Annotated in this window: 52 protein-coding genes and 1 pseudogene (1 of these 53 running past the window's edge); 36 read left to right on the top strand and 17 right to left on the bottom strand. The window is 37.3% G+C overall.

Annotation, left to right across the window (positions count from 1 at the left end):
- Positions 1-209: 209 nt before the first annotated feature.
- Together L0668_RS10155 and fliK are read right to left on the bottom strand one after the other, a co-directional pair.
- Positions 210-539: an EscU/YscU/HrcU family type III secretion system export apparatus switch protein gene (locus tag L0668_RS10155; protein WP_235312268.1), complete on the bottom strand. Its 330-nt coding sequence runs from the start codon at positions 537-539 to the stop codon at positions 210-212.
- 1 nt (position 540) lies between these two features.
- Positions 541-3,042: a flagellar hook-length control protein FliK gene (gene fliK, locus L0668_RS10150; protein WP_235312267.1), complete on the bottom strand. Its 2,502-nt coding sequence runs from the start codon at positions 3,040-3,042 to the stop codon at positions 541-543.
- Positions 3,043-3,235: 193 nt separating this feature from the next.
- Here fliK and ccmA point away from each other — a divergent pair, with 193 nt between their 5' ends.
- The 10 genes from ccmA to L0668_RS10100 are packed head-to-tail and all read left to right on the top strand — an operon-like array spanning position 3,236 to position 11,136.
- The gene (ccmA, locus tag L0668_RS10145) at positions 3,236-3,865 is read left to right on the top strand and encodes a cytochrome c biogenesis heme-transporting ATPase CcmA (RefSeq protein ID WP_235312265.1); all 630 of its coding nucleotides are present in this window, start codon (positions 3,236-3,238) and stop codon (positions 3,863-3,865) included.
- A 43-nt stretch (positions 3,866-3,908) separates the two neighbouring features.
- On the top strand, positions 3,909-4,574 hold the full coding sequence (gene ccmB / locus L0668_RS10140; protein ID WP_235312263.1) for a heme exporter protein CcmB: 666 nt from the start codon (positions 3,909-3,911) through the stop codon (positions 4,572-4,574).
- A complete protein-coding gene (locus L0668_RS10135; RefSeq protein ID WP_235312261.1) occupies positions 4,574-5,338 on the top strand; it encodes a heme ABC transporter permease in 765 nt (254 codons plus the stop codon). Before ccmB ends, L0668_RS10135 begins: the two co-directional genes overlap by 1 nt.
- Positions 5,339-5,346: 8 nt before the next feature.
- Positions 5,347-5,559, top strand: a complete 213-nt coding sequence (ccmD, locus tag L0668_RS10130) for a heme exporter protein CcmD (RefSeq protein WP_235312260.1) — start codon at positions 5,347-5,349, stop codon at positions 5,557-5,559.
- 14 nt (positions 5,560-5,573) lie between these two features.
- Positions 5,574-6,068, top strand: a complete 495-nt coding sequence (gene ccmE, locus L0668_RS10125) for a cytochrome c maturation protein CcmE (protein WP_235312259.1) — start codon at positions 5,574-5,576, stop codon at positions 6,066-6,068.
- Positions 6,069-6,070: 2 nt separating this feature from the next.
- Positions 6,071-8,086, top strand: a complete 2,016-nt coding sequence (locus L0668_RS10120) for a heme lyase CcmF/NrfE family subunit (RefSeq protein WP_235312258.1) — start codon at positions 6,071-6,073, stop codon at positions 8,084-8,086.
- On the top strand, positions 8,083-8,655 hold the full coding sequence (locus L0668_RS10115; RefSeq protein WP_235312257.1) for a redoxin family protein: 573 nt from the start codon (positions 8,083-8,085) through the stop codon (positions 8,653-8,655). Before L0668_RS10120 ends, L0668_RS10115 begins: the two co-directional genes overlap by 4 nt.
- A complete protein-coding gene (locus L0668_RS10110) occupies positions 8,655-9,101 on the top strand; it encodes a cytochrome c-type biogenesis protein (RefSeq protein ID WP_235312256.1) in 447 nt (148 codons plus the stop codon). Before L0668_RS10115 ends, L0668_RS10110 begins: the two co-directional genes overlap by 1 nt.
- Positions 9,098-10,372, top strand: coding sequence for a c-type cytochrome biogenesis protein CcmI (gene ccmI, locus L0668_RS10105; RefSeq protein ID WP_235312255.1), 1,275 nt, complete (start codon positions 9,098-9,100; stop codon positions 10,370-10,372). The genes L0668_RS10110 and ccmI overlap by 4 nt, the downstream gene beginning before the upstream one ends.
- A gap of 38 nt (positions 10,373-10,410) precedes the next feature.
- Positions 10,411-11,136 (top strand): MlaA family lipoprotein, encoded by a 726-nt coding sequence (locus L0668_RS10100; protein ID WP_370659896.1) that lies wholly within the window; start codon positions 10,411-10,413, stop codon positions 11,134-11,136.
- A 95-nt stretch (positions 11,137-11,231) separates the two neighbouring features.
- Here L0668_RS10100 and L0668_RS10095 read toward each other — a convergent pair.
- A pseudogene (locus L0668_RS10095) lies at positions 11,232-11,387 on the bottom strand (UDP-glucose 4-epimerase GalE); the annotation flags it as partial.
- Positions 11,388-11,520: 133 nt separating this feature from the next.
- Between L0668_RS10095 and L0668_RS10090 the strand changes: the two are divergent.
- The 7 genes from L0668_RS10090 to L0668_RS10060 are packed head-to-tail and all read left to right on the top strand — an operon-like array spanning position 11,521 to position 21,412.
- Complete coding sequence (locus L0668_RS10090; RefSeq protein ID WP_235312252.1) at positions 11,521-16,617, top strand: choice-of-anchor V domain-containing protein; 5,097 nt, start codon at positions 11,521-11,523, stop codon at positions 16,615-16,617.
- Positions 16,618-16,629: 12 nt separating this feature from the next.
- Positions 16,630-17,967 carry a DUF1501 domain-containing protein gene (locus L0668_RS10085; protein WP_235312250.1) on the top strand — a complete coding sequence of 446 codons (1,338 nt, stop codon included), beginning with the start codon at positions 16,630-16,632 and terminating at the stop codon, positions 17,965-17,967.
- A 2-nt stretch (positions 17,968-17,969) separates the two neighbouring features.
- Positions 17,970-18,605: a thermonuclease family protein gene (locus L0668_RS10080; RefSeq protein ID WP_235312248.1), complete on the top strand. Its 636-nt coding sequence runs from the start codon at positions 17,970-17,972 to the stop codon at positions 18,603-18,605.
- The gene (locus tag L0668_RS10075) at positions 18,602-19,096 is read left to right on the top strand and encodes a TlpA family protein disulfide reductase (RefSeq protein ID WP_235312247.1); all 495 of its coding nucleotides are present in this window, start codon (positions 18,602-18,604) and stop codon (positions 19,094-19,096) included. Before L0668_RS10080 ends, L0668_RS10075 begins: the two co-directional genes overlap by 4 nt.
- Positions 19,093-19,302 carry a DUF4266 domain-containing protein gene (locus tag L0668_RS10070; protein WP_235312245.1) on the top strand — a complete coding sequence of 70 codons (210 nt, stop codon included), beginning with the start codon at positions 19,093-19,095 and terminating at the stop codon, positions 19,300-19,302. The genes L0668_RS10075 and L0668_RS10070 overlap by 4 nt, the downstream gene beginning before the upstream one ends.
- Before the next feature lie 42 nt (positions 19,303-19,344).
- Entirely contained in the window at positions 19,345-20,520 is a 1,176-nt protein-coding gene (locus L0668_RS10065) for a DUF3570 domain-containing protein (protein WP_235312243.1), read from the top strand.
- Positions 20,521-20,551: 31 nt separating this feature from the next.
- Positions 20,552-21,412: an FAD:protein FMN transferase gene (locus tag L0668_RS10060; RefSeq protein ID WP_235312241.1), complete on the top strand. Its 861-nt coding sequence runs from the start codon at positions 20,552-20,554 to the stop codon at positions 21,410-21,412.
- 64 nt (positions 21,413-21,476) lie between these two features.
- Here the strand turns inward: L0668_RS10060 and galE are convergent, their stop codons facing one another.
- The 3 genes from galE to L0668_RS10045 form a co-directional block, all read right to left on the bottom strand.
- Positions 21,477-22,490 carry a UDP-glucose 4-epimerase GalE gene (gene galE, locus L0668_RS10055; RefSeq protein WP_235312239.1) on the bottom strand — a complete coding sequence of 338 codons (1,014 nt, stop codon included), beginning with the start codon at positions 22,488-22,490 and terminating at the stop codon, positions 21,477-21,479.
- Positions 22,491-22,493: 3 nt separating this feature from the next.
- On the bottom strand, positions 22,494-22,793 hold the full coding sequence (locus L0668_RS10050) for a DUF6170 family protein (RefSeq protein WP_235312237.1): 300 nt from the start codon (positions 22,791-22,793) through the stop codon (positions 22,494-22,496).
- Positions 22,794-22,945: 152 nt separating this feature from the next.
- Positions 22,946-24,442, bottom strand: coding sequence for a peptide MFS transporter (locus L0668_RS10045; RefSeq protein ID WP_235312236.1), 1,497 nt, complete (start codon positions 24,440-24,442; stop codon positions 22,946-22,948).
- Between the two features lie 327 nt (positions 24,443-24,769).
- Between L0668_RS10045 and L0668_RS10040 the strand changes: the two genes are divergently transcribed.
- The 17 genes from L0668_RS10040 to L0668_RS09960 all read left to right on the top strand — a co-directional run bounded on the left by L0668_RS10040 (position 24,770) and on the right by L0668_RS09960 (position 44,027).
- Positions 24,770-27,505, top strand: coding sequence for an SLBB domain-containing protein (locus L0668_RS10040; protein ID WP_235312235.1), 2,736 nt, complete (start codon positions 24,770-24,772; stop codon positions 27,503-27,505).
- Positions 27,506-27,897: 392 nt separating this feature from the next.
- Complete coding sequence (locus L0668_RS10035; RefSeq protein WP_235312234.1) at positions 27,898-29,658, top strand: hypothetical protein; 1,761 nt, start codon at positions 27,898-27,900, stop codon at positions 29,656-29,658.
- Between the two features lie 73 nt (positions 29,659-29,731).
- Entirely contained in the window at positions 29,732-30,493 is a 762-nt protein-coding gene (locus L0668_RS10030) for a DsbA family protein (RefSeq protein ID WP_235312233.1), read from the top strand.
- Positions 30,494-30,535: 42 nt separating this feature from the next.
- Complete coding sequence (gspG, locus tag L0668_RS10025; RefSeq protein WP_235312232.1) at positions 30,536-30,937, top strand: type II secretion system major pseudopilin GspG; 402 nt, start codon at positions 30,536-30,538, stop codon at positions 30,935-30,937.
- Positions 30,924-32,585, top strand: coding sequence for a GspE/PulE family protein (locus tag L0668_RS10020; protein ID WP_235312231.1), 1,662 nt, complete (start codon positions 30,924-30,926; stop codon positions 32,583-32,585). The genes gspG and L0668_RS10020 overlap by 14 nt, the downstream gene beginning before the upstream one ends.
- The gene (locus L0668_RS10015; protein ID WP_235312229.1) at positions 32,582-33,781 is read left to right on the top strand and encodes a type II secretion system F family protein; all 1,200 of its coding nucleotides are present in this window, start codon (positions 32,582-32,584) and stop codon (positions 33,779-33,781) included. Before L0668_RS10020 ends, L0668_RS10015 begins: the two co-directional genes overlap by 4 nt.
- Entirely contained in the window at positions 33,765-34,181 is a 417-nt protein-coding gene (locus L0668_RS10010; protein WP_349815637.1) for a type II secretion system protein, read from the top strand. The genes L0668_RS10015 and L0668_RS10010 overlap by 17 nt, the downstream gene beginning before the upstream one ends.
- On the top strand, positions 34,178-34,588 hold the full coding sequence (locus L0668_RS10005; protein WP_235312226.1) for a prepilin-type N-terminal cleavage/methylation domain-containing protein: 411 nt from the start codon (positions 34,178-34,180) through the stop codon (positions 34,586-34,588). The genes L0668_RS10010 and L0668_RS10005 overlap by 4 nt, the downstream gene beginning before the upstream one ends.
- A gap of 2 nt (positions 34,589-34,590) precedes the next feature.
- On the top strand, positions 34,591-35,325 hold the full coding sequence (locus tag L0668_RS10000) for a PulJ/GspJ family protein (RefSeq protein ID WP_235312225.1): 735 nt from the start codon (positions 34,591-34,593) through the stop codon (positions 35,323-35,325).
- A complete protein-coding gene (locus L0668_RS09995) occupies positions 35,318-36,175 on the top strand; it encodes a type II secretion system protein GspK (protein ID WP_235312224.1) in 858 nt (285 codons plus the stop codon). The genes L0668_RS10000 and L0668_RS09995 overlap by 8 nt, the downstream gene beginning before the upstream one ends.
- Entirely contained in the window at positions 36,159-37,118 is a 960-nt protein-coding gene (locus L0668_RS09990) for a hypothetical protein (RefSeq protein WP_235312223.1), read from the top strand. Before L0668_RS09995 ends, L0668_RS09990 begins: the two co-directional genes overlap by 17 nt.
- On the top strand, positions 37,118-37,660 hold the full coding sequence (locus L0668_RS09985; protein ID WP_235312222.1) for a hypothetical protein: 543 nt from the start codon (positions 37,118-37,120) through the stop codon (positions 37,658-37,660). Before L0668_RS09990 ends, L0668_RS09985 begins: the two co-directional genes overlap by 1 nt.
- On the top strand, positions 37,657-38,127 hold the full coding sequence (locus L0668_RS09980; RefSeq protein WP_235312221.1) for a hypothetical protein: 471 nt from the start codon (positions 37,657-37,659) through the stop codon (positions 38,125-38,127). The genes L0668_RS09985 and L0668_RS09980 overlap by 4 nt, the downstream gene beginning before the upstream one ends.
- Before the next feature lie 124 nt (positions 38,128-38,251).
- Positions 38,252-40,189: a secretin GspD/PilQ domain-containing protein gene (locus L0668_RS09975; protein WP_235312219.1), complete on the top strand. Its 1,938-nt coding sequence runs from the start codon at positions 38,252-38,254 to the stop codon at positions 40,187-40,189.
- Positions 40,190-40,257: 68 nt separating this feature from the next.
- Positions 40,258-41,493 (top strand): colanic acid biosynthesis pyruvyl transferase WcaK, encoded by a 1,236-nt coding sequence (gene wcaK / locus L0668_RS09970; RefSeq protein ID WP_235312217.1) that lies wholly within the window; start codon positions 40,258-40,260, stop codon positions 41,491-41,493.
- Between the two features lie 7 nt (positions 41,494-41,500).
- Positions 41,501-42,736 (top strand): glycosyltransferase, encoded by a 1,236-nt coding sequence (locus L0668_RS09965; RefSeq protein ID WP_235312215.1) that lies wholly within the window; start codon positions 41,501-41,503, stop codon positions 42,734-42,736.
- Positions 42,726-44,027: an oligosaccharide flippase family protein gene (locus L0668_RS09960; protein ID WP_235312213.1), complete on the top strand. Its 1,302-nt coding sequence runs from the start codon at positions 42,726-42,728 to the stop codon at positions 44,025-44,027. Before L0668_RS09965 ends, L0668_RS09960 begins: the two co-directional genes overlap by 11 nt.
- Here L0668_RS09960 and L0668_RS09955 read toward each other — a convergent pair.
- The 9 genes from L0668_RS09955 to L0668_RS09915 all read right to left on the bottom strand — a co-directional run bounded on the left by L0668_RS09955 (position 43,998) and on the right by L0668_RS09915 (position 53,722).
- Positions 43,998-44,762 (bottom strand): glycosyltransferase family 2 protein, encoded by a 765-nt coding sequence (locus tag L0668_RS09955; protein ID WP_235312211.1) that lies wholly within the window; start codon positions 44,760-44,762, stop codon positions 43,998-44,000. The two genes, L0668_RS09960 and L0668_RS09955, sit on opposite strands and share 30 nt — an antisense overlap.
- Positions 44,747-45,778: an O-antigen ligase family protein gene (locus tag L0668_RS09950; RefSeq protein WP_235312210.1), complete on the bottom strand. Its 1,032-nt coding sequence runs from the start codon at positions 45,776-45,778 to the stop codon at positions 44,747-44,749. Before L0668_RS09950 ends, L0668_RS09955 begins: the two co-directional genes overlap by 16 nt.
- Positions 45,779-46,010: 232 nt before the next feature.
- Positions 46,011-47,219, bottom strand: coding sequence for a glycosyltransferase family 4 protein (locus L0668_RS20900; RefSeq protein WP_235312208.1), 1,209 nt, complete (start codon positions 47,217-47,219; stop codon positions 46,011-46,013).
- 47 nt (positions 47,220-47,266) lie between these two features.
- Complete coding sequence (locus L0668_RS09940) at positions 47,267-48,247, bottom strand: Wzz/FepE/Etk N-terminal domain-containing protein (protein ID WP_235312206.1); 981 nt, start codon at positions 48,245-48,247, stop codon at positions 47,267-47,269.
- Between the two features lie 64 nt (positions 48,248-48,311).
- Positions 48,312-49,358, bottom strand: coding sequence for a UDP-N-acetylglucosamine--undecaprenyl-phosphate N-acetylglucosaminephosphotransferase (gene wecA / locus L0668_RS09935; protein ID WP_235312205.1), 1,047 nt, complete (start codon positions 49,356-49,358; stop codon positions 48,312-48,314).
- A gap of 347 nt (positions 49,359-49,705) precedes the next feature.
- A complete protein-coding gene (locus tag L0668_RS09930) occupies positions 49,706-51,802 on the bottom strand; it encodes a YjbH domain-containing protein (protein ID WP_235312203.1) in 2,097 nt (698 codons plus the stop codon).
- Positions 51,802-52,551, bottom strand: a complete 750-nt coding sequence (locus L0668_RS09925; RefSeq protein ID WP_235312200.1) for a capsule biosynthesis GfcC family protein — start codon at positions 52,549-52,551, stop codon at positions 51,802-51,804. Before L0668_RS09925 ends, L0668_RS09930 begins: the two co-directional genes overlap by 1 nt.
- Positions 52,548-53,240, bottom strand: coding sequence for a YjbF family lipoprotein (locus L0668_RS09920; protein WP_235312198.1), 693 nt, complete (start codon positions 53,238-53,240; stop codon positions 52,548-52,550). The genes L0668_RS09925 and L0668_RS09920 overlap by 4 nt, the downstream gene beginning before the upstream one ends.
- Before the next feature lie 68 nt (positions 53,241-53,308).
- Positions 53,309-53,722, bottom strand: coding sequence for a hypothetical protein (locus tag L0668_RS09915; RefSeq protein WP_235312196.1), 414 nt, complete (start codon positions 53,720-53,722; stop codon positions 53,309-53,311).
- A 346-nt stretch (positions 53,723-54,068) separates the two neighbouring features.
- On the opposite strand from L0668_RS09915, the gene L0668_RS09910 reads away from it, so the two are divergent.
- Both L0668_RS09910 and galU read left to right on the top strand, forming a co-directional pair.
- Positions 54,069-55,409 carry a UDP-glucose dehydrogenase family protein gene (locus L0668_RS09910; RefSeq protein WP_235312194.1) on the top strand — a complete coding sequence of 447 codons (1,341 nt, stop codon included), beginning with the start codon at positions 54,069-54,071 and terminating at the stop codon, positions 55,407-55,409.
- A 1-nt stretch (position 55,410) separates the two neighbouring features.
- A complete protein-coding gene (gene galU / locus L0668_RS09905) occupies positions 55,411-56,304 on the top strand; it encodes a UTP--glucose-1-phosphate uridylyltransferase GalU (protein ID WP_235312192.1) in 894 nt (297 codons plus the stop codon).
- A 56-nt stretch (positions 56,305-56,360) separates the two neighbouring features.
- On the opposite strand, the gene L0668_RS09900 is transcribed toward galU, so the two are convergent.
- Both L0668_RS09900 and L0668_RS09895 read right to left on the bottom strand, forming a co-directional pair.
- Positions 56,361-56,666 carry a ComEA family DNA-binding protein gene (locus L0668_RS09900; RefSeq protein ID WP_235312190.1) on the bottom strand — a complete coding sequence of 102 codons (306 nt, stop codon included), beginning with the start codon at positions 56,664-56,666 and terminating at the stop codon, positions 56,361-56,363.
- Positions 56,667-56,812: 146 nt separating this feature from the next.
- On the bottom strand, positions 56,813-57,671 hold the final stretch of the coding sequence (locus L0668_RS09895; protein WP_235312188.1) for a hypothetical protein. It continues 896 nt past the right edge of the window; the window shows 859 of its 1,755 coding nt (coding positions 897-1,755); its start codon lies off the right edge, out of view; it ends in the stop codon at positions 56,813-56,815.

Genomic DNA, 57,671 nt, shown 5'->3' with positions numbered 1-57,671 from the left:
CCAGCCCTTTAGCATAAAGATATTTGTTCACTATACACTTGTCTTGGCAATGAACAAGTTACAGACCAATAGTGCAAAAAAATTGTGCAAAAAATAAAGTTTTCCTTATATAAGTGTGTCGGCTGTATTTTAAATAACTGAAATTAAAGAGTAGTTTAATTTCAATAGTTCGCTAACCTTAGTTTACCTTTTAGTAAAACGTTGCTTGATTACACTTTTTTGGATACTTTTGAATGTTCTTTAGCCCAGCTATCTGGAAACTCGCCCTGTAATACAAATGAAAATGCGATTAACTCTGCAATTACATGATAAAGTTGATCGGGAATTTCTTGACCTAAGTCAAGTGTGGCTAAAAAGTCACTTAGGTATGGGTCTTGGTGGATTAATACGCCATTTTGTTGTGCTAAAGAAATTATTTCTTCTGCTAAATCACCAAATCCTTTAGCTATTATCTTGGGCGCTTCTTTGTTGTCACCCTGTTGGTATTTAAGACCAACAGCACTTTTTTGCTTATGCTTAGATGAGTTTTGCTGTGCCATGTTAAACCTTAGTTTGAAATACGTGGTAGGGACGTGCTTGCAATGAATCAGGAATTTTACCTAACTGACATTGGCTCTTATTTACTTCTATGCCTAAAGATTTGAGTTTTCTTTTAAATAATGGAAGGTAACTCATCACCTGAATTTTCACCTCTTCGTTTGATGCATAAAAATTTAACTCTAGATTATCAGGCCTAAGTTTTGCTTTGGTTAATAACTCTCCCAACTCACCCACACTTAGTTTCATCGTAAGTTGCCAAGTTTGATTGTCACTTGTTGCAGCGTCTTTTTGTTGTTGATGGTTCTGCTCTCGTTTTATTAATAATTCGGTATCTTTGAGTATTCCACCCATCAGAGTAGGTAAGTTGTAATAAATACTCTCCTGTCCTTGTAACATCTGTTCTGCGTTAGTTAGTTTGTTAGCTTGGTGACCAGACATTAATCGGCCAATTTCACGCATTAATTGGTGCTTTTGTTCTAATTGCGTTAACTCATTCAAACTTTTTGGAGTGACTTTAGCTGATGTGTTTCCTGTCTTAGGCAGAATAGAAGTTAAAGCACGTATTACTTGTTCTGTTCTACTATTTTGGTTCTTCGCTAAACGAGCACTTAGGGAAATTTGCAATAGGGTGACTAAACTGTTGATTAGCCCCTGATTACTGCCAGATGAAATTAGTTGATTGGTTGACAAATTTAATACAGGTGAGGTTAATAGTTGTTTAATGTTTTGTGCGTCAACCTCTTTACCTTGAGGTAAAGCCGTTTTAGTTTGCTGTAAACTGTGATCAATTATTTGTTTAGTTGATAAGTCTAGTGAGGACTTTAAAAACTCCTTATCAGTTAAGGTGTTTTCAATATTTTTTAGTACCTTACTGGGCGTTTCAGCTTTAGCTTGAACAATCCGTAATAATTGTTGAATAAGTTGCTGTTGTTGGCTTTTGTCATTTAATAATTTGGGATTAATCACACTCGTTTCAATAGGATTAGAAGAGACCTGCTGAATTAATTTTTCGGCTAATTGCTTTAGGTTTGGTTGCGCTTCGGTTTGTTTGTTGGTTAAAGCTAGTTCATCAACTTTGGTTTTGCTGGTTTGATTTGTTGCTAGATCCGATGCTGGATTTAATTGTTGGCTTATTAAGTCAGCTTTGTTTGATGCGACTCTAACTCCGCTACTATTTGCATTCATATTTAAATTTGAATCAATATTTGATTTTTGACTACTAGAGCGCTGTTGAGTTTTTTCTGTTTCTATTCGATCATTATTTTGCATCGCTTGGGGGCGGGGGAATTGTGAGTCTAGTTTGCCGGTTAATACTTTTTTAGCTGAATCACTAAACTGCACAATGGCTCTTACTAAAGGGTGCTGTGTAGTTTCTTTTACACTTAATTCTGTAGGAGGTTTATTAGGTGTGTTATTCAGTAAAGGTGTATTAATATCTCTAATGGGCGGAGATGTCTGTGTCTGATTGACGGTTTTAATAATGCTTTGTTGATTTGGCAGCTTAAGTGGTGCTAAGGCCTGAGCTATTTCTTTGGTGATTGGAATAGTCGCGATAGGTTTATGAGTTTCGAGTTTAAGTTGAAATTTATTACCAGACTCAATTTGTAAACTTAGTTTGTCTACCGGATTTTTTTTTAAGGTCTCTATTAGTGTTTGGCTTTCTGGGAGCGAAGATTTTGCCAAATGTTGCAACACCTGTTTTGGTATCAATGTTAGTTGCACAGGTTTAGAGGAAGAACCTTCGATTAAAGCTGCTTTAACAATCTCTGCTGCTTTAGATGGCTGAATTAATACATTTTGGCTAACAGCTTTTTCTGTTGGTTTACTGTTTTCAAAAATTCCCTTAGTAACTTGGCTGGATTGCACACTCAATTGCCAATTCATACCAGCGGGTTTTAGCGATAATACAAGCTTATCGCCAACATTCAATTTTGCGTTCTGTGTATTAGGTAAGGTTAATTCAATAGGTACTGAGTGGGTGGCCAATTTTATTAGTAAAGTGCTTTTTGCTGTTGTGTTTTTTGCCGGAGCTACATCATGATTAAGTATACTTGTATTATTTAATACTGTTCCATTGACGGAAAGATTTTTTTGAAGGTTGGAGTGTTGCTCTCCGATTAAGCTGGCAAGCAGTTGCTTAGGCGGCAGCTGAAGTAATGTTTGTATTTGTTGATTGTTTAAAGAAATTAACTTTTGTTGGTTAACACTCTGGGGGGAAAAAAACTCTAATATAGGTTTGGGGTCTAAAGTAGCTCTGAGTGTATGGCTTTGCTCTGAGCGTAAATTTCCTTGAATAATAGGTTGAGGCAAGATTGCAGGCTTATTTAACAAGCCTGCTGATCTCACTATATTGAGTAAATTTCCGCTTAATTGCCTAACAATTACGTCAACAGTTTGCCTAGACACGTCTGCAGTGGCTAACTGGGTTGATTGCCCTGTTGGTTTCACTAGGCTCTGAGCTTGTGATAAAGCGGTATTAGCAGTTTTTGGAATATCAGGCATACATAGCTTATCGGCCTAAATATTAAAGAATGAATGAGTGTACACCAAAATTTGATTGGGCATGTATTCTAAAGCTTTTTATAAATGCAGTTTGTAAAGATATTTTGTTACTAATTTACATTGAGTTAGGTAGGTTAGGAGGAATTGCTGTGATATTATCACTGCACTTTTAAAATCATATTTGAGGATTCGTTTGGCGGTACTTTCTACCCAAAATTTGTCTGTAATTAAACGAGATAGATTGTTATTTGACCAAGTGAATTTGTCGGTGGATTCAGGCTCTTTATTATATGTAAAAGGGCCTAACGGTGCGGGTAAAACTAGTTTGTTAAGGGTTTTGACTGGGTTAGTGGAACCAGAGTCTGGTATTGTTTTTTACCAAGATAAAAAGATTCAAAAATGTGGTGAAGACTACGCTACGAACTTGGTTTATTTCGGTCATAAATTAGGTGTTAGTGGTAGCTTAAGCGCGGTAGAGAACTTGCAGTATTGGTGCGATTCTCATCAGGTTAAAGTTGATACCAACACTATCTATCAAACTTTAGAGAAATTGAATTTAGTTGGGCTAGAAGATATTCCAGTAGCAAGTTTGTCTGCAGGCCAACAAAGGCGTACCGCTTTGGCTAGGCTCTGGTTAAAAGCGGATGCTAAATTGTGGATTTTAGATGAGCCTTTTACTGCTTTGGATGTACAAGGTATTAACGTTTTGAGCGATAAACTAATTGATTATTTGTCCAAAGGAGGCGCTGTCATTATCACCTCACATCAATTATTAGAGTTAGATTACCCCACCCAAGAATTGACCTTGGAGTATCGTATTTAATGACTGGATTCTTCTTTATAATCGAGATAACCGAGTTGATTCTATGAACGGACTGGGCGCATTGTTAAGACGTGACTTGTCATTAGCTTATAGACAGCGAGCTGAGCTAATGCAGCCATTATTGTTTTTTATTTTGGTGATTACTTTATTTCCTTTAGGTGTAGGTCCAGAACCTAATACACTAAAAATGATAGGTCCTGGGGTGATATGGGTGGCTGCCATATTATCTTCATTGTTGGGGTTAGAACGTTTGTTTAGGGATGATTTCCAAGATGGTTCATTAGAACAGTTGATCTTGTCGGGGGTGCCATTAGCTGCTGCAGCATTGGTAAAAGTATTTGTACACTGGCTGACCAGTATTTTACCTTTGATAATAATATCCCCATTACTGGCATTGTTTTTACATCTGACTGAACCCATGTATTGGGCTTTAGTTTTTACTTTATTGATTGGTACACCAATTTTAAGTTTAATTGGAGCCATAGCCGTTGGGTTGACAGTAGGCTTAAATCGAGGTGGCGTGTTGTTAGCTTTATTGTTGTTACCGGTATTTATTCCGTTGTTAATCTTTGCAACGTCAGCAGTAGAGTCAGCTTCAATGCAATTACAATATTCTGGACAATTGGCGATTATTGGTGCCATGTTTCTTTTCTCTTTAGCTTTGGCTCCATTTGCCATCGCTTATGCACTTAGAGTGAGTCAAACCTAATGTGGAAATGGTTACATCCTTATGCAAAAACTGAAAAAACGTATTGGTTATGCCAAACATTACTGCCATGGTTTAGTGTTCTAGGTTTAGTTGCGTTAATAACTGGGGCGATTTGGGCCTTGGCATTTTCACCTGCCGATTATCAGCAAGGCGACTCTTACCGTATTTTTCATATTCATGTGCCAAGTGCAATCTTGTCTAAAAGTTTATACATGGGCATGGCCATCGCTGCTTTTGTGGGTTTAGTGTGGCAAGTGAAAACTGCTTTTATGTCTATGATGGCCATTGCAGCAGTTGGTGCTGTAGTGACTTTTGTATCTTTGGTAACCGGATCCGCTTGGGGTAAACCTATGTGGGGAACTTGGTGGGAATGGGATGCCAGAATGACTTCGCAACTGGTCTTGCTGTTTTTATTTTTTGGTGTGATGTCTTTATATAAATCTTTTGAAGACAAACAACAGGCTAGTAAAGCAGCTGGGGTGATGGCCATTGTGGGTATTATCAATTTGCCTATTATTCATTATTCAGTGGAATGGTGGAACACCTTACATCAAGGAGCCACCTTGATGAAATTGGATAAACCATCAATGCCCCTTGAAATGTTGTTACCGTTTTTTGTGTCTTTAGTTGGCTGGTCATCGGCTTGTGGTGCAATTGTATTGCTACGTATACAAAATGAAATATTAAGGCGCGAAATGAAACGCCCTTGGGTGATCGCACTTGCCCAACAAAACGTAACCCAATCTAACACAGCGACTAAATAGGAACCGTCATGTATTTTGATAGTATTCAAGATTTTTGGAGCATGGGCGGATACGGCCTATATGTTTGGCTGTCCTTTGGTATTGGCTTTTTGAGTTTATGCCTTTTATGGCTTGATTCGATTTTCGCAAAACGTAAATTAATGAGCCAAATTCTAACAGAACAAGCTAGGCAAGTTCGCATAAAAGCCGCTAAACAAAAACAAGCTGGATCGTCAGTATAAACCGGAAGTGAAAAATGAACCCCAGACGTAAAAAACGATTATTGACAGTCTCTGCCATTGTGTTGGTATTAGGTGCCGCAATTGGTTTAATGTTATACGCCCTAAGTCAAAATATTGATTTGTTTTACACCCCAAGTGAAATTATTGAAGGTAAAGAAGGCGTGGTACCAGAAGTCGGCCAAAGGCTTAGAATTGGTGGCATGGTGGTACCTGGCTCGGTCAGACGTAATCAGGAAACCTTAGATGTAAGTTTTGATTTGCAAGATACCGGGCCCATTGTGACTGTGAGCTATCAAGGTTTATTGCCTGATTTGTTCCGTGAAGGACAGGGAATTGTGGCAACTGGGGTACTAACTAAAGCCAATCATATTGAAGCCCATGAAGTCTTAGCCAAACATGATGAAGAATATATGCCACCGGAACTAGCTGAAAAAATGAAAGGCATTAAACATGTTAACCCTAATCAGGTTAATGCAGCGCAAGAGAAGCCACAAGGAACTAAATACTAATTATGTTAGCTGAATTAGGTAATTTCTCTTTGGTCATGGCACTGGTAACTGCCGTGTTATTGTCAATTTATCCAATGTGGGGGGCGTACAAAAACCATCCACAAATGATGGCCATGGCTAAACCATTAGCCATAGGCATGTTTTTATTTACTGGTTTTTCCTATTTTTGTTTAACTTACGCCTTTGTGCATGATGATTTTAGTTTGGCTTACGTGGCCAATACTTCGAGTGCATCCTTACCTATTCAATATAAATACACAGGTGTGTGGGGTGGACACGAAGGCTCATTTTTATTGTGGGTGATGATTTTTTCTACTTGGACAGTGGCGGTAGCCCTGTTTAGTAAGGCTATTCCTGTGAAAATGGTAGCCAGAGTGTTGGCTATTTTAGGTGCAATTGGTATTGGCTTCTATTTGTTTATGTTACTCACCTCGAATCCTTTTGATCGCTTATTACCTTTTTATCCCATTGATGGCAAAGACTTAAATCCATTATTGCAAGATTTTGGCATGATCATTCACCCTCCTATGTTGTATATGGGATATGTTGGATTTTCAGTAGCATTTTCATTTGCTATTGCTGCTTTGATTTCAGGCCAGTTGGATTCAACTTGGGCACGTTGGTCAAGGCCTTGGACTATTGCCGCTTGGTCTTTTTTAACTTTAGGCTTGGCTCTAGGTAGCTGGTGGGCGTATTACGAACTAGGTTGGGGAGGTTGGTGGTTTTGGGATCCTTCTGAAAATGCTGCTTTTATGCCTTGGTTAGCGGGTACTGCGTTAATGCATAGTTTAGCGGTAACAGAAAAGCGTAAGGTGTTTAAGTCATGGACGGTATTCTTAGCTATTTCTGCGTTTTCTTTAAGTTTGTTAGGCACCTTTTTAATTCGTTCTGGAGTATTGGTGTCGGTGCATGCCTTTGCCAGTGACCCAAGTCGAGGATTGTTTATATTAGGCTTGTTGGCTGTGATTATTGGTGGTTCACTATTTTTGTATGCGTTGCGTGCATCCCAAGTTAAGAGTAATGGCCAGTACACTTTAGTCTCCCGTGAAGTTTTACTGATGGGCAATAATGTGTTTTTAACCGCTGCGACTTTAGTGGTGTTGTTAGGTACCTTATTTCCGTTAGTGCATAAAGAACTAGGCATGGGTTCGATTTCAATTGGAGCGCCTTTCTTTAACCAAATGTTTACCTATTTGATTGTGCCTTTTGTGTTGTTTATGGGGATCGGTCCACTTTCTCGTTGGAAAAACCAATCACCACAAGCTTTGTATAAACAATTGACTATCGCGTTTGGATTAAGCTTAAGTGCTGCGGTATTAATTAATCTTAGTTACGATCAAGTTAGTTATATGGCGGTTTTAGGATTAGTGATGAGTTTTTGGATAATGGTGACCACTATCATGGAAATTCAACAAAGGATCCGTAGCCAAGATAATAATCAAAGTGCTAATTTTTCTGAGCTTAAGAAACTAACTCGTAGTCATTGGGGGATGGTCTTGGGACATTTAGGCTTTGCAGTAGCCTTGATTGGCATGGCGTTAGTGAGCGCTTACAGCGATGAGCGAAATGTGCGTATGGCACCTGGAGACAAAATAGTTGTTCAAGGGTACGAATTTGAATTTAAAGGCGTAACTGCTCATCAAGGACCAAATTACACAGCCGACTTAGCTAATGTTGATGTGTTTCAAGGGAATGACAAAATAGCCTCGTTAGTGGCAGAAAAACGTTTTTACCCGATTCAACGAAATGTGATGACCGAAGCTGGAATTGACTCTGGTTTTACTCGTGATTTATTTGTGGCTTTAGGCGAACAATTGAAAAATGGAGATTGGTCTATTCGGATTTATGTTAAACCTTTTATCACTTGGATTTGGGGGGGAGCATTTATTATGGCTTTAGGCGGTGTGTTGTCTATATCAGATAGGCGTTACCGTATGGCTCGTTTGGCCAAAAATAACAAGGCAAATAAAACAGCTAACTCTTCAACTGCCCAACCTTTGTCGGAGCAAGTATCTTGAATAAAACGGCTTTCTATTTAATTCCACTTTTCATCTTTATCGGGTTGTTGACCTTCTTGTATCAAGGTTTGTTTTCTAACCCTAGAGAGCATGAATCGACTTTGCTTGAGCATTCAGTCCCAGAGTTTGTGTTACCCGATTTAATGGATACTCAAAAAAAACACACTCAAGATGTATTTATTGGAAAGATCACTCTATTAAATGTTTGGGGTGTATGGTGTACCACTTGTGCTATTGAACTGCCTTATTTAAAACAATTACAGCAAGAAGGAAAACATATAGTTGGTTTGTATTATGACCAAGATATTGACCCTGATTTTGGTATTAAAACAGTTCAAAGAGTACAGCAAGAAGTGAATCAAACTTACAGCCAATTAGGTAATCCTTACGCCTTTAATATTTTTGATGTGAAACGAAACTTGTCGTTAGACTTAGGGGTGACTGGCGCACCAGAAACCTATTTAATCGATAAACAAGGCAAGATACGTCTGCATCATATTGGTGATTTAAATCCAAGAGTGTGGGCCAATAAATTTGCTGCGATTTATGCCCAACTGGAGGCTGAATAATGCTTAAGTTACTGTTAGTTGCATTAGGCTTTTTAATCAGTGTTTCATCTAGTATGGCGATGGAAGATAAGTTTAAATTTGATGATCCCAAACAAGCCGCCCTGTTCTTAGAGTTAACTAAAGTGTTGCGTTGCCCTAAGTGCCAGAATCAAAATATTGCTGACTCTGATGCTATGATCGCCATTGATTTAAAACGTAAAGTGCATGAACTTGTAAGTAAAGGTCGTACCAAACAAGAAGTTGTGGATTACATGAAACAAAGATATGGCGATTTTGTGTTTTACGAACCGCCAGTTAATTCTATGACCATTTGGTTATGGCTGTTACCTTTGATTTTTATCGTAGCTACCCTAACTTGGATAATCAGAAGTCGTAAAAAAGTGGTACAACAAATTGATCATAGTCAGCTCGAAAAGGCTCAACAAATACTGGAGCGTGACGAGTGAATGAATTTTATATCGGGGCGGGTTTATTAGTCGCCTTTGGCATTTTAATTGCTGTTTTTCCTTGGCTACGTAGCCAACAGAAAAGCCAATCTGAGCAAACCCATAACCTAACCAATACCAGTTTAATTCGTCAAAGAATGATGGAGTTAAATGAAGAACAGCAACAAGGTTTATTAACCCAGAGTGATAAACAACAAGCTGAAAACGAACTTAAACTTGCTTTGTTAGATGAAGTTAAAGACAAAGAGCAACACCAGACTGGTGGACAATTAGTGTTAGCCCTTGGTTTGCTGTGTGCATTAATTGTAGGTGGGGCAACCTACTATTACGCTAGTCAATTAAATAAAGTTGAACATTGGCTAGTTGTGCAAGGAAAAACGAGTGAATTGGGCCAGCGTATTTTGCAAGGTGACGAAAATTTAACTTTGGAAGATATGCAAGATTTTGCTTTGGGTTTAAGAAGCCGTTTGTTAGAAAAGCCGGAAGATCCCATTGGTTGGATGTTGTTGGGGCGAGTATCAGGTGCCTTGAATCGGATTGATACTTCTATTGAAGCGTTTGAACGTTCGGTTAAATATGATACCAATAATATCGGTACGCTAACCAGTTATGCTCAAGCATTGTTGATGACGGGCGAAGAACAAAATATGTTACATTCAAGAAAAATATTGCAACATATTTTATCCTTAGAAAAAGACAACACTAGTGCTATGGGTATGTTGGCTGTGGTAGCTGCGGAGCTTGGTGATAAAGCATTGGCTTTGGAAAATTGGAAAAAGTTGCGTGAATATGTGGATAGGGAGGATCCTAATTATCTAGCTATAAACCAACGTATTGAGCAGTTAAGTATAGAATTACAATCAACGGCTTCAGGTCGCGACAATTTAGTTGCGGATGTCAATGAAACGTCTACCAATCAACAAAAACAGCTAGAAGTAACAGTCGATATTAGCGATGAGTTAAAAGCAAAACTCCCTAGTTCTGGTTTTTTGTTCGTATTTGCTCAAGCTGCATCAGGTAGCAATAGAATGCCTGCTGCTGTGGTGAAAATGCCATTAGGAGATTTTCCTTTAGTGATAGAGCTTTCTGATAAGAATGCCATGATGGGTAGTTATACATTGTCTCAATTAAACTCAGCTAAATTGGTAGCTAGGGTATCAGTTGATGGAAATGTAGCCCAAGCAGCGGGCGAGCTTCAGGGAGATAAAATAGTTAATTTAAGTGCTAGTGAATTGAATCGAGAAAGTATTTTAATAAGTAGGGAATTGTAATGAATAGGACGTTTGTATTCGGTTTAATTTCAGTTTTTATGTTGTTCACGGGTTGTGCAACTAAAGATGCTGCTCAGCAACAAGCAGCAAGTTATCAAGATCCCAAAGATCCTTTTGAGCCTGTAAACAGAGCTTTATGGGACTTTAATTACGATGTTTTAGATGAATATATATTAAGACCAGTGACTATTACCTATGTGGATTATATGCCACAGTTTGCGCGTACGGGTTTATTGAATGCAGCAGAAAACCTTGAAGAGCCTTCCTATGCCCTAAATAACCTATTACAAGGTAAAATAGACGGTACATTTATAAGTTTAGCTCGTTTCTTATTGAATTCTACAGTGGGGTTATTGGGCACAATTGATGTAGCCAGTGAAATAGGTTTGCAAGTAGAAGAAGAAGAGTTTGGTGAAGTGTTAGGAAAATGGGGCGTAAGTACTGGACCTTATTTAATGATTCCAGCCATGGGGCCAAGCGATGTGCGTAGCTCTGTAGGTGATGTGGTTGATGGAGCTTATTCCCCTTTAGACAGTTTAAATTTTTACCTAACCTTACTGCGTTCAGGTATCAAGGCAATTGAAAGTCGAGCATCTGTTATAGAGCAGGAGCAACAACTTGCCAACTCAACCGATCCTTACGCATTTGTTAAAAGCGCATATTTTCAAAATCTAGAATACAAAGTTAACGATGGTGAAGTTAAGCAATCAGCAGAAGAAGCTGCCCTTGATGATGATCTAGATGCCTTTTTGGATGGTTTGTAATTTGTCGGCATAACAATTTAAATTGCTTGTCATAAAAAAGCCCTGATATTTCAGGGCTTTTTTATGACATTAACTTTGCTAAAAATAACAGAAGCTTAGTAACCTTCTGGGTTAGAAGCTTGCCAATTCCATGAGTCTCTACACATTTCAGGTAGTCCACGGGTAGCTTTCCAACCTAAGGCATCACTGGCTGTTTTGGGATCAGCATAACAAGACGCTACATCACCACTTCTACGCTCTACAAATTGGTAAAAACTGATTTAGTTTATCTGCAATTAATTTAGATTTAATCAATGTATGCATGTACTATTTATTTTTTTGCCTATAGTTTGAGCTATTTTAAAACGGGTAGGCCTAATAAACTATAATTCATGGGGTTAATGGATGAATAAACTGTGTTTGATCGTTATTTTCTATATGTTGTCTACATATGCCTTAGCTAGCTCCAGTGGTATTACGGGCCGTTCAGGTAAGCAGGGGGTAACGTGTAATACGGGTTGCCATTCGGGCAGTGATTTTCAATCAAGTTTAACCTATGACGGTGCATTAACGGTTGAGCCAGGTCAGAGTATTGACATGGCTTTGTTTCTTCAATTTTCTTCTCCTTCTTCTGTTTTTACGCCGATGGCGGGCATTAATATTGCGGTATCTAATGGCAGCTTGAGTGCAGGCAGTGGCTTGCATAAGGTCTCGGGCGAATTGGCTCATACGCTAGGCAGTTTAAGCACCCTTTCGAACGAAGAAAAAACCTGGAATTTCAGTTGGCAAGCACCGAGCACAGAAGGTTCGGTGACTTTGTATGCGTGTGCTGAGACGGTGAACCGTGATTTTCAAAATTCAAATGATGATTCTAAAGCAGCATGTATTGAACAAAATATTACGGTGATGAGTCAAACTGTACCAGAGCCAGAGCCAGAGCCAGAGCCAGAGCCAGAGCCCATTACACCTTCGGTTCGTGGTGATGTCGACTATGACAGCCGAGCCGATTATTTAATTTATCGTCCAGAGAGCCAAACGTTTTACACTAAGTCTTCTTCTAGTGAGTCACTCATTCATGCTCAGATGTTGGGACAAAATAGCTATTCAGTGCCCTTGTCAGGAGATGTGGATGGCAATGGTAAAGAAGATATTGTGGTATGGAGTCCCGCTAATGGGCAATGGGAAGTAATATTGGACAACGGTCAGACTACTAGTTTTATTCTTGGAGAGGTAGGAGATTATCCATTTATAGGAGACGTTGACGGAGATGGGAAGGCAGATCCTATTGTGAGGCGCTCATCAACAGGTAGTTGGCATTATCTACTATCTAGTGAAGGTTATGCTGAATTATCACTTTCATATGGTCGGGAAAATACAGATGTGCCGGTACTAGGTGATTATGATAATGATGGCAGAGTAGATTTTGGTGTATGGCGATTAGGTAAATGGTACATACGTTGGAGCAGTGATCAAAAGACGCATGAATATTCGTTAGGGACAAAAAGCACGGATATTCCGACACCAGCTGATTATGATGGAGACGGTAAAACAGATATAGCGATTTGGCGCCCGACAAACGGGACATGGTACATTTACCATTCAAGTACGGGTAAAAGGCATGATACGAGTTTCGGTAATCAAAGCAGCGATATCCCGGTTCCAGCAGATTACAATGGAGATGGTAAAGCAGACATAGCGATAAGACGTCCTAATAATGGTAATTTTTATTATAAGAGCTCAAAGACGGGCAACACAATCATTACGGCCTTCGGGAAAGAATCGACAGATATTCCAGTACTAGGTGCATTTAGAGCAAAACAAACATTAGTTCAAACCCTCAAACCAGCGATAAAGGGAGATTTGGATGGAGATGATAGGGCTGAGTATTTAATTTGGCGACCAGCTACACAAACCTTTTATGCTAAATCTAGTGCCAGTGAAGACTTGATTTTTAATGAAGTTTTAGGCTTTCAAAGAACGGGCATACCACTGTTGGGGGATTTAGATGGAGATGGGGGAAACGATACTATTGTCTGGCAACCTGAATCAGGTCTATGGGATATACGTTACGCTTCAGGTGACATGGGAAGCTTTACTCTTGGAGAGGTAGGAGATTATCCATTTATAGGAGACGTTGACGGAGATGGGAAGGCAGATCCTATTGTGAGGCGCTCATCAACAGGTAGTTGGCATTATCTACTATCTAGTGAAGGTTATGCTGAATTATCACTTTCATATGGTCGGGAAAATACAGATGTGCCGGTACTAGGTGATTATGATAATGATGGCAGAGTAGATTTTGGTGTATGGCGATTAGGTAAATGGTACATACGTTGGAGCAGTGATCAAAAGACGCATGAATATTCGTTAGGGACAAAAAGCACGGATATTCCGACACCAGCTGATTATGATGGAGACGGTAAAACAGATATAGCGATTTGGCGCCCGACAAACGGGACATGGTACATTTACCATTCAAGTACGGGTAAAAGGCATGATACGAGTTTCGGTAATCAAAGCAGCGATATCCCGGTTCCAGCAGATTACAATGGAGATGGTAAAGCAGACATAGCGATAAGACGTCCTAATAATGGTAATTTTTATTATAAGAGCTCAAAGACGGGCAACACAATCATTACGGCCTTCGGGAAAGAATCGACAGATATTCCAGTATTAGGTGCATTTAGAGCAAAACTAAGTAAGTTAACCACACCTGTGGATACGGTGACACTATATAATGTTAGCGTATCAGAGCCAGTGGTACAAAGTAAGTGCATTGCTTGTCACACTGCAACAGGCGCAGCAGCGGGAACGCGTTTACATTTTGAGTCGAGTAATGTCAGTAATTACCAAATGGTGAATCGTGCTGTCTTGGGTGATTTTTTAAATCAAACTGGTGTGGATAGCAATTATGTATTATCTAAAGTCCAGGGTTTGCTATCTCATGGTGGTAGCACACAGTTGACCTTTGGTAGTAAAGAATATACAGCATTAGGAGAGTATTTGTCGGCCATTACAGGTGAAGAAGTGGTAACAGAGGCTAAGGCGTTTTGGAAAGGGGTGGGCTTTTTAGATAACAAACAAACCTTAAGAAAGGCGGCCATCATAGTGGCAGGTCGTCTGCCAACAGAAGAAGAATATGCCGCAGTAGCAGATAATCAAGACGCATCATTGAAAGTGGCATTAAAAGGTTTAATGCAAGGTGAGGGGTTTCATGATTTCTTGACTGATGGAGCAAGTGATAAATTGCTTACACGGAAGTTTTTACAAACTGGCGGGGATTTTTTAGATTTTAATAATGGGCATATTATTGAGGGCGCTAAGCTAAAATATGATTATTATTTTGAGGGTAGAGGAGATGATTTTCATCCTGAAATAGCCCGTCCAGCTGTTAATGCTTTTGCCTATGCAGCAGAAGAACTGATAGCCTATGTGGTCGAAAACGACAAACCTTACTCAGAAATCCTCACAGCTGATTACACTATGATGAACCCTGGGCTAAATAGGGTATATAGAGGTGACGCCACCTTTACAGACTTAAATGATAATAGTGATATGCAACCCGGAAAAATCCATGGTTATATGTTGTTTGATACATTTGAATCTGAATATAAAGAAGGGTTTGGGCATGATGTTTCTCAAGAGGGCACTAATATCACTTGGCCCCATGCAGGCGTATTAAACGACCCTGCATTTTTAGAGCGTTATCCTTCTACTGCCACTAACCGTAATCGCGCTCGCTCTCGTTGGACGCAATACTTCTTTTTAGATTTTGATATCGAAAAATCAGCAGCTCGCACCAATGACCCAGTAGCGCTCGCAGATAAAGATAACCCCACCATGAAAAACCCCAATTGTACCGTGTGCCATATTCCGATGGATCCTATAGCCGGGGCATTTCAAAACTACGGTGACGAAGGTTTTTATAGAGGCAGTTGGCAAGGCAAAGATTCATTACCAGACACTTATAAATGGCCTGAAGATGGTAACTCCTTATATCAAGAAGGAGATACTTGGTATCGGGATATGCGTACGCCTGGTTTTTATGGGGAAGAAGCCCCTGATAATAGCAATTCTATTCAATGGTTAGCCCAGAAGATTGTGGCTGATGACAGATTTGCAGTCTCGGCTGTGAAGTTTTGGTGGCCAGCAGTAATGGGGAGTGCGCCTATTTATGCCCCAGAAAATGCTGGGGATCATGATTTTGCGTCAAAGTCTTTGATGTATAGCCAGCAAAGTGGGTTTATTAATGAGTTGGCTGACAACCTTCGTGAAGACATGAACTTAAAAAATACTTTAGTGGATATGCTAGCCAGTGATTGGTTTAGGGGTTCCAGTATGACAGCTGCCGCGGCTGAAACCCATGCAAAAAATAACAGTGGTGAAGGAAGGTTATTAAGTCCTGAGATGTTAGATAAAAAAACTAAGGCCATAACGGGAAAAGCATGGGGAGAACATTATCCTGAATGGAATAATTATCAAAGACGTTCAAATTTAGCTGATGATTACCGTTTAACCTATGGTGGCATAGATTCAGATGGGGTGATAAAACGCGCTGAAGAAATGACCTCAATTATGTCACAAGTGGCGTTAGCTCATGGGGCTGAAATGGCCTGTGGTGTAGTATTAAATGATTTTGCCAAACCAGCAGCAGAGCGAATGTTATTTGCCAATATATCAAAACTAGACACTCCTGACGTTGTTCATAGTGAGGTTATTACACTTGAAAATAACGGCCCCAAAAACAGTCAATCTTATGTATATAATGTGCCTCTAAGTAAGGGGAAACACTTTGTCAATCTAACCTATCTAAATGATTGGGCTGATTTTGATGACCTAAAAGTCGATGTGAATCTAGTTATCGATAAAGTTGTGGTTGAGTACTCCAATGGTGGAGTATTAGCTGAATATGACGGGGATGGCATCTTAGAGTTGGTGCCTGATGCACCTTGTTCTGGAGATAGAAGTGAGCCTGAAACGGGCAGTGATTTAAATATATATTCGAGTTGTGGGCCAGTATCTATTCCAATCCAAATTGATAACGATAGTGACTATGTTATTAAGGTATTCGCATACGGAGGGTTTCATGATTCAACTAATGGTGAACATAGGACTGAGCTAGATGGTGTGTTAGCTAACACTCAAATGCAGGTGTCAATTATTGTTGAAGACTTTAATACTCAGGGCAGTATTAATAAAGAAAAAATCAAACAAACTATCGTTGAGTTACTTGAAAAAACTTGGGGGCAATTTTTGTTAACTTCAGACCCTGAAGTTGAGAATATTTTTGAGCTTTATGTGGCTTCTTGGAAAGCTAAAAAAGAGCGTAGCGATTGGAATCATATCCAAGAAGAGGATAGTGAATGTGATTTTGATTACCACCTTTATTCAACCGATGAAGAAGATGGTTGGGTGCTTGGGAATGACCCTCATTACGCAATGAGTGCTTGGCGTACTGTTATTGCCTACCTAATGACCGACTATAAATATCTGTACGAGTAAGGAATAAATAAAATGAATAGACGTAATTTTATCAAAATGACAGGCCTTACTTCTCTCGCTAGCGTTATGCCAGCCAGTTTAAATTTGCATGCCGCACCGGTCGATTTTGCAGGAAAATATTTAGTCACACTTCAATTACTGGGTGCTTGGGATGTGAGCAGTATTTGTGATCCTAAAATGAACGTGCCCGGTGAAGATCAAATAAACCATTGGGCGCGAGATGGCGAAACACAAACCGCGGGTAATATTCAATACGCTCAATTTGCTAATAATGCGGCATTTTTTGATAAGTATCATCAGGATATGCTGGTGATTAATGGCATTGATGCTCAAACTAACTCTCATAACGCCGGTGTTACACACAATTTTAGTGGTCGAATTTCTGCAGGGTTTCCTTCTTTAACTAGCTTGTATGCGGCTATTCATGGAGCGAATCTACCTATTGCTTACATCAATAACGGTGGTTATACAGAGACTGCTGGTGTCATTCGTAACACTCGGTTAGAACATGCTGGTGAAATAAAAAACATAGTAAAACCTACTTCATCCAGATGGAACCCTAATAATAAATGGATCCCTGATGAGGATTGGGCGCTAATAAATCAGTATCGTGATAAAAGCATGATAGAAAAAATAAATTCAACCAATCTATCAGTAAGAGAGCGAAGAGCTGTAAGTAACTATAAATCAGCATTAGATAGTGCCTCAATTTTAACTGATTTTTCAACTGCATTAGATGCTGCTGGTGATTTACATGAGGATGAAAGCGGTACTGAATATTGGAGTAGCCTTAAACGTCAAATGCAGTTGGCAATGATCAGCATGAAATCAGGGGTGACTATTTCAGCAGATCTTCATTTAGGGGGATTTGATACCCACCAAAATCATGATGTATTGCAAGGAGAATTGTTAGCCCATGCTACAGATGCAATCGACTTTTTCTGGGAGTATGCAGAAGAAGTGGGCTTAGCAGATAGAATGGTGTTAGTGGTTAATTCTGATTTTAGTCGCACCCCTTATTACAATTCAACAGCCGGCAAAGACCATTGGCCTGTGGGTAGCGCAATCGTGATGGAGCGTAATGCTCCATGGGGAAATCGTGTTGTAGGAGCGACCGATGAGGGACAAAATGTTATTCCTATCGACCCAGTGACTTTGCAGCCACAAGCTAATGGTGGCAGCATTATTTACCCTAAACATGTAATGCAGTCTTTACGAGATTATATGGGCATATCTGACCATGCCATTGTTTCTCCTTTTGTTTTTAACAATGAAGAAAGTTTTGATTTTTTCAGCTCTACTAAATCTACGCCTCAGTCTGGTGATCCAAGAAATAGTGTTAGGATTTAAATTTGATTTTCAGATATATAGTATTGCTCTTATTGAGTATTTTTTTGGTTGCTTGCACAAAAGCCCCCGCTTATAAAATTAAACATGTAGTTGATGGAGATACCCTTGTTTTAACTGAGTTTCCTGATGTGCGATATGATTTGGCGTACATAGATGCACCAGAGCGTGAGCAACCTTACGGGCGAGAAGCAAGAGCGTATTTAAAGCAGTTGTTTGCAGATCAACAAGTCGACATTGTGTTCAATGTTAATCAAGAATTGGAATTGTTTGTTGATGGGCAATCGATTAATTACTTAATGGTTAAGCAAGGTTACGCATGGGCGCAACTTAATATTGCCGACTCAATCGATTCACTAAGTTATACAGAAGCACAAAAACAAGCAGCAAATAATGGCACTGGTTTATGGTCGTTAGAACATGGGCTTATGATTGCGCCATGGCAATGGCGAGAACAATCCACCGAGCGTGCGCCATCAATGAATAGTCATGATCGTTTAAAACGACAAAGAGAATTAGAACGAAAAAAAGCCTTAGAACAGCAATATGCGAGAATGGAACGGCAAAGAGAACAAAGAGCTCGATACGAACAATCTAAAAAATTAAATCAGCAAGTTTCTGAAAAAGAGTTAACGAAATGAAAAACATAAGGTTATTGATGGCTGTGTTGTTTTGTTTAACCACGCAACAAGTAAACGCGTTAGATAACGGTGAAATAGTACCAAATCTCACCTTGTTAGATTGGAATAATACCCCAGTTGCAATAGCTGATTATAAAGGCAAGGTACTTTATATTGATTTTTGGGCATCTTGGTGTATACCTTGCAAAAAGTCATTCCCTTTTATGAACGATTTGCAAGCTAAATACGGAAAACAAGGGTTTCAGGTGTTGGCGATTAATATGGATGAAGAAAAGCAAGATGCTGAGAAGTTTTTAAAAAAATATCCAGCTGATTTTACTATTTTGCAAGGTAACAGTGATTTAGCTAAAGCATTTAAACTTACTGGTTTGCCTATGGCGTTTATTGTTAATCAAAATGGAAAGTTAATGGCTAAACATTCGGGTTTTAATCAAAACAATAAGAAAAAAGTGATATTACAAATTGAACATTTATTGGTTGGAAATAGATGAAAAAAATATTATTAGTTGTGTGTTTAGGTTTTTTATCAGGTTGTGTTAGCACAGTAGAGCCCTGGGAACGAGGCCGTTTTACGAAAAACGAAATGCAATTAGAGCCCGACCAAATGGGAGCGGCTTTTAAGCGTCATGTGTATTTTAGTAAAGAAGCCTCAAGTGGCGGAACTAGCACTGCTGGCGGTGGTTGTGGTTGTAATTAATAGTTATTTAGTAGATAAAAAATACACAATGGATGTTTGGTAATGAGTAGTAAAAATAACGTATTAGCCATGTTGGGTGTCGCGGCGACTAACCTAGTGGCTACTCAAACAGCTGCTATTGAAGTAGCAGAAGAGTTTCAGTTTGGCTTGCGTCATCATAGTTACGAAGAAGAAGGGTTACCTGAATCATTAGGTGGATCAACCGACAGATATGATATCAATGTTAATCAGTTTTCTATCATTTCCCCTTTATCAGAAAAGTTCGATATTGCCTTAACTTATCAACATGAAAAAATGTCTGGTGCTTCTCCTTGGTACACCATAATGGGAGCTGACGAAAAGCCTGTTCAAATCATGAGTGGTGCTTCTATAGAAGACAAACGTACGGATGCATCGGCTAAAGTGCGTTATGTGTTGGGAGTAAGTAGTTTTGCGTTAACTGCGGCTGTGTCTGATGAAGATGATTATAAATCTGAGAGTTTTGGTGTTGGATATGTAAGAGAAAGTGTTGACAAGTTATCTACTTGGTCATTTTCAGCTGATGTATCTAATGACGATATAAACCCTGTTGACGCCGATATTTACACCACTAGGCCTAATACAGAACAGTCAAAAAGATCGACCTCGGCTTTGATTTCTTACAGTCATATCTTGAATAAAAATACGCTACTACAAGTAGGCGCGGGGTATAGCAAAAAAACGGGATTTTTATCAGACCCTTATAAAATGGTGATAGCCAATTTAGCATTAATAGGTGATTCTCGACCAAGTCGTCGCTACGCTAAAACGTTATCGTCTAGATTGCGATATTTTGTTGATGCATCGGATTCCGCTTTGCATTTTGACTATCGTTATTACCATGACTCTTGGAAGATTAAATCTCATACTTTGTCTTTTGCTTGGTATCAAAACCTGCCGATGAACTTTCAGTTAGTACCCTCAGTTAGGCTGTATTCTCAATCTGAAAGTTTTTTTTATGATGTGTTCTACTCTGATGTACGTGCTGATGGTTTCTATTCCACTGATTATCGACTATCTGAATATGGTGCGACAACCTATGGGCTAAAAGTCATTAAAGCCTTTGACAATTGGTCAATTACCTTAAGTGCAGACAAGTATAGCAGTGGAGGTAGCACAGGGTTTGCAAGTGAAAGTATAGAAAATCCAGCCTTATTAGATTTTAAGTTGGTTTCCTTGGGATTTGATCTCCATTTCTAACTTATCATTGTACCAATATGAATTTAAGGCCATGGGTAGCCCTTGTGCTTTAAGTTTGTATTGTGAATCTAAGCTTCAATTTGAAGACTTGATAGCTAAGAGCTTGGAGCTGGTTAACCGTTTAGAAGATACATATTCCCGCTTTAAGCCCGAGAGCTTATTATCAAAGGTTAATTCAGCTGCGGGATCTGATGCCACATTTCCATTAGATGATGAGTGTTGGCAATTGTTTAATTACGCCGATTCAGCTTACAAAATAAGTGATGGGTTATTTGATGTTACCTCGGGCGTATTACGTCAAGTTTGGGACTTTAAAAGTAATAAGCTTCCTCCAATAGACAAGCTAGAAGCAGTTGTAGCCTTAGTAGGCTGGCATAAAATTAAATTACAGCAAGATAGTTTCAGTTTGCCCCACGAGGGCATGGAATTGGATTTAGGCGGGATTGTAAAAGAATATGCGGCTGATTTATTAGCAAGCACTCTCCGCCTGTCAGGTTGTGAATTTGGCCTAGTGGATATGGCTGGTGATATTGCTGTAGTTGGTCCACACCCAGATCACTCACCTTGGAATATCGCAATATCTAACCCCGCTGCTACCACAAAAGCCATTGCGACAATACCATTAATGAGTGGTGGCTTAGCAAGTAGCGGTGATTATGAACGCTTTATTATGTTAGATGGTGAACGTCATAGTCATATACTTAATCCCAAAACGGGTATGCCCGTGAAAGGTTTGGCAGGGGTGAGTGTTTGGGCACCTAAATGTGTTATTGCAGGAACCATTGCAACAGTCGCTATGCTAAAAGGTGACTTAGCAAAGGCTTGGTTGATTGATGTGGATTGTAATTATTTAGCCATTGATCAAAATGGTCAGCTTGACATGAAAAATTAACTTTGTAATAAACAAAAGCCCTGATAATTCAGGGCTTTTTAGTTTTTAGAAAGGTTGCTGGGGATTAATAACCTTCTGGGTTAGATGCTTGCCAATTCCATGAGTCTCTACACATTTCTGGTAGACCACGGGTTGCTTTCCAACCAAGTGCATCACTAGCTGTTTTTGGATCAGCGTAACATGAAGCTACGTCGCCACTTCTGCGTTCAACAAATTGGTAAGGTATGGCTTTACCACTTTGTTTTTCAAACTCTTTTACCATGTCTAATACGCTGTAACCTACACCTGTACCTAGGTTGTAAGTCACTATGCCAACGCCTGTTTTAAGTTTTTCAAGGGCTTTTAAATGGCCTGCAGCTAAGTCCTCTACGTGGATATAATCACGTACACCTGTGCCATCTGGCGTATCGTAATCATTTCCATAAATGGAAAGTTGTTCGCGCTTACCTGTGGCCACTTGGGTGATAAATGGCATTAAGTTATTTGGAATTCCGTTTGGATCTTCGCCTATACGTCCTGATGGGTGTGCACCGGCAGGATTGAAATAACGTAATAAAGCAATATTCCAGTCGTTGTCTGATTTATATAAATCACGTAACACCAACTCAACCATTAACTTAGACATACCGTATGGGTTAGTGGGTTGGCCGGTTGGCATATCCTCGCGTAGCGGTAGTTCAACTGGATCACCGTAAACTGTAGCTGATGAACTAAATACTAGGTTCTTTACGCCAAATTTCTTCATGGCTTCGCATAAAGTTAAGGTGCCATACACATTGTTGTTGTAATAATTTAATGGCTTTTCAACAGATTCACCTACTGCTTTTAAACCTGCAAAGTGGATGACTGAGTTTATTTTATGCTTAGAAAACAATAGTTCTAAGATGGTGTGGTCTCTAATATCACCTTGTACAAAAATGGTTTTTTTGCCGGTGAGCTCTTCAACTCTATTTAGAGACTCTTGAGATGAGTTACATAAGTTATCAAGCACAATCACTTGATTTCCAGATTCTAATAATTGTAAAACGGTATGACTACCTATGTAACCTGCACCACCTGTTACTAAAATTGTTTGCATGCATTAGTCTCCTTGCGTGTGTATATGAGAAATGTATTTTACGCATAAACCAAGATGAACTGGTTTGATGATCAGCGGAAAAAGTAAAGTTGTTAACAAAGCCCAAACTATTGCCAGCCAATTTGTGGATACTTGAATAATAAATACAAAAATCGGGATGACAACCATTAGTTTTAAAACGTTTAGTAGTAATTTTTCGGGCCCTGTTAGTTTACGTTGGGCAGTTTGGATCGCCGCTAATCTATCCGTTAAGGATAAATGCGTTAATTGTGGAATGTGTTTGGTAGAAAAATAAAACTTCATATCCAGGGTTTGCCTGCTTCAAGAATTTTTTTAAGTACTAAGAAATTAAGTAGTAACAAAATCGCCCAGTAAAACTAACGTTTAACTGGGCGAATATTTTAGCACGTCTCAATCGATTCGTATTTGGTAAATCTTAGCTTTTCATCTAGGAATTATGACTCAGCTAACTTTTCCCACTTTCTGGTTTTAAGTGTTAACACTGCTATCACCACGCCCACAGCGATGGTAAATAGACCTATTTGTAAATATAGTCCTGGCATTTCTGATACGTTATTCGGATCGAAATTACCTGCTAATCGACCTGCTACCACGTTACCTATGGAGTAAGTTAAAACAAATATTCCCATCATTTGGCCAGCAAATCGTTTAGGCGATAATTTACTTACCGCGCTTAGTGCTACAGGGCTTAAACATAATTCACCTACAGTATGCAAAAAGTAAGTAGCGATTAACCAATATGGTGCCACTTTTAAACCCGAGGCTGCGATTTGTGCAGCGAAGAACATAACCAAAAAGCCCAATGCCATAATGATTAAACCGAGTGCACACTTAATCCCATAAGAAGGCGTAATCATTTTTTTAGCTAAGTTAATCCATAGCGCAGCGATAAACGGCGACAATGTTATGATAAAAAATGAGTTAGCAGATTGAAGCCACTCTGGCGGGATTTCAAATGTTCCTATCATGCGTTGAGTATAATCTTGACCAAATAGGTTCAAAGAAGAACCTGCTTGTTCGAATCCCATCCAGAAAAAGATTGAAGCGATACATACCAATAATAGTGAGATTAATTGGCGTTTTTCATCTGCGGAAGTATTGCCAAAGAAAAAGATGGCAAAAAAACAGATAAAAAATAAACTGGTAGCAATAATTGCAAATGAGTCGGCAACTACCGCTGCGTTAAATGTCATTGTTCCATTCATCAAGAGCACTGTAATAAAAGTTAGGCTGAGCATGAAAGCCCCTATTACAGTCCAACTTAGCTTTTGCGCCTTTTCAGACATTTTAACGGTAGGTTCTGCACCCACTCCTTTTAATTCTGGAGTGGTTAAATAGAACTGAATTAACCCTAAGCCCATTCCCACTGCAGCGGCGCCAAAGGCCCAATGCCATCCAACATTAATTCTTAAATAACCACACACCATATAACCAATGAGTGAGCCTAGATTGATACCGAGGTAATATAAGGTGTATCCACTGTCGCGACGTGTGTCTACTTTAGAATAAAGTTGACCGACCAACGCTCCTATATTGGGTTTTAACAAACCGGTACCAAGTACCACTAAGATAAGACCAATATAAAAAGTATTTTCGTTTGGAATGGCTAATACTATATGGCCACACATAATAATAATGCCGCCATACCAAATAGCTTTTTGACCACCTATTAGCCTGTCTGCCATCCAGCCACCAGGTAAACCTAATAAATATACCGAGCCTGTATACAAGCCATAAATGGCGCCCGCTGTAGCAACGGTTATGCCCAAGCCGCCTTCCTGAATAGAAGCGGTCATAAATAGCACTAACATAGCGCGCATACCGTAGTAACTCATTCTTTCCCACATCTCAGTTAGAAAGAGTGTTTTTAATCCTTTTGGATGCCCAAAAAATTGACGCTCGACATCATTAATTGTTGTTTCTGTTGTCATGTAAACAGCCTTTATATTTTTTATAGTTTTAGAAATTTTATTAATTTGAATTTAACAAAAACCAGTAACACCATAGCCTCCCTGAAAAGCAAAAAGTGGTTATTACTACTAGGTCTTTTATATAAACGTTTTGTTTATACTAGAGTCGCTGCAACAACTCAAGAAGAGGGTGTTGCATCTTGATATGATAAAGTGAAAAATCAATAAAAGATCTTGTTACGAATAAGTCGTCTTAGGCATTTCACTCCAAGAGCAAATACGCTATTCTAACGCGGTTTTTTAGCAATCTTTTTTTAACGCTAAAACTTTGAATTTTATGGAAACTACATGTCTCGATTTGTTTTAAAACTTATTCCTTTTATTTTTACCCTAAGTTGGATTCTTAGCTTCAGTGTATATGCTCAAACAACGCAACAAATTCAACAGTTTAAAAATTTACCCAGAGCTAAACAGCAACAGCTTGCTAATCAATTAGGTATTGACCTCACTGGTATTGCACGGCAATCAAATAATGCTACTGGATTGTCAGATAATAATAAACCTATGATTACGTACCCTCGGGGCACTCAATTTGATGAATTTGGAAATCCTGTCAATTCAAATGAAGATATATTTAAAAACAATTTCAAAAGTGAAGATGAAAATGAGTTGAAGTTATACGGATTGGAACTCTTTGCTAATTCACCTAGCACCTTTACACCTACCTCAAATGTTCCTGTACCTGCCAATTATATTTTAGGTCCTGGCGACCAAATTGTTGTGCATTTATATGGTAAACAGAATGAAGAATATCAATTAATTGTTGGCCGAGATGGCAATGTTGTCATACCTAAATTAGGGCCTTTCAATATTGCTACTAAAAGTTTTACTGAGGCTAAAACATTTTTAGTAGAACAGATTGGTCAACAAATTATTGGTGTGAAAGTTAGTGTTTCAATGGGTGAACTGCGTACCATTAGAGTGTTTGTAACTGGAGAAGCATACAAACCAGGTGCCTATAACGTTAGTTCTTTATCAACTATTACCCATGCATTATTTGTGAGTGGTGGGGTGACTGATATTGCCTCTTTACGCAACATTCAATTGAAACGTGCGGGTAAGCTTGTGCAAACTTTAGACCTGTATGATTTGCTGTTACAAGGTAATACATCTGATGATGTACTTTTACAATCAGGCGATGCCATATTTATTCCTCCGGTACAGATTACTGTCAGCATCGATGGTCAAGTGAGACGCCCTGCTATTTATGAACTAAAAGGCAATGAATCTTTAAGTGAAGCTATTTTATTGGCAGGTGGAGTCTTATCTAATGGTTATGAAAAATCAATAGGTATTGAAAGAGTAACAAATGGTCAAAAAGTACAGTTGACAGTAGATAACCTTAAACAAAATATTAAAGTTAGTGACGGAGATAAAATAACTGTTCCAGAGGTTTCCGAGTATGTATCTGATTCTATTACTTTAATTGGTGATGTGGCAAGGCCTGGGAATTATCAATGGAGTAACTCTTTATCAGTGTTTTCTTTGCTGGGAGATGTAAAAAGGGAATTGTCAGAAACGGCAGATCTAAATTATATATTAATCTTACGTGAAAACACTTTGTCACGTGAAATAGATGTCTTACAGGCTGATCTAACTATGCCTGCAGCCCAAGGGGATGTTGCCCTCAAACCGCTAGATAAAGTATTGGTTTTTTCAATAATTGAAAGTGTAGAGTTTGCCGATGAACAAGTCGGTCAGTTCGCATACACAGCTGAAAAATTGAAAGAAAATGAAAAAAACATATGGCAAAAAAGAATAGAAGAGAAACTTTTTTGGCGCTCAGTTGGTCTAGTAAATGAACCACAATTGCAGACTTACGAATTCAATAGTGAATTGGCTCAAATGCCTAATCAACCCATAATTGAGTTGACTAAAGCTGAAAAGGAAAAAATAGAAGAGTTTAAAGACAATGCCTATTTTTCTCGAAAAAGAATGTTAGCGCCAGTGATTGCTATGCTGAGAGATCAAGCTAAGTATGGAAGTCCATTAAAGTTAGTGGAAGTAGCCGGGGAGGTTAAAGTGCCAGGGTTTTATCCATTAACCCAGCAGGCATCAATTCAAAATTTAATTAAAGCCGCAGGTGGGCTCACAGAAGCTGCCTATCCGGAAAAATCAGAAATCACCCGTACAGAGTTTAATTCTCATGGTGAAGCCCAGGTTCAACATATTGAATTTAAGCCTTTCGATGAGCTAAAGAGTGGTTTAAATGCTACGAATAGTTTATCAATAAAAAGTAAAGATAGAATTAATATATACACTACGCCTTCCTGGCAAGAAGAGCTAACTATAAGTGTTAAAGGAGAGGTTGAGTTTCCGGGTGATTACACTATTAGGCGCGGTGAAACGTTAAGTGAGTTGTTAACTCGGGTTGGAGGCTTAACTAAGTATGGTGATGCTAATTCTGTGGTATTTACACGTGAAGTATTAAAAGAGCAAGAACGTAAAAACTTGCAAACCTTAGCTGAAGAATTACGTAAGCAAATAGCGTCCGAAAGTTTAAGGCGTAAAGCAGGGGCAGGGAGTATCGTGAGTTATGACGAAGCTAGAAAATTATTAAGGGACCTTACAAGCAAAGAAGCAGTCGGTCGGCTAGTTATTGATTTATCAAGGTTAATTTCAGGAGATAAATCACAGAATGTGATTTTGGAGGATGGTGACGTATTGTACGTGCCTGTTCACAGCCAGTCAGTGAATGTGATGGGAGAAGTTTATGTACCGACTTCACATTTGTTTGCTGAGGGGCAAAATTTGACGGCCTATATAGAAAAAAGTGGGGGGTATCGATCGTTGGCCGATGAAGAAAGAGTATACGTTATTAGGGCAAATGGTGAAGTGGTTATTCCAAATTCAGGTGATGATTTTTGGTTTAACTCTGAGCAAAATGTTACAAAAATATTACCTGGTGACACTATCGTAGTGCCATTTGATTCTGATAATGTTGATAATATGACGTTATGGACGAATGCTACACAAATCGTGTATCAACTTGCCGTAGCTGTCGCAGCTATTGGTAGTTTATAATTTAAATTTAAAGGTATTAAAAAAAATAACCAAGTATAAAATTTTTGATTTTATTAATTTTTTTTTATAATACTGTTGACGTGTTTAAAAAAATTGCGAAAATAGACATGCGTTAACTCTAGTTATAACTTAAAAATATATTTTTGGTTAAAAACTAAGCTTAAGTGAAAAAATATATTATAAGTAGTTGAATTTGACAGTGATTGTGCCATTATCTTGGCTTAGCTAATTTAGATTAGCTAAAAGGCAATTAGTGAATCAACAAATGCCACTTCTTAGGTTGTAAGTCGAATGGCCAAAAATCAAAGAAGTTAATGATAGTATGTGTTAACTTTTAAATTAACATTATTTATAAACATAAAGTGCCCTAGGCACATAATAAGGAGAAACGAATGAAGCGTTCAATTAAACTCGCTTTAATTCCAACGGCAATTGCTGCTGCGCTAACTGCCAATACGGCATTCGCTGGTTCAGAAGCTTGCTTCGAAGTATATTCGGTTGCTATCGATGCTCCGGTAACAGCTCACTCTACAAAGTATAATGCTGCAACTTGTGTTGTTGAAGCAAATCGTGTTGGAGCAACAGCTGCAGATTTAGAACCTACAGTGTCTACATCTATCGCTTACGAATTAACTGGTGATTTAGATGTCGATTTGCAAGACATTGATGGCGGTACAAATGAGTTACAGCTTGTTTATATCCCTACTACAGATATTCCAAGTGGTACAGTAATCGAAATTGAACTTGTTGGCGATAACGTTACTTGGAAAGGTAATGCTAACCAATTGCATTTAGTTCAAGATGATGGCGCAAACTATGAGTTGGTTGCTTCTTCAGATGGTTCTTTTGATGGTACAAGTAAAGTTACTTTCTTAACCAAAGCTGGTGTAACTATTGGTGCAGGAACTCGTTTAGCTTTTACTACTGATAACGTAGTTGATGGTCAAGCATCTCCAGCTAACTCAGCTAATATTGTTTCCCCACAAATTAACATCGCTAACACTTCTTGTCCTACCACTGGTTCAATTAGTTTACGTGCAACTAGCGCAAAAACAGATGGCGGTAATGGATTTAATATTCAAGGTGGTGTTTCAAGTGCTCAAGAAATTGCTGATATTTCTCAGCAGTTTGTAATGTTAGATAGCGTTACTGGTGGTACAACTTATACATCTGCTTCTGCAAGTCTAGTAGTGGAACAAGTTGAAGCTGAAGATAGTGCCGGTGAACCTCGTACTGCTTTTGTTGATGACGGTCAAAACCCTTCTGGTGACTTTGTTGTTGATGGCGGAAATGCAGTTGTTTATCCATTCCGTATGGTTGATAGAGCTCCATCTCTTGACCAAGCAGTAACCATTGGTGCAGCTGATAAAGTTTCGCTTAAGTTCATCGCAAGTGCTGATCCAGGTGCTTCAGTTATGATTAATTTGTATGACTCATGGGCTGCAAATGGTCAAGACACTAACCTTATTCCAACAACTGCTGTGGATTTAAATGGCGCAGCTGCGGGTAACAGTATTATGCCTACTATTGCCGGTGCTGCTGAGTCAGCAATATTGTTAGACGGTGATGCTGTATTCGCTAATGGTGCTGAAGCTGATTACTACACTGATGTTGGTGTAACTGTTAATGATAACGCTTGGTATGCAACATTAGAAAATACTATGGTAGGTACACCTGCTGCTGATGGTATCATGAACTTCAACTATACTGTTGCTGTAAAGTATGACTTAGAGTTTGATGCTGCGAACTTACTTGACCACTGTGAAGCAACTGAACAAGTGTTTGATATTGGTGTTAATGGTGCTGTATTGAAAGTTCCTTACACATATGAAACGTCAGGTAACTTCATCCGTATTACTAACGAACATTCTGAAGATGCATTGATTACTATGGACATCTTTGATGAAAGTGGTAACGAGAAAACTGCAGTTTCTATTGGTTCTGTTGGTGAGCATGCATCTGTTGTACATTTAGCAAGTAACTTAATTGCTACAGCTAAAGCTGAAGGCTACATGGGTACTGGTAAACGTCATACTATGACTTTCACAGTAACTGCGCCTAAAAACAGCGTACATGGTGTTTCTGTACAGAAAATACCAGGTGGTGTAGACCGCGTATTACCAGTGTTGGATACCAACGACTGGCAACAATAATAGTCTAGTTTTATAGACTACGAAAAAGCCCTCGCAGAGGGCTTTTTTTTTGAATAATATTCAGGACACTTATATGCAATTTAGTTACAAAATATTGGTATTGGCTTTTACTTTAATTTGTTTCAATACATCTGTTAAGGCGCAAGCTCAAAGCAGTGACATTGATAATCTGAAGTTACAAGTAAATAGTCTAAGTCAAATGGTAGAGCAGCTAAGGGCTAATCAAATAGTCATGGCGCGTAAATTGGGTTTAGTTAAACCTAAAGAACTAGTACAAGGTGAAGCAGTACCTATAACTGGAGGAATTTTAGAAGGCGAACGCCAAGCCAAAGTAGTGATAATGGAGTTTACCGATATACAGTGTCCTTATTGTAGGAAATTTGGTCTAGAAGTGTTTCCAGATCTAAAGAAAAAATATATAGATACAGGTAAAGTGTTATTTGTTAATCGACAAAATCCAATTGCTAGTCATAAACAAGCCAAAACAGCTTCAAAATATTTAATTTGTGCTGCGGAACAAAATTTATTCTCAGAAGTTAAAAATGGACTTTTTGAAGAAGGTACTTTGGTAGCGAAAGGTAGTTTTAATGATATCGGGGTTATTGCTAATTTAGATCAAGGTAAACTTAAACAATGTCTAGCTAATGATACATTATTAGAACAAAAAATAGCAGCCGATCTAGAACTAGGTAAGCGTATGGGTGTAGCTAGTACCCCTAGCTTTTTCGTCGGTCTACAAGATGAAAGTGGTAGTTTAGTTAAATGGGTTAAAGTTGTGGGGGCGAAGCCTATAGAATATTTTGTTGAACTCCTTGATAAAATGTTAGCTAGTTAATAAATTTGTGATAATAATAAACTTCAGAGGGTCGTTAAATAAATGAATAGAAAGAGACGTAAGCTAATTGGCTTTACCTTAATAGAATTATTAATAGTCATGGTGATATTAGGGCTTCTCGCTTCACTTGTTGCACCGACTATGTTTGGTAAAGTGGCTAGCTCAAAGCAAAAAACCGCTAAAGCTCAAATGCAGATGTTAGCGACCGCTGTTGATGCCTTTCGATTAGATACAGGTGATTTTCCTCAAGACTTAAAAGACTTGCGTCAGTCTACTGGTGAGTACTGGGATGGCCCTTATATGCCAAAAGATATTCCTCTTGATCCTTGGGGTAAAGAGTATGTTTTGGTAGTAGCTGAAAATGGTATTGAATTTAGTTTAATTTCATATGGTAAAGACGGTGAGCCCGGTGGAGAGGGGGAAGACGAGGATGTGGAATACTAGGGTTGAAGATTTTCTAAAAAATCAAAATTGGATATCTGAAAAACAACTCGCTGAAGCTGTCAACTACCTGAGAGAGTTAGATTCTAGCTTAGATTCTGTGTTAATTAACCTAGGTTTGTTAGATGAAGAAAGATACGCAGAAATGCTGGTTTCTCTTATGCAAATTGAACGTTGGCAAAAAGGAACATCAGCGCCCCTAGAGTTAGACAGTTCAGCGCATCAACTTAATTATGAATTTTTATATCAGCATAAGATGGTGCCATTAGAAACAGTTGCAGATAGGCTAATTATTGGTTTTGCCGACCCTCATGTAGTAGAAGCCTTTGATTATCTAAGATTTTTAGATGTTAGAACTCAACTAAATGTTGTAACGACTAAAGAGTTTGAATTGATCAGTGAACAGCAAAAACTCACTTTAGAGCATTCAGATGTTTCGTCATTTTCAGGCAATGTTGAGCAACTAAGACAACTAGCCCAGGGCGCCCCTACCGTTAACTTAGTGAATAATTTGATTGCTGAAGGAGTGAAAATAGGCGCGTCAGACTTACATATCGAACCCGTTGAGGGGAAGTACAGGGCCCGCTATCGAGTAGATGGTATATTAAAAGAAGCTGCACCTATTCCTGTTAATTTGCAAGTTGCCGTAATATCCCGAATTAAAATATTGTCGGGCATGGATATAGCTGAAAAGCGTCGACCACAAGATGGTAAAATAGAAACTCGCTCGGGTAGTATAGAGTTAGATATACGGTGTTCATCATTGCCTTTAGGTTTTGGTGAGAGCATGGTGTTACGTTTTTTGATTAAGAATGCTTTAAAGTTCGATTTAGAAGAGCTTGGGTATTCCGCAGATTTGCAAGAAAGAATTAATCAAGATTTGAAGCGCTCTACAGGGGTTATCTTGATGACTGGCCCTACTGGGTCCGGTAAAACTACTAGTCTCTATTCATTCTTGAATAGAATTAATAACCCAAGTTTGAAAATTATTACTTTAGAAGATCCCATTGAATATCAGTTGGCGGGTATTAACCAAGTACAAGTAAAAAGTGATATTGGCTATGATTTTTCAAAAGGGTTAAGAAGTATTTTACGACAAGATCCTGATGTAATAATGGTAGGGGAAATTCGGGACGGTGAAACGGCCAAAATAGCTTTGCAGTCAGCGCTGACTGGCCATTTAGTATTTAGTACAGTACATACAAATGATGCGCCTACTGCTTTCACTCGATTGCTTGACTTGGGGCTTGAGGAATACTTATTAAATGCTGGATTAATTTCGATTATGGCACAGCGATTAGTTAGGAAATTATGTCCAGATTGCCGTAAGTCTCACAGAGATAAGGATGAAATTATTAAACGTTATGGGCTTAAAAATTTCGCGCAAAAATATAGCCTTGAATGTGATGACATATATGAAGCTAATGGCTGTATAAAATGCGACTTTAATGGCTATGTGGGTAGGGTGGCACTTTTAGAGCACTTACCTTGTACCGATGATGTAAGGAAGTTACCCAAAAATGAAAAGCTTCTAGATTCTTTGTATGAGTTTATGGAGGTTAACGGTCATAGAAATATTAAGCAAGACGGTTACATGAAAGTACTTTTAGGTATGACAACCATTGAGGAAGTACTGCGGGTTGCCGGATGAGTTATTTGTATAAATATACGGCCTATCATAAAGACGGTCAAAAAAAACAAGGTGAAATATCTGCTCGTACTGTGGAGGAAGCCAATAAGTTAATCCGTCAAATTGGGCTTATTCCGGTTGACGTAAAGCATGTGAAATTTGAGACCAGCGTTGGTGGCCTTAAGTCAATTCGTAATGCAGACTTAGAGCAGTCTACTCGCCAATTGGCATTACTATTAGGTAATGGCCTTAGAATTGATAAGGCATTAGGAGTGTTATCGAAGGCCTCTCGAAATAATCCTATCGGCACGATTTGGCGCGCGGTGGGTGCTGAAATTGCTGAAGGTAAAGAACTGAGTGTATCACTTAAGAAACATCCGAAAGTATTTGATTCTTTATTTTGCGAAATGGTTGCCATTGGTGAAAGTACTGGATCATTACCAGAAATATTTAATCGACTGGCAGAGAATATTCAGTTTCAGAATGATTTACGTAAAAAAGTACTACAAGCTGCTATTTACCCTTTATTTATTTTTATTGTTTGCTTAGTAGCTATTTTTGCAATTTTTAATTTTGTTATACCTAGCATGTCTGGAGTTTTTTCATCCATGCAGGAAATCCCGAGTTATACGCAGACTCTTTTGGATTTAAGTGATTGGGTGCAAGAGTACCAATTTATATTATTTGCTTGGTTAGTCATATTTACCTTTGTATTAGTTTACTTTTGGCGCCAACAAAGCTATAGAGAACGAATACTTACCTTTGTGTTTAGGTTGCCGTTTATTTCTGGGATGGTTAAAAAAGTCGATCGTATTCGTTTTTCAACAGCGATGAATTTAACCTTAAGTAGTGGTTTGGCATTATCGTCTTCTCTTAATTTATCTGCAAACACAGTGTTAAATAGTGAATTGAAGAAAGAACTTTCTACCTTTGCTGCCAATGTTTCCTCTGGTCAATCAATTTCTAAGGCTATTGAGCCCGTACAATTATACGATGATTTGGACATATCCCTGATTAATGTGGGGGAAGAAAGCGGAGATTTAGCTGCATCGTTTAGAGAAATTACTACTATTAGTCGTGAAAGCTTTGAAAATTGGGTGCTACGTTTTACCGTGCTTTTAGAGCCGCTGCTTATTCTAATTATGGGGGGGATAGTTGGCTCTGTGGTAATTACTATGTTACTTAGTATTGTGTCGATTAATGATGTTTCGTTTTAAAAAAAAGGGTTTTACCCTTATAGAGTTGTTAATTGTTATGGTGATTATGGGATTAGTTAGTTCCCTAGTACTGCCGTCATTAATGCGCCAAGTCGAAAGTGCTCGTGAGATTGCTGAGTTGGAAAAGCTAAAAAATATTGTTGGGCTACTTAAAGTGCAGACATTTTTTTCAGGTAGGGTGTTTAAATTTGAGTTTAATGAACAATTGCTAGTGGTCAAAGAGTCGTCAGCTTCTAACCTTTATGTCGATAATGAAGAGCTCGCTTTGCGAGAGTTTAAATTTGATTATTTAAACGCTCGTACTCCAATTGAATATACTTTTAATGCTAATAACAGTGCTAGTTTGGTTTATCTGAAACTCAGTACAGTACGTGGTAGTGAGTTAACGTTAGAGTTATGAGTAAATCTAATTCCGGTATGACCTTGATTGAAGTGTTGATAGCTAGTGTTATCTTGTTTATTGCTATTGCATCTGTATCTGTGGTGAGTAGGACTAATACGCTTTATAAACAAAGATTAGAACTTGCTGTAGTAGAGTCGGCGTCAATTGATTTTATTATGGACGAAATTAGTTTTTATCTAGAGTTTTCCTCAGAAACAAGCGGTCAGGTTATTACGGAAAATATAGAGTATGATTGGGAAGCTGTTCTAGTTACCAAGAAAGCCATTGCTTCTTCGATTGAACTTAATGTGGGCGAGGTGGTAGCCGAAAGAGGCTTTCTTTATTTGTATCAAGTATCTTTTACTCATGCAGCAACAAAAAAGAAAACTAGACGTTTTGATAAAGTCATTTGGCGGCCAAGTTAATTATGCGTAGTAAGTCGTTTGTTCAAGGATTTACCTTGATTGAAGTATTAATTGCATTGGTAATAATGTCGTCTGTTATTGCATTGTCTGTTGGCGCGTTCCGTTTGTTTCAACCAGCCAATTTACCTGACTCTGAAAAATTAACTGAAAAATCAATTCGACTCATTCAATATAAAAAGGTATCTCGTTCTATTCGTTCGGCGTTACATTACAATTTTAATAGTGAAAACGGTGATAATTATTTAGCTTTTTTTGGCAATAACGGATATTTATTATTTATTACTTCAAATCCTGTGTTTTCTGGACACAAATTAGCCATAGCTATTTTAAATAAAGTGGTGTCGCCTATAAACGGCCTAGTTAGCTTGAGTTATTGTGAGCACCCTTTAGGATCTTTAAATTTAAACTATATCGAAACTGAACGTCTAACATGCAAAGGTAGAGATACAATTCGTTATCTATCTGATTTAAGGCAGATTGATTTTGAGTATTTTGGTTGGGAAAATCGGGGGGTATATTTTCAAACTCAGTCTGATTGGTTTAGCAATCGCATAAAACATGAGCCTAAATGGTGGGAAAATTTTTCTGCTATTGATAGGCAGTTACTTCCCTATTTTATCAAAATTAAAATTCGCAAGAGTAATACTGAAGAACGATTGAGTGAATTGTTTATTCGCTTGAATGAAGAAGATCCAAGGTTAGCAGCATTGTCTGCAAGTAGTACGCTTGATGGGTAGTCATAAAGGTGCAGCCTTGATTATTGTGCTTATGCTAACAGCTGTGATTAGTGTATTTATGATGACGTTGTTGGGTAGTAGCCGTATGAGTCTTGATGTAGCTGTTAGTATTAATCGTAATTTAATGAACCAATTAGAATTTGAATCAGTTAAGTCTAAGTTATTAATGGAAATGTATACCACTTCTTTTCATTTAATTGGGCCCAGTACAGCATTTGTTTACGATGAGGAACAGCCAAGTAAGGCTAATCTATTCGGTAGACCATTTGTGTTTAGTCAGCATAATATTGAAATTCAAGACCAAACAGGCTTAGTTAGTTTACAGCCATTTGATAAAGATGCATTAAATGCCTTGCTTGCTCATTATGAAGTAGATGAAGAGCAGCGAATAGTGATTTCGGAGCAAATTGAAGATTGGATTGATGACGATAAATTTGTGAGGTTGCAAGGGGCAGAAAACGGTGATTATGAGCAAGCATTCCTACCTAACAACAAGGCGTTTCAATCGGTACTTGAACTTAGTCTAATACCTGCTATCTCAATGGAACTTTATGATAGAATTAGCGCCGATTTTTCTTTGATATCAGATTTCAGTCTTGTAGAGTCTTTTGTGCCTGATTACTTAGTCGACTTAGTGTCTGATTCTCAAGATGTAGACCTTTTTGTAGAACAACGTTCTGGCTCAGTAAACTTAGAGGTGAGGGGAATTGATGAGGGTGGGTATCCTTCTGGCTACTTTGATATATCAATAACCGGCGAAGAAAAAGTAAATAGTAAGTTAACATTTACTATTATCCGTAGCTTAGGCTCAATTAAACCGTTTTATGTGATAAATGAAGAATACAATTAGTCGTTACTTAAATGTGGGAAAGTGGTTTGATAAATTTGCTATCTATCAAACTGGCTCTTTGATTGAGATAGAAAGTAGTGAACAATCTAGTTCAAAATGGAAGTCTACTTTATGTCTTTTCGAGCAAAAAAGTTATTGGAAGGCCACAAGGCAATACAGAGGGAGCCACCCTCTTGATTTATACAAAATTTTTAACGCTGAAAAAAAGAATATCAGCCCTTTCCCTGCTAAAGTGTTTTGGAAAATAACCCGTATTAACTTTAATTTTGTGGAAGTGACTTTTTACTGTTTACCATTGAAAGACTGGCAAAAATTACCCACTCATTTAAAGTTTTTTATGCCATTAGATTTCTTAAAAGAAACTGACTTGGAATTGTCTACGAGTAAAACTTTTGATAAAAGTTCGTTTAATTTGGCTGCGGTTAAGTTAGTTCCCGCGTATTCGTTGTTGGGTTGTTTCTCTCGCCGCCTGGCAGAAAAAGACAAGCATAAAGTCATTAATTATAAGCATTTTATTTTGAGTCTATGTGCTGTAATTGCTGTTTATATTTCTTGCTCTAGCCTTTATTTATGGTCGGCAGAATATTTTGTAAATAAGAGTATTGAGACAAATAAGGATGCATCTATTGAGCTGGTTCAACAGGAGCGGAAGGTCAAAAAGCTTGTTAGTGATTTAGAAAAGCTAAAGGTTTATAAAGATAACTCAACCGATGTATTAAGTCTTTTAGCATCAATAAAAGTAGACACAGAGTCAACTACCTTTAACAGAATTCAAGCCGCTAGTGATTTTATTACTATTTGGGGAGAGACTGAGGGTTCAGCTACACAAGTGCTTGAAGCTTTAGTAGCTCATCCAATGTTGAAGGACGTAAAGTTTTCGTCTCCAGTGCATAAAGGTCGATTAGGCAAAGAAGCATTTGTGATAGAGGCAATGAAAAAATAATGGGTAACAAAATAGACATTCAAAAAACAGGGGTTGTATTGATTGTTATTCTTTTGGTAGGCAAGTTTTTATTGCAACCTTGGGGGGAATGGGTAGATACGGTCCGTAGTACTATAGAAAGTCGCAGCCAGTTAGAAAATAAACAGAAAGTATTAGTGACGAATAAACAAAAGATTATTGATACAAAATTAAAATTAGAAAAAACATACAGCTCTAAAATTGAAAATTTGCCAAGTTATACGAATGAAAATACTTTACCAATTAGTTGGTTAAAAAGTGTTGAAGAAGTAGCCATTAATTCCAAATTGGTGATAACTAATAAGAAGCCAGATCGAAGTATTAAAATAACTGACGCCATAAATATTTTTAATGGCTCTATTGTGCTAAAAGGTGAAACTAGCCGAGTGTTGGAATTTTTGGCTTATTTTGATGAAAGCGATGTGCATCAATTACGCTCTGTTGATATTCGTAAAAACCTTCGTTCGAATAATAATGAAATGATTATTGAGGCCGAGATCCAAATGATGTTTAAAAAATCATGAATAAATACATGTATTTTTTTGTATTGTGTTTGATTGCCATTTATTGGTTTTTTTCAAATGTATTTGTGGCTTCTGGTGATTCTGAAAATACGGCTTACCTTGACAAAGCTAATTTTGAGGATATCAAACCTATTTCAGATAAGGCGCTGATATTACAAGAGATTGCTTTACTGTTCGGCGACAAGTATGAATCTCTTGATACAGACAATTATGCAGAACATGAAGTTTTAGGGGATATTCCTATTACGATTAAATCAATTGTTATTGTTGGTGATGTATCAAAAGTTAAATTTGAAGCCGATTTGAAAGGAAATATCGAAACACAAACACTAGAAATTGGCGATAATTTTAGAGATTACAAGTTAATCGCAATCGATAAGCGCTTTATTCGTTTTAGTAAAGATAATAATGACTATACAGTTAAAGTATTCAAACCTGAAACTTTAACTTTTACCTTGGATAATTGATTGAATCATGATGCGAAATGTTTTGTTCACTAATAAATATATTTATTTAATTTTTTCTTTGACTTTTTTGCTCACTAGTTGTGCATCGTCAACCGACGAGCACCTAGTAGATAAAAAAGAAAGAATGACCGTAAATCGTTCATTTTTAGCTAAGCCAATCAAAATTGATGAGTTAGAAAAAAGGGAGGCTAAAGATAGTAGCGATAATAAAGCCGCTACATCGGCGAGTTTTCAGACAGAAAGTGCACCTAGTTTTGGCGGCATCAGTAAGTTGTCTGAAACAACTCTTGCCCCACCAGAATTCGATGATGTACCCGTAAGTTTTGTCGCTGATGATATTAGTTTGTCTGATTTTGCTAGTCAGCTGTATGGGGATATATTTAAACTTAATTACGTTCTAGCACCTGAGATAAAAGCTAGCCAAGATAAGGTCAGTTTAAGTATTTCAGAGTCTATTTCTAAAGCTGAACTATATAAAATTGCTCAAACTACTCTGGCTCTAAGAGACGTAGTCTTACTGAGTAAAGATGATATTATTTATATTCAAAAGGCGTCTGCACAACAGCAGAAGAATGAAGTCGCCGTTGGTATAGGTAATTTGATAAATGATGTACCCGATACAACCGGTGAGATAACTCAACTTGTTCCATATATCTACAGTGAAAGTAGAAATATTAGTAGTGTAATGTCTAAGTTATCTAGTGCTAAATTGACCATTATGGGTAAACAAAAAATTATTATCGTGGAAGGTGAACGGGCTGAAATTGAAAGAGCATTACGTTTAATTAAAATGTTAGATGTACCTAGAGCATATGGCCGTGAAATTAGATTATTAGAGTTTGTTAATATCAGCCCTAAGGATGCTGAAGAACAAATTAGAAAATTGCTAGATGAGGACGGGCTTTCTCGAAGTTCAACTGGTGATTACTCTTTTGTCACTATGCCAAGAATAAATACCTTAGTCGCTTATGCGGCAAATACCGAAATTATCGATAGAATTATGTATTGGGCTGATAAATTAGATGTACCGTTAGCCGGAGATGAACCAAGGTTTTATGTATTTAAACCCAGCTATGCAAAAGCGTCAGATTTAATGACGAGTGTATCCACGCTATTAGGAGGAATTAAAAGTGATAGAGTGGTTGAGCCAACTTCGCCTGCTCAAACTAATGATTCAGCCAGAAATCGCGTAACTTCAACCAGTAATGGCAGTATAACGATGAGCTTTGATGAAACCCAAAATGCATTGTTGTTTCATGCAACACCAGCTGAATATAAACAAGTTTTAGATTTGCTAAGTCAATTAGACCAACTACCTGGGCAAGTTATTTTAGATGCGGCAATAGTTGAAGTGACATTAAGCGATGATGTTAGTTCGGGTATTGATTGGATATTTGATAGTAGAGGACAAACTGGAACTGAGGGACTTACTGCTAATTTAGAACCCTTAATAGGGTCATTAAATATGGTGGGAATTAAAGGTAATTGGCAAGCAACTTTAACAGCCCTTAAATCAAAAACAGATACCCGCGTACTTTCTAAGCCATATCTGGTCGTGCAAGATGGCATGACTGCAACATTAAACTCTGGTGACTCTATTCCAGTGCTGACGGCTTCGGTACAAGATGTGGGTGACAATAATACCGTAGCTAATGAGGTGTCTTATAGAACAACTGGTACACAGGTGTCTTTTACCCCAATTATTAACTCAGAGGGGGTAATTAGTTTAGAAGTGTCTGTTTCAGTCAGTAATAGTGGTGATGGTAGCTTAACACCAACAATAACAAACAGAAGTTTAAGTACTAGTGCATTATCTCTTGACGGGCAGACGATTGTCTTAGGGGGAATGATTGGAGAGAATACATCACTTGGCAATAATGGAGTGCCTCTACTGGGTGATGTTCCAATATTAGGAGAGTTATTTAAAAGCAGAAAAGACAATTACTCAAGGACAGAGCTGTTAATTATGATCACAACACGAATTGTCAAAGATTCTAGAGATATAGACGAATTTGGTAAAAAAGTATCAGAGCTTTATAGTGTTCCTTTAGAGTTTAATTAGCCTTGTACACAAATAACAATGTTATCAATCTATATTTAGACAGAATATTAAAGAGTAGGAATTAAGCTGTGAAGTTATTACTAGTTGGAAACCACACCTGTGGAAATAGAGGTGATGGTGCAATTTTGAGAGGGGTTTTAGATTATATTCGTCGTGAGTACCCTTCATTTGAGATTGATCTGCTATCTCGGTATCCTACTAGCTCTGGATTCTTGCTAGATGAAGAGTTTAGTATAGATTGCTTATATAAATATCACCATTCTAGAGGTTCAGTATTAGGTCGTTTTTGGAAGTTTTTGAGTCCCAAAATTATACCATTAGTTTTAGAATTAAAGTTGTTAAAGCGTTGGCCCTTCCCTTTACCAAGATATTTACAGCATGAATTAAATAAACTAGAAAAGTATGATGCTGTTTTTCAGGTTGGTGGTTCTTTTTTCGTTGATCTTTATGGTGAGTCTCAATTCGAACATGCGCTTTGTACACTGATTGCGAAAAAACCATTGTTTTTACTTGGCCACTCAGTTGGTCCATTCCAACGTAAGATGTTTAATCGTATTGCAAGTACAGTGTTTCCATTGGCTAAGGTCCTTGGCCTTAGAGAAACTATTAGCTTAGGTTTTTTAAAAGAAGCTAATATAAATACGTCAAATGCCTATTTAGGGGCTGATACAGCGTGGTTAGTAGATTCTTCGAAAGTCGTATCTAACACAAAGTTAGAAAGTTTGATTGCTCGCAGGCCTACAATAGCATTGACAATGAGAGAGCTAGCACCATTTGATAAACGTCTGGGGCTTACTCAAGAGGAATATGAAGAGTCATTAGCAAAGATATCAGAGAAATTTATTAAGTTAGGTTATCAAGTTATTGTGTTCTCTACATGCACAGGTATTGAAAGCTATCATAAAGATGATCGAATGGTTGCCTTAAGAGTGCAAAAGCGTCTTTTAAATAAGCAGTTTTTTCATGTTGTTATGGATGAATTGAATGATGTTGAATTAGGAAGTTTATTACAATATTGTCAATTAACAATCGGCACTCGTCTACACAGCGCTATTATTTCTATGAACTTTGGTACACGAGCCATAGCCTTAAATTATGAGCATAAATCAGCCGGAATAATGAAACAGCTGGGTATGGAAGAGTGCTCAATGGAAGTTATTAGTTTGTTTGATGACTCACTGTATAAACGTAGCGTTGAGTTATTAGATTCATCGACTAATGGTAACGAAGATTTTCAAAGTAAAATACAAGCAGAAAGACATAGAGCAGCAGAAATGGTTTCTTTTGCAATTCAGAATATATAGGTTTTTAATGAAAGTTACTTATTTTTTAGGGCAATTCCCTGCCACTTCTGAGACTTTTATTATTAATCAAATAGTGGGATTAATGGATCTCGGTATTGATGTTGATATATTGGCAATTAGACCAAGTAATCAAGTCGTAAATCATGCTGCATTAGCGAAATATAATTTATTATCAAGAACTCGTTATTTATTACCTGAAAAAGAAGGCGATAGTACACGGGTTAAATTTTCAAAAAGAGTTTGGTTCTTACTAAAAAATATTCATACTAAGGGGGTTGTCGAGTCATTTAATTTTAAAAAGTTTGGGACTCTTACTAAGTCTCTTTTAATTCCAGCATTAAGCGTAAGTATAAAGGAAGTAATTAGAGCAGATATTATTGTTGCTCATTTTGGTGTTGTGGGGGTTGTGGCCAATGCACTTAGAACTTTGAATAAAATTGAAGGCAAATTATTAACAGTTATTCATGGGGCTGATATATCTAAAAGTAGTATTTTACGTGTTCATAAGGATTCTTATGAAAAATTATTTCAAGATTGTGAAATGATGCTACCTATTAGTCAAAAATGGGAAAAAAAATTATTAGAACTGGGTTGTTCACCTCAAAAAGTTAAATTAAATAGAATGGGTGTAGATCTTCAACTGTTCTCTCCAAAACCTTTTGATAAACCGATTAGTGAGCCAGTAATCTTAATATCCGTCGCTAGGTTCATTGAGAAAAAAGGCTTGAGCTATGCCATTGAAGCCGTATCGCAACTATTATCTGATGGGTTTTTAGTTGAATATTGGATTATCGGTGAAGGTCAGTTAAAGGAAAGTCTTGAAGAAAAGATAAAGCAATCTAACCATGCAGGTAAAATAAAATTACTTGGTCTATTACCTCAAGAAGATATTAAAAAGAGATTATTTGAAGCAGATATTTTCTTATTACCATCAGTTATAGCTAGTGATGGTGATATGGAAGGTATACCAGTGGTGCTTATGGAAGCGATGGCGTCTGGTTTAGTTACAGTTTCTACGTTTCACAGTGGAATTCCAGAGTTGATTGAACATGAGGTATCTGGCTTCTTAGCTAGTGAAAGAAGTTCGATAGAGTTAACTAAATCCTTAAAAAATATAATACAGGGAAATGTTAATATTACTCAAATAAGAAAGAATGCAAGAGAAAAGGTAGAGAAAGAGTTTAATCAGCGAATTCTTTATCAAGAATTGGCTGCAATTATACAGACATGTAATGATTCTTAAAAAAGAAGTTGTCTGGTTATTTTCATCATCATCCCTCAACGCTTTATATGTTTTAATCTGCTATGCAATCCTCACTCAGATCGAATCTCCCCAAGCGATTGGAGAGTTAGCGATAATAAACATTGTTCTTTCTTTCGCTTTTTTAATTCAGGATGTTGGTTTATCAGGTTATTTAATACATAGACAAAAAATTACAACAGAGCAGCAAACAGCTTTGTTTTATATTAGTGTTTTGTTTGGACTAATATGTGTTCTACTTTTGTTACTAGTCTCATATCCTATAGGTTATTTATATGGCGCTGAAAAAATAACGCACGGTATTATTATCGTCTCTGCTAACTTTTTGATTATTGGTTTCAGTAATCAATATCAAGCCCAATACATTAAACACTTAAAAAATATCGAATTAGCTAAAATTGAGATTATAGCGAAAGTTATTAGTTTGCTTTTTACTGCTTTTTTTATGTTGGAAATGGGCCTAGGGATGTTTGGTTATTTATTAGGTGTCGTTATTTCGAGTCTAATTAAACTAGTTTTGTTGGTTACAGGTAGTGATAGATCTTGGCATCCACACTTGCATGCAGACTGGTCCATAGTAAAGCCAGCGTTGGTATTCGGTTCATATCAAATTGGTTCTCATATTGTCAACCAGCTCCGCACTCAAGCTGATCAACTAATTATTGGAGCTGCGTTGAGTGTAGAGTCCTTAGGGGTGTATTCGCTCGCGAAAGAAATGGTGATGCAACCAATTAAGTTAACAATGCCAGTTTTTACTAGATTAGTTTTACCTAGATTCGCAGCATTACAAAGTAATATGTCCAACTTGCTAGAGTTTTATGAAAAGACTGCGAATTATATCGTCGTCGCCAATACAGTTGTTTATGGGGTTTGTATTGCTCTTGTTTGGTTGGTTTTACCTCACTTTTTGAATGCAGAATATGCGATAGTCCCGGCACTTTTTATTTTTTTAGTTCTAGTTGGTTTACTGCGGCCATTAGGTGGCTTGTTTGGAGTTATTTCACAGGCGCTTGGGAAGAGTCAAATTGAATTTAAATGGAATGTAATTGCCGGTAGTGTTTCTATTTTAGGGATGTGCATAGCATACTTTTATGACTCAATTTGGGCATTTGTAATTGTTTTGCCATTTTTACAAGTTATCTTCACAAGTTATGCCATTATATTTTTTTCGAGTCATCTAACTAAATTCAATCGTACTAAACACTTTATGCGAATATTTTTTAATTTATTAATTTATGCAATATTAATATTCATGTTTTTTGTATTTGAATAAGTGCTTATAAATTCCGCTAAAAGCGTATATGGAAATACATAGCGCACTCTTGATGAACGATAGCTCAGCTATGCTTCTCAATACATTATACTGACGGGTTATTTCGATTAGTTTATTTGAAGAAAGGCTTTTGTCCCCGATGCGATAACTTGCTAATACTCCAGGGTAACGATAAGCAGTTATTTTTTCATGTTTTAGTATTTTTAACCAAGTCGCATAATCTTCTTTTTTGATGTTTGGCATAACAACTTTATCAATAGCTGATGCATTAAGCATCACAGTTAAACAACCAATATCACATTTTCGACATAACTGAACATAACTAACACTATTCGGGGCTTTAAAAGTGCCCGCTATATCTGAGCTATTAAAAATATGGTAATCACCATAGCTAAACGAAATATTATTGGCATGCATAAAGTTTAACTGTGTCTCTAACTTGGCCGGAGCCCATAAGTCGTCAGAGTCTAAAAATGCGATATACTTACCACTCGCTTCATTAATACATGAGTTTCTTGCGGCCCACGCACCTGATTGAATGTTATTCTTAATAAGTTTAATTCGACTGTCATTAAAGCTCTTGATGATTTGTATAGTGGAGTCAGTTGAGCCATCGTCGCATATAAGTAGCTCAAAGTTTTTATATGTTTGTGCTAGTACTGAAAATATTGAGCTTTCTATGGTTGCTGCTGAATCTTTTGCAGGCATCACGATACTGATTAATTGTCTTTGCATATTAACTTTCGTTTAGAGAGTGAGTAAGTGGAAAAGCCTATTAGACAAAAATATATGAACGAGACTCTAGATTGATCAATAACATTGTTTCCTATACCGGCTGTTATTGTCGTGGAAAACCAAACAAACATACTAAAAGAGATAATTTTTAATTCCTCGTTATTTGCGCTTTTCGCCATCTTATAGCTAATTGAAAGACTATATATTACCCAATAACTAAGAATAAGTAGGCCCATAACTCCATAGCGATAAAAATATAGCAAAGGTAAAATCTCGAGAAACTCTACTTTATTTTTATTTGGTCCAAACCCTAGTAATAGTCTATGAGGCTCATCTGAAAAATGTTGTAAAACAAATTTTATCTGCTCAATCCTAATATTTGTGGATTTATCTCCATTCCCCCCTAGAAGCTTTATAATCCCTTCTATTAAATAGGAAATTTGTTCCCCAAAATAAATTACTATACTTGCTAAACCAATAAAGGTTAGAACTGGCAATATTATATAACGTCTCATTTGAGCTAAATTAGTTGCTTTATGGTGAAAAATGAATGGGTAAAGAAAATAAACTATAGCTATAGAAAACACGATAGAGATAGCTCCTGCCTTACTTTGAGTTAATACAATAGCCATTAAACTAATTAGTGCCATTAATAAAAACCTAAAAGAACCGTCACGTAAGTATCTAATAAAAGCATAAGCGAATGGTAATATTGCGACAAAAGCGAAATCGTAAGGATTGTTAAATGTCCCGGTTAATCTACGAGTCAAAACGTTATGTTCTTTCGTATATAATGGAAGGGTGTTTTTTCCTATTTGTTCAAAAAATAAGAATGAAATTAATGCGAACACAATTGTACCAGAGACACTATAGATAAGAATTTTATGCCGCAATATATAATTACTTATTGATGTTGAATCTTTAGCTACATAGTAACCAAATAAAAAGCTCAGTAAGTAATAAAATGGACGGTAAAGTTCCATTGTATCCCTACTGACCAATTCTGATAAGCTCATAACAGAGCTTATGCATATTGTGATAGCCCAAGTAAGCATGACGCAAACAAATAATGCTGTTTGTTTTGATAGTTTTAAATCATGTCGCATAATAAACATAATTAAGAATATAGATGATATTAGAGTAAGGACTAAAAAGCCTTGCTTACCTTTATCGTCGAGTAAAGAGTTAAAAGTAGGGAAATAAATACATAGTATTAAAGTGGGTATGAATAATAACTTCAATTAGAAATTAGTCCTTAACTGAGCATGCTAATTTATCAGCGAGTAAGTGCCAAGAATAGTTTTTTATGGAATAATTTCTTAACTTTTTACTTAAATTTTCCACATCACTCTCAGATAAACTAAAAAAGTCATCAATTGAATTACCTAGCGAACTAACCGTATTTGAAATAGGAAAAAATGCTAGCTGACCTACCACTTCTTGCGTAGCATTGACAATCTCACCCCCATGCTTAAAAGATATAATAGGTACTCCACAAGACATTGCTTCAAGTAATGTTTGTCCTAAAGGCTCGTATCTAGATGACATAATAAAAGTATCCGCACATCTGTAGTATTCATTTGTATTTTGAACTTTCCCTGGAAGACTTACTCGATTATTTAAGTTTAATCTATCGACTATGTCTACTATGTGTGCATGATCTCTGCCATTTCCAATTATGACTAAGTGCCAATCACTTTTCAGTTTGCTACAGGCCTGTATTAGAAGATCAAATCCTTTTGCTGGAACGAATCTCCCAACACCTAGTATAATTTTTTTATCTTTAGGGAGTAATAACTTCGTTCTTAAATCATTTAGGTCTTCTCTCGATGTCTTCGGTCTAAAGTGATCTGAGTCTACGCCAGGCTTTACAATCTCCAGCTTAGTTATACTTTTTGGGTAACATGTTAAGGCCTGTTCAAACATATTTTGTGAAAATACAAAAAGCCTCTTTGCTAGTTTAAGTGATATCTTATCGAAATAGCTATGAGTTTTCTTTTTGATTTTTCCTACAATTAAATTTAATTTATTTATATTATTGCTTTGTAGGTTCTCTTTCCTTTGTTGATTCTCTGAAAAACCTGGTGCTAAGTAAACCGAGCACTTAGAAAAAAATAAGCTTACTAAAGGTGATACTAATTGGTTACGGGAAAGTGCTAGAGAGGGGGGATACCTGTGCCTTACATAAAATAGGCAGTATATAAAATCGATTAATGAAATTGGAAGAATTATAGTATTGAATAAATCATTATTGAAAGGTCTAAAACGAAATCGTAAAACTAACTCGTTATTTAAATTAGTAGAGCTTCTTTCAAATTTTGTACCTTTTGATTGGCCAACCAAAATTACTACTTGATAGCCTTTTGCTCGAAATGCCTCGGATAAGTATTTTAGAGAGTTTTCTACTCCACCATAATCTGGGAAATAGCTTATATTACTTAAAAGAATATTTTTCACACGGGTTCCTAATCAGATAGTGCAGAACGTAGGGAGTTAGCAAACAACTAGGGAGCTGATAGCTTTGTAGCAATGAGCTTTATTAGAGAATACATCACCCCAATTAATAATCCAGAAAGGAAACCCAATGCAATAAGTAATACCTTTTGTGGTCTACTAGGTTTCTTAGGTTCTATTGCAGGCTCAATGACTGTGAATATATAATTATCGTTGATCTGAGTTAACATTAACTCTTTGGTTTGCTCCTCGATAATATTAAAGAATACTCTTTGCATTTCTACTACATTAGTTTTTTTTAACTGCTCTTGAAGGTAAAGTATGTTCTGTTTAATTCTGTTTGTATCTGTCTCACGAGTAAAGTTATTTATATCTTCAATAAGCATATTTAGCCAATTACTAGCCGCTCGTGGGGAGTAGTGACTGAATGATAACTTAATTAATCCCGTCGATTTATTCTCATTTATTTCTAAACTATCATCAAATTTCTTTTGAATATCCCACGAGTCGGGTCCATAAGGTTGTGTGTTTCCTTTTTTATCTAACCATACAGATTTTTCTCGATTATAAATTTTTTCGTCAATGGAAAGCTGTTTTTTATCATTGTTCCATGTTTTCGCTGCTAGTAAAGGTATTAATATACTGTGGCGTTCTACAAAGGCTTTTAAAAAAACTTTTGAACGGATGGTTTCAAGAGCTATTCCAATTTTGTTGTCGGTTTGGTTGTTCATTTGAATTCCGGCTAAGCTTGCTATTCCACTAAATTGACTACTCAAACTACTTAGCGAGCTATTTTGTGTATTTTGTGTCGGTGTAACTATAATTTCAGCGGTATATACTTTTTCTAAAGAGATTACGACCACAAAGGAAATTATTAGTCCTATAGCAGAGATTAACAATATTAGATATTTATCAACCCAAAAGGCTTTTACTATTTCTTTGAGTGATAACATTTCGTCTTCATTAGTAGAAGAGTATACGGGGACTATATGTGTTAATTCTTGTGTAGTTGAATTTTTATTAATTTTCATAGTGGACTTAGTATAAAGGCTTAAACTTTAGGAGAGAGCTTTTTGATATGTACAAATTTTTCAGTTAGGTGTTATTTTTCGTCGAATCTGTTCGTTTACGAGAAAGAAACGCATGGTAAATGGCAAATAATCCAATAAATAGAACTACCATTAAACCCTCTGATATATCTTTCCTTTCACTTATTATGCCTACAATGCTGAGTGCAAGAGCCATCATTCCAATTAATAAAGTTGTCATTTTATTACTGAATCCTTGATTAACTAGATAATGATGTAAATGATCTCTACTGGCTTTTAAAGGTGAATTGCCTGCTGAAATTCTTCGTATCATGACTGAAAACATATCCATTAAAGGGATAGCAATAATCCATACAGCAGTAATGGGGCGCATAAAAGCTTGCTCGCTACTTGTGGCGTAGGTGAGTAACCAAATTACTGTTAATCCCATTAGCATGCTTCCTGCGTCGCCCATAAATATTTTGTATTTTCCACCTTTAAAAATACCAAGATTGAAAAATAAGAATGCTAGCACGGCCCCTGCTAGCATTGAGGTAATACTTGTGTCGAAGGTTACGCTGTTTAACATAGCAATGGCTCCAATCGATAGGAAAGTGTTAATACTAACAGCTCCAACCAGTCCATCTACCCCATCTGTCATATTGAATGCGTTGATACACGTTACAACGGCTAGCACTGTAAATATCTGTCCAAATGCACCTAATTGTATCGTTTCATTATTGAAAAATGTACCTAGGTCAGTGATATATAAGTCTGTGCCAAACACCATTAATGACCCAATTAAAAATTGAGCAATTAAACGTAGTCTAGCATCTAAATCATGGTAATCATCTAATGCGCCTATTAGCACCATAAACGAAGTGGATAATAAATATATTTTATAATGAGAGTCAAAAGGAGTCAGAACAAAGCTACATATAGTAATCGCAGTATAAATAGCTAAACCGCCTATTAATGGAATGTTTCCTACATGTTGTTTTCTATTACAGGGACGGTCGACTAAACCTATATTTTGTGCAACAGGAAACAGGACCAAAATAAAGCCAAATACAGCTATAAAAGAAATGAAAAAAGAAAAGATAGTAATAAACAAATTTGTCCCTTGGCTTAGAAATGCATATTAAATAGCGTTAAAGCTAATTTATGAGTAGTTATTCGAGTAAATTTATGTCCTGTTTTTTATTTGAAATGTATCTTATCAATGCGCGATATTGTACTTTAGTGGTAAATTCATTTCAAACTGGAAATGACACTTAATTGAGGTATACAAAAGAAAAAATTTTAATTGTTCAATTGGCCTTCAATATCGTAGTCGGTTACGAAATTCAGAAGATGCTCTTTGTTATGCAAGATTGTTACAGATCTATAAGTGAATGAGCTCTTATTTAGAAGAGCATGATAAAAAGGTTTTGACTCAATAACTAATTGGCTTTTCTGTAGCTAGTAAAAAGATGACCTCTCACTAGTCAATCCCATTAATTTTATTGGACGATTTAATGCTTGGCCTCCATCTCGAGAAATAGGCACCCAAGGGAGCTTGGCTTGGCCTCTTGCTGGGGTTAATGAGAATAAGTCGAACGGAATAGATAAGTAGAATCCTTTAGTGAAACTACCTTCACCATAGTCTTCAGCGCTTGCGTTTGTAATCGCAGCATAAGCGCCAACAATAATTCCGCTATCAAAACGTTTAGCAAAGTCTATCGTTACGCCTTTATCTTTTGCTAAATATTGCCCGATGTTAAAGGTGAATAAGGTATCGTCTAAAAACTCAGGCTGCCAATAAATATTAGCGTGCCCGGTGAGTACTTTGTAATCAAAAAAATCAAAGTTATTTTCATAAGATCGTTGTTGTACGTAGTTAATATCAAAACCAAATGAAAGGTTGCTCTCTACCGGAATGTACAATAACTCTGTTCCAATACCGCCATACATACTTTCTAAGTATCCGCCGTAGGCCTGCGCATATAAATTAGGCGCAATTCTATCCTTCCAGTGTACAAATAAGTTCTCCATAGTGATGTCACGATTAGATACATATTCTCGTACATTTGTTCTGACTCTAGGTAAGGTGCTATGGCCACCATCTGTGGTGTAGTTAAATTTTTCGAAATTTTCTAATAAATTGACTTTTAGAGTGCCAGAAATACTAGTTTTACCTTTTACTGTATAGCCGCCATTTATTAATACCCCTGCTTGATATAAATAGAATGCTTCAGGGTTGCCAAAGGTTTGGATCCAAAAGGTTTCGATCCCAGTGAAAAATCCACTGTTGTTGGTTGGGTTATAATTTTCAATGCTCTCTAAGCTGATGTCTTGACGAACGTAGCTTGAGTTTAAGTCTGGCTCTACTATTTGGTATTTAGCATGTTTTTTAAATTGCTCTGCGTCAATCACAGTTTCTAACACAGGTACAGACGATGATGTGTTGACGATTTTATATATATTAATTGAATCGGGGACTTCATAAGCAATAATGCGGCCTATTCTTTCAACTGCTTCATCTTTATCTCTAAAGCTGGTTTGTTGCCCATACAGAGTTAAACTGTTTTTAGTGATGTGTGATGTACTTACCGCAAAACCTGCTTGGGATAGTAAACCTTGAGTTAACCTGTTACGGTCGACATCTTCCATTGTAAAGTCATTTTTTACATTGGTAATATCTCTTGGGGGTCTGTTATATTTAACTTGATTGATAGTATGGAAGTTGAAATTATAATTAACGCCAAATCCGATTGTGTTTCCTCTTTGATAATTAACGCTAAAATCGAAGCCATGCCAGCGATAAGCAGCCCCTAGATTCCATTTACTATCTTGCTGTAATACTCCTGCGCGATCGTTAATATAATTATTACCTTCATATTCGAGTTTAAGGCGCAACGGCTGCCAAGGTGTTTGGTACTCAACCCCTCCAAATATAGAGGCTTGGCCTTTAAAGAATCGTTGATAATCTATTTGCCCACCACGGCCTGTATATCCTTGAGGGCGCTGACAAAAACTGTCTTTTAGTTCACAAAATGGATTAGAAATGTTGTCGTCAGTACCTAGGTAACCCCATCCCATATTAATATGAAAATTTAGGTTGCCTACTTGTTTACTTAACCCCAAAAATTCACTTTCGAAAAATCCTGTCCCACCAAAGTCTCTAAAACCAACAGTGAATTCAGGCAAATACGATGATTCTTTTAGCAATCTAAATTTTACATCGATACCTTTATCTTTTAAGGTTTGGTCACCACTGAAACTTGCGACTGGACTATACAATTTAGTTCGCACATCTGAATAGCGAACAGTAGTTTGCATCCACGGAAATAGCTGCATAGTTGCTGACATAAAGCGGTATTGGTCATTGTCTGTGTAGCTAACAACTAAGTCTCCTTCATTTAGCATGCGAGATGTAGGTGTTTGTATGAGGCCTGTACCACCATGAACCATTAATGAACTACCTATTGGTGTCTCATTCCATTGGGTGTTCGCTTGACTAACATTACTTACACTAATGATAAGTAATGTAAGTAGGGGAAAGGTTTTAAAACGCATTATTGTATAACCCTATTAACTGCTAGAGCCACTAACTGCTGATTTAGCCATGCTATTTGCTTATTCCAGATTGACGTTTTAAAAGGAATGTAAATTTGACTTCCTGGCATAATTTCGATTCGAGCTTTATTCCAATCGACTGTGGAAACATGCATTACTCGGCCGTCAGCTTGAATCAGTACTAAATTATCCATATCAGCTTCAGTGGACAACATACCTTTAGTTATATAGTCGCTAACAGGGGTGTGGCTTTTATGTGGGACCATTTGTTTAATATCATTGTTAATTGCACCAAATATATATACAAAATGGCTACGTTGTGATGCTTGTAGAATATAATCGCCTTTATTTACCAATGGATTATGTTTATTAACCGTTCTTGCTAAATCGTAATCAACTGCAATTGGCAGCCTTTTAGCTAGTTGCCAATCATTTACATTTTGTTCTAGTCTGAGAATGGTGTCGGCTATTTTTTTGTTTCTAGCTAGTTGAGTTAATTTAGTTAGCACTTTTGCTTTTGATGTTTCAAGTTTTAGATCTGACTTTAAAAACATGGCTGCTGCAGGCCAATATACGTTAGATTTGTTAGGCACTTTAGCCAGTACTTCTGACAACAGAGGGGGGCTTTCAAATAAAAAATGCTGCTGATTAAATTGTACTTGGGTTTTGGCTGCACTTTCACTAGTACAAACAACGAGAAATAGATATATAGTGATAACGGCAATATATTTCATTTTTATTAAGTTCATTTGGCGTTTTTTGTTTGAAGACGAGCGATGCGGCTTAAATAAACTAATTCAATTGGCTCAGTAGATGGTGCCAATGTTTGAATACTTTTAATTAAAGTACCAGTGTTTTTTTCAAACCAAAAAGTATTCTGCCAAGTGTTATTTATCTGAATAAATCTCGACGGAGCAGTGAATTTTGCGTCTTCTACATATTTGATAGTATCAATTTTAAGTGATAACTCTTCTAATCTTTCTTCAGTTTTAAAGGAAAACTTTGATTCAATGACGTAACCGTATTCATCACCGGACCAATCTGAAATTCTTGACCATATAGATAACTCAGTCATAGACAGAGGAGTATTTTTTAACGGATCTTGTGCTGTATTGGATAAAAAAAGTAAGTTTTCATCTAATCCTAATGTGCGAACTATTCGACCTTTTTCCATAATTAACATGACATTATCTGCTGAAACCCATTTATGTTGCCTATCTTCTAAGTAGGCTAGGGCTAATGTACTAGTAGGGCGAGAGCCTCTTTTTATTAACGCTAAATCAACCTTTGATTGTTTAATTTCGTCTATTGAAAGAACTACATTTGGAGTGTCTTTAAAAGCGAGTTTTAAAGTTTGCTGGTATGCCCGATAAGTGCCACTGCAACTTGTTAAAGACAATAACGCCAATATTAAAAGTATAGAAATTTGGTGATTCATTAAGAACGTGTCGTCCGATGCATAAAATAAAAAGCCGCCTTTAGGCGGCTTTAAAAAAACTAGCTAAATTAGGCAGTAGGTATTGTAGGTAAGTAAGTGAAGGTTGTATTTACTTCAATAGTTCGAGTGTTAGTTCCCGTACCTGTGACAGTAGTAGTTGTATCTGTTCCAATACATACTCCATCAACTAAAGGATCACTGCCGTTACATTCAGGATCTACTGGTGGCTCAACACAAACTCCATCGACAATTATTTCCCCTACCTTACATCCATCAGGCGGAACAATTACTGTTGTACTACCGCGGTTATTAGCTATCATAGCTGCTAACAAAGTAATGCCCACTGCACCTGCAACAATTTTAGGTTCGTCAACATTACCAGATGCTGAGTTAGATGCACCAGCTCCGCCAGCGTTTTCTTGAGAAAACGAATTGCTTGCGAAACATAGAGCTGCAACTGCTGCTATTAGAATTTTTTTCATAACACTTCCCTTGAGCATAAATTTTAAGATGTTTTCGCAAGTTTAATTCAATACTAGGTCAAGCTCAATGATTATTCTTGTTTCAAAATTATAATTAATTTGGATTAATGTCCGCTAATTATATATGTTGACTTTAACCAGCCTTCAATAATTAATGTCTTTATTCTCTACGTTTTTTACTGCTGATTTCTTTAAGGGCTCCAATACGCATAGAGAGCGCCAATACACATAGAAATATATAACATATGTGATTGAACGCTTGTGTTTTTGCATGGTTTTTGCTCTCATAATTCTTTTACAATGTTAGTAGTGATAAACCAAAAATTTATTAAGGAATCTTGGTTATATGAAAATAACAGTTTTTGGAATTGGCTATGTTGGCTTAGTGCAAGCCGCGGTTATGGCTGAAGTGGGTCATGATGTGGTTTGTGTTGATGTTGATCAAGGAAAAGTGGACCGCTTAAAAGAAGGGCATATTCCAATTTATGAACCGGGCCTGACACCTTTGGTTAAGTCAAACTATGAGGCTGGCCGAGTAGATTTTACCACAGATGCGGCAAGTGGTATTGAGCACGGAGAGGTCATTTTTATTGCCGTGGGTACGCCCCCAGATGAAGATGGTTCGGCGGATTTAAAATATGTGTTGGCTGTGGCTGAAACTATTGCTACTCACATGCAGTCTCATAAAATTATTATTAATAAATCTACTGTACCGGTAGGAACTGCGGATAAGGTCAGTGCAAAAGTAGCGGATACTTTAACAAAAAGTGGTAAATCACTGACTTATGATGTGGTATCTAATCCTGAATTTCTAAAAGAAGGTGCGGCGGTTAACGATTGTATGCGTCCTGATCGTATTATCTTAGGCACAGATAGTGAAAGTGCTGAGAAAAAATTAAGAGAGTTATATTCCCCCTTTAATCGTAATCACGACAAAATTATTGTGATGGATATTCGTAGTGCTGAACTAACTAAATACGCAGCAAACTGCATGTTAGCTACCAAAATTAGTTTCATGAATGAAATGTCTAATTTGGCGGAAGTTTTTGGTGCAGACATTGAAAACGTAAGGCGCGGTATTGGTTCAGACCCGCGAATTGGCTACCAATTTATATACCCAGGTTGTGGTTATGGTGGTTCGTGTTTCCCCAAAGATGTGCAAGCGCTCGCTCGTAGTGCAAGTCAGGCTGGTTATACTGCTCAAATTCTTGAATCAGTAGAAGAAGTCAATTACAAACAAAAGGAAAAATTGTTTTCGTATATTTCAAGGCACTTCTCTGGTGACCTAAAAGGCAAAACTGTTGCTTTGTGGGGCTTATCATTTAAACCCAATACTGATGACATGCGCGAGTCTTCAAGCAGAGTATTAATGGAAGCTTTGTGGGAAGCGGGCGCATCAGTTAAGGCCTATGATCCTGAGGCCATGGAAGAAACCCAACGCATTTATGGCAGTCGTGATGACTTATCTTTGATGGGCACTAAAGAGGCTGCTTTAGAAGGTGCTGACTTCTTAGTTATTTGCACAGAGTGGCAAGCCTTTAGAGCGCCAGATTTTGATTTGATTAAACAGAAATTAAACTACCCATTATTATTTGATGGGCGTAATTTATTTGAACCTAAGTTAATGATGGAATACGGATTGCACTACTATGCCATTGGTAGGGGTTTATCGGTTAAGGAGCAGTAAAATGGGACAAGTTAAAAAAGCAGTAATACCAGTAGCAGGGTTAGGCACCAGAATGTTGCCTGCCACTAAAGCAATTCCAAAAGAAATGTTACCCGTGGTAGACAAGCCACTGATTCAATACGTTGTGAGTGAGTGTGTAAAAGCGGGTATCAAAGAGATTATTTTGGTCACACATGCTAGTAAAAATAGTATTGAAAACCACTTTGATACCAGTTTTGAGTTAGAAGCGACCCTAGAAAAAAGGGTTAAACGTCAGTTGTTGGAAGCTGTTCAAGCTATTATTCCAAAAGACGTGACGATTATGCATGTTCGCCAAGGGGTGGCAAAAGGCTTAGGTCACGCAGTATTGTGTGCTCGCCCCATGGTGGGCGATGAACCATTTGCGGTGGTATTACCTGACGTTATAGTGGATGAATATACTAGTAATTTGAAGAAAGATAACCTAGCAGACATGGTATCTAAATATAATACCAGTCGCGTAAGTCAGATCATGGTGGAAAGTGTTCCCCATGAAGATGTCAGTAAATATGGGGTGGTTGATCTAGAAGGATTAGATATTCAACCAGGCGAATCTGGCAAGATCCACGGCATGGTTGAAAAACCAGCATTAGAAGATGCCCCTTCTGATTTAGCCGTTGTAGGTCGATATGTCTTATCTGAGAAAATTTGGGATTTATTAGAATTTACTCCCCCTGGTGCAGGTGACGAAGTTCAACTGACAGATGCCATAGCTTCTTTGATGAGTATGGAACAAGTTGATGCTTATTACATGAAAGGCAGTAGCCATGATTGTGGTAGTAAATTGGGTTACATGACGGCTAATGTTGAATACGCATTGCGTCATCCTGAATTGGGAGAAGACTTTAAAACATTCCTAAAAGAATTAGAGCTGTAGTTGCTTTAAACTTATAAAAAATAAAGGCAGTACATTGGTCATGCACTGCCTTTTTATTAAATGCTAATTTGAGATTTTAGTTTCGAGAGCATCTTTTTACCCACACCCTTGACCTTCATCAAATCATCAACCGACTGATATTTACCATTTTTTGTACGGTATTCGATGATGGCCTCAGCTTTCTTCTTGCCAACACCGGGCAGACTGACAAGTTGCTCCAAAGAGGTGGTATTTAAATTAACCTTAGTCATTTGCTTTTGGCTTTGAGTTAATTTGTTTTTTGCTGGGTCAGCAAATACTGGATATGAAAAAGAGCTACAAACCATTGCTGATAGTAAACATACACCTATGATATTTTGCATAATTAATTCCTTCTAGTTGAATGCATTGTGAAGTTATACCAACTTGACTAAGACGATTGGTATAAACATCCAAATAAATGTAGTCGATAGCCTGAAATTGGTAAAGAAAGTTTGCATAGACGGATTTGTATATTGTTGGGTTGTACTTAATTAATTGGTGAATAAATTACTGATTTATCTATCGCGGTTTGAGTAATTTGTGTCATTTCTAGCTCTGTAATATTCAATGCATTAACAGCTGAATCAAGGTATTTCTGAGTGTCCTGACAGTTTATTTGTATATCAAAATACACCTCTTGGGCTTTTATTAAACTTAGGCCCAACATAAAGCCAAGTTGATTGTTTTTAGTTTGATTATTTAATACTTCCACCGAATCATAGGATTTCAGTGCCCGCATAATTGCATTGTTCTGTTGCCAAGCTTGAGCTAATACAATCGCGCCATTTTTCAGAGTATCGTTAGCTTTAACATTGATTAAATTAGCTAACTCAAAATATCTCTTAGGGCTTATCTGCCAATTAATTTGAGTTTTTAACTGCGGTAATGTGAATAAACGAGATAAAACAAAGTAACTGGTCGAACTGACAAGCTCAATCGTCATTAACTTGCAATGAGAGGCTAATTCACTGGCAATGGCTGCATAAAAGCTACTAAAAACAATCAGTTGTTTTTGTAGGGGAAAATATTCTTGATTTAAACGAGACAAAAGAGAATGTTCTAATAATAAACAACTAGTGCGTTCATACCCAAGCATAGCAAGCCCATGTTGAATGGACTCAACTGGCTGTTGTTGCCTGTTGCCAATCGTGGCCGATTGTTTTAACTGTTGAACATAACTGGGTTCTTTTTCTATGGCTTTAGTGATAACAGATATATCTGTATTAATATTAGTTAATTGATCTTGGATCACTAAAAGTGAAGCAGGAGGCGATTGCAAGGCCAGCTTTTTGGTAAACGGTTGAATGTGGTTAGCCGTTGAGTTTTCCGTAGTATAGGAATCAAAA

Origin of the sequence: Paraglaciecola algarum (assembly GCF_021532655.1) — a bacterium.
Taxonomy (GTDB): Bacteria; Pseudomonadota; Gammaproteobacteria; order Enterobacterales; family Alteromonadaceae; genus Paraglaciecola; species Paraglaciecola algarum.
The sequence above is the reverse complement of the archived record's forward strand: the minus strand, read 5'-3'. Positions and strand labels throughout refer to the sequence as shown.

What these genes read in the sequence shown, in the direction of transcription:
- L0668_RS10005 (WP_235312226.1), top strand. Translation starts at nt 34,178, where the DNA reads ATGAGTAAATCTAATTCCGGTATGACCTTGATTGAAGTGTTGATAGCT.
- ccmE (WP_235312259.1), top strand. Translation starts at nt 5,574, where the DNA reads ATGAACCCCAGACGTAAAAAACGATTATTGACAGTCTCTGCCATTGTG.
- L0668_RS09915 (WP_235312196.1), bottom strand. Translation starts at nt 53,722, where the DNA reads ATGAAAAAAATTCTAATAGCAGCAGTTGCAGCTCTATGTTTCGCAAGC.
- L0668_RS10155 (WP_235312268.1), bottom strand. Translation starts at nt 539, where the DNA reads ATGGCACAGCAAAACTCATCTAAGCATAAGCAAAAAAGTGCTGTTGGT.
- ccmB (WP_235312263.1), top strand. Translation starts at nt 3,909, where the DNA reads ATGAACGGACTGGGCGCATTGTTAAGACGTGACTTGTCATTAGCTTAT.
- L0668_RS10070 (WP_235312245.1), top strand. Translation starts at nt 19,093, where the DNA reads ATGAAAAAAATATTATTAGTTGTGTGTTTAGGTTTTTTATCAGGTTGT.
- L0668_RS10000 (WP_235312225.1), top strand. Translation starts at nt 34,591, where the DNA reads ATGCGTAGTAAGTCGTTTGTTCAAGGATTTACCTTGATTGAAGTATTA.
- L0668_RS10065 (WP_235312243.1), top strand. Translation starts at nt 19,345, where the DNA reads ATGAGTAGTAAAAATAACGTATTAGCCATGTTGGGTGTCGCGGCGACT.
- L0668_RS09950 (WP_235312210.1), bottom strand. Translation starts at nt 45,778, where the DNA reads ATGAGCTTATCAGAATTGGTCAGTAGGGATACAATGGAACTTTACCGT.
- L0668_RS09980 (WP_235312221.1), top strand. Translation starts at nt 37,657, where the DNA reads ATGAATAAATACATGTATTTTTTTGTATTGTGTTTGATTGCCATTTAT.
- L0668_RS09975 (WP_235312219.1), top strand. Translation starts at nt 38,252, where the DNA reads ATGACCGTAAATCGTTCATTTTTAGCTAAGCCAATCAAAATTGATGAG.
- L0668_RS09955 (WP_235312211.1), bottom strand. Translation starts at nt 44,762, where the DNA reads ATGCAAAGACAATTAATCAGTATCGTGATGCCTGCAAAAGATTCAGCA.
- L0668_RS10040 (WP_235312235.1), top strand. Translation starts at nt 24,770, where the DNA reads ATGTCTCGATTTGTTTTAAAACTTATTCCTTTTATTTTTACCCTAAGT.
- L0668_RS10045 (WP_235312236.1), bottom strand. Translation starts at nt 24,442, where the DNA reads ATGACAACAGAAACAACAATTAATGATGTCGAGCGTCAATTTTTTGGG.
- L0668_RS09960 (WP_235312213.1), top strand. Translation starts at nt 42,726, where the DNA reads ATGATTCTTAAAAAAGAAGTTGTCTGGTTATTTTCATCATCATCCCTC.
- L0668_RS10090 (WP_235312252.1), top strand. Translation starts at nt 11,521, where the DNA reads ATGAATAAACTGTGTTTGATCGTTATTTTCTATATGTTGTCTACATAT.
- L0668_RS09920 (WP_235312198.1), bottom strand. Translation starts at nt 53,240, where the DNA reads ATGAATCACCAAATTTCTATACTTTTAATATTGGCGTTATTGTCTTTA.
- L0668_RS09985 (WP_235312222.1), top strand. Translation starts at nt 37,118, where the DNA reads ATGGGTAACAAAATAGACATTCAAAAAACAGGGGTTGTATTGATTGTT.
- L0668_RS09910 (WP_235312194.1), top strand. Translation starts at nt 54,069, where the DNA reads ATGAAAATAACAGTTTTTGGAATTGGCTATGTTGGCTTAGTGCAAGCC.
- L0668_RS10010 (WP_349815637.1), top strand. Translation starts at nt 33,765, where the DNA reads ATGATGTTTCGTTTTAAAAAAAAGGGTTTTACCCTTATAGAGTTGTTA.
- L0668_RS09990 (WP_235312223.1), top strand. Translation starts at nt 36,159, where the DNA reads ATGAAGAATACAATTAGTCGTTACTTAAATGTGGGAAAGTGGTTTGAT.
- L0668_RS09965 (WP_235312215.1), top strand. Translation starts at nt 41,501, where the DNA reads ATGAAAGTTACTTATTTTTTAGGGCAATTCCCTGCCACTTCTGAGACT.
- gspG (WP_235312232.1), top strand. Translation starts at nt 30,536, where the DNA reads ATGAATAGAAAGAGACGTAAGCTAATTGGCTTTACCTTAATAGAATTA.
- fliK (WP_235312267.1), bottom strand. Translation starts at nt 3,042, where the DNA reads ATGCCTGATATTCCAAAAACTGCTAATACCGCTTTATCACAAGCTCAG.
- L0668_RS10085 (WP_235312250.1), top strand. Translation starts at nt 16,630, where the DNA reads ATGAATAGACGTAATTTTATCAAAATGACAGGCCTTACTTCTCTCGCT.
- L0668_RS10060 (WP_235312241.1), top strand. Translation starts at nt 20,552, where the DNA reads ATGGGTAGCCCTTGTGCTTTAAGTTTGTATTGTGAATCTAAGCTTCAA.
- L0668_RS09940 (WP_235312206.1), bottom strand. Translation starts at nt 48,247, where the DNA reads ATGAAAATTAATAAAAATTCAACTACACAAGAATTAACACATATAGTC.
- L0668_RS10110 (WP_235312256.1), top strand. Translation starts at nt 8,655, where the DNA reads ATGCTTAAGTTACTGTTAGTTGCATTAGGCTTTTTAATCAGTGTTTCA.
- L0668_RS10120 (WP_235312258.1), top strand. Translation starts at nt 6,071, where the DNA reads ATGTTAGCTGAATTAGGTAATTTCTCTTTGGTCATGGCACTGGTAACT.
- L0668_RS10050 (WP_235312237.1), bottom strand. Translation starts at nt 22,793, where the DNA reads ATGAAGTTTTATTTTTCTACCAAACACATTCCACAATTAACGCATTTA.
- L0668_RS10020 (WP_235312231.1), top strand. Translation starts at nt 30,924, where the DNA reads ATGTGGAATACTAGGGTTGAAGATTTTCTAAAAAATCAAAATTGGATA.
- L0668_RS10035 (WP_235312234.1), top strand. Translation starts at nt 27,898, where the DNA reads ATGAAGCGTTCAATTAAACTCGCTTTAATTCCAACGGCAATTGCTGCT.
- L0668_RS10015 (WP_235312229.1), top strand. Translation starts at nt 32,582, where the DNA reads ATGAGTTATTTGTATAAATATACGGCCTATCATAAAGACGGTCAAAAA.
- ccmD (WP_235312260.1), top strand. Translation starts at nt 5,347, where the DNA reads ATGTATTTTGATAGTATTCAAGATTTTTGGAGCATGGGCGGATACGGC.
- galU (WP_235312192.1), top strand. Translation starts at nt 55,411, where the DNA reads ATGGGACAAGTTAAAAAAGCAGTAATACCAGTAGCAGGGTTAGGCACC.
- L0668_RS10075 (WP_235312247.1), top strand. Translation starts at nt 18,602, where the DNA reads ATGAAAAACATAAGGTTATTGATGGCTGTGTTGTTTTGTTTAACCACG.
- L0668_RS09930 (WP_235312203.1), bottom strand. Translation starts at nt 51,802, where the DNA reads ATGCGTTTTAAAACCTTTCCCCTACTTACATTACTTATCATTAGTGTA.
- L0668_RS10135 (WP_235312261.1), top strand. Translation starts at nt 4,574, where the DNA reads ATGTGGAAATGGTTACATCCTTATGCAAAAACTGAAAAAACGTATTGG.
- L0668_RS09900 (WP_235312190.1), bottom strand. Translation starts at nt 56,666, where the DNA reads ATGCAAAATATCATAGGTGTATGTTTACTATCAGCAATGGTTTGTAGC.
- L0668_RS10030 (WP_235312233.1), top strand. Translation starts at nt 29,732, where the DNA reads ATGCAATTTAGTTACAAAATATTGGTATTGGCTTTTACTTTAATTTGT.
- L0668_RS09995 (WP_235312224.1), top strand. Translation starts at nt 35,318, where the DNA reads ATGGGTAGTCATAAAGGTGCAGCCTTGATTATTGTGCTTATGCTAACA.
- L0668_RS10100 (WP_370659896.1), top strand. Translation starts at nt 10,411, where the DNA reads ATGTTGTTCACGGGTTGTGCAACTAAAGATGCTGCTCAGCAACAAGCA.
- galE (WP_235312239.1), bottom strand. Translation starts at nt 22,490, where the DNA reads ATGCAAACAATTTTAGTAACAGGTGGTGCAGGTTACATAGGTAGTCAT.
- L0668_RS09925 (WP_235312200.1), bottom strand. Translation starts at nt 52,551, where the DNA reads ATGAACTTAATAAAAATGAAATATATTGCCGTTATCACTATATATCTA.